Consider the following 56,955-nt stretch of genomic DNA (forward strand, 5'->3'; position numbering starts at 1 on the left):
GCCTGCGGCCGGGCAATCTCGATCTCTTCCGGATCGGCACCGCCCTGCACGGCGTCGCGCACCGAAACGATCCGGCCATGATAGCGCGCGCCTGTCGATGCCGCATGCGCGGGGTCGAAACCGATCCCGCCAGGCGGCTCGAGCGGCAGCGCGACCAGCACTGGCCCGGCGCCTGTCTCAGCCGTCACAGCCAGGGGTTTTGGCGCATCCATCGTCTCCGGGATGGCAAAGGGCGTGCCGTCGGGAAAGATGCCGCGTGCCGATGTGATGGAGATCTGGCCGGCATCGAGCAGCGACTGGTCGAGCGTCAGCTGCTGGAAACCGAACGTATGGAGCTGGCCGGCCTGCAACGCGCCGCGTACCATCCCCTCAAAGAACCGGTCCTGCTGCTGGAAGTGCTGGGTCCTGAGAAACAGGCCCTCGGACCAAAGCACCCTGTTTGCATCGCTCATGCCGCTACTCTCCGCATCAAACCATCATTTGCCTGGCGGCCTAGGCGGAAATGCCGCCGCTGCCGAGCTTGGCGTTGACGGTGAATGTGGACCCCGGCGACACGGATTTGGTTGTGCGCCAGTTTCGTCCGCCAGGTTCACGGATCAGAGCGACGAAGCCCAGCGCGGTGGCTTCCGGCTCGACCGTGATGGTCTTTGCCGCGACCTTGCCGGGACCGACCGAGATCGTATCGGAGCCGATGAGGTCCGCCCCGAGTGCCGAGCCGGCATCGCCCTGCAGCGCGAAATAGTCGGCAGAGTTGAACTTGCCGGTACTGCGCAGCCGCATCACGAGCACGGTCACCGGCCGGTCCCCGCCACCTGGTCCCGGGTTCATGCCGGCGCCGCCACTGACATTGACGGAAACAGTCGATGGCTTGGGAGGGCCACTCTGGCATGCCGCAAGCAATCCCGTTGCGCCGAGAGCAATCACGAATTCGCGTCGATCGATCATGTCCTACTCCTCCTCATATGCATCCCTGAAGTCCGCGCCGATCTCGCCCAGGAAGGTCGACTCCGCGCTTTGGGCGATATCGCGATGGCGTCTCTGGTAGAGTTCCCACAGTTTGGCGTTACGTCCGCCGGACAGCAGGTTGGCGATCGTCGAGTTGGCCTTCAGCTCTGTTTCGATCGCGGCAGGGTCGAAGCGATCGATCATGTGCCGCAAGGCGGCCTGCACGCCACGCCAGGCGCGCACGTGATGCTGCGCCAGATCCTTCACCGCGTCGCTGATCGCTGCCTCGCCTGAGAGAAAACCGGGACTGCGCTCCGAGATGATGGTGACGATGACGTCCTCGACTGTCGGCAGGAATTTGAGCGGGTTGACCTCGGAAGCGCCCACCATCGTCTGTGCGACGCGTGCACTTCCCTTTTCCTCGCTGCGCTTGCGCAGAAGCTGCATCAGGCCATCCAGCATCAGTCGGTATTCACGCCCGAATTTTTCCATTTCGGCACTCGGATCGCGTTCGGGGAAGTCGGCTTCCTCAACGCCCATGCCGCGCAGGAATGCAGCGCGAAGGGGCATGTCTTCGGGGCCAGGCTGCGCGAAACGTGGCGCGCGGCGTGATGCGGCAGGAGGCTCCTCCGGCTGCATCGGCAGATCCCATGGATGGATCGCCTTCTGCTTTTCGGGCAGGCTGGGACCGGACTGTTCGATGGGAGCAGGTTTCGGGGCTGGCCCGAAGCCGAAGTCGCCATCGAAGCTGACCGGTTTCGGCGCAGGGTTGACTCCATCGTCGCGCGACGGTTTTTCCGCAGGCTCAAATGGATCTGGCTGGTCTCGCGCCACGGCATCGTTCGACGCAGGCGTTGCCACTGGGTCGAGGCTGAAGGGGTCGTCGAAGGCAGGCGAACTGCTGCCGATCGAAGCGCGTTCATAGGCACCTGGTGCCGGCTGCTCGAATGGATCCGGTAAGTCTGCCGGTCGCGGCCGACGTGGCTCTTCCTCGACCTTGGCCGAGAAGAAGTCGTCACCACCGATGCCTGCCGGTGCTCGCGATTGCAGTGGCGACCATACCGGCGCAGCTTGGTTCGCCTGCGGCAGTTCCACCGATGTCTGGTTCGGGTTCGGCTGGACCTCGACGTGCAGAACGTAGTCGCCCAGTCTCAGGCGCATGCCGCTTTCCAGGCGGGTGGACCTGCCTGTGCCCAATGGGCTGTCGGAACCGTCGATGAACAGGCCGCTGCTCGACGTGTCGGTGATGAAGTATCCATCGCGGCCGCCGCTGATCTTGCAATGAGCGCGCGACACGAACATGTCCGGATCGTCTATCTGCCAGCCGGCATCGGCGCTGCGGCCAATCACCAGCTCGCCTTCATCCAGCCGGGTCTGCCTCACCACCTGGGGGCGGGGACCCTGTTCAAGCGTCAGCAGCAGGCTCATGCCGCCACCTCCGCCATTTCCGGTCGCCAGCCAACGATCGCGCGCAGTCTGAGGTCGTCGGCATCTGCCTTTTCAGCCGGACGGGTGAGCCAGGTGGTTCGGCCGAGCTGGACCGTGCCGACGCGCGGCGGCGGTACCGCTTCGCGTGCGAGCACGATACGCAGGTCGACGTCGAGCGCCTCGCCGATCATCTCGCGAACTGCCTTCTTGAACAGGGCAAGCCGACGCTGGCCGGGCAGGAACGCCTTGAAGTCCTCTATACCGAGCGGGCCGACGCGCAGTTCGATCCGGCTCTGGCGGCTGAAGACACGGGGGCCGATCGTTGCCTCGCGCCCGAGTGCTGCGTAGGCGTTGCCGAGACGCGTTTGCAGCGTCGTCGGCATACTGATCCATGCGGCGACGAATTCCTTGATCTGGACCGGCACGTCGAAAGCCGAGGCGAGGAACAGTGTCAGGCGTTCCGAGCCGTCGACCTGGCTGGCGAGTGATCCGGCCTGGCGCAGACGTATCGTGTCGAGTTCGGGGTCCTGTGTTCCGGGAAGGCCTATCCCCGCCATCGCTTCAAGCATGGCGCGAACACGTCCACCAACCGCACGTTCGACCTGCACCGCCGGGTTTGCATCAGCCCAGGCGCGGTAATAAAGCGCCATCATGCGGTGTTGGAGGATGTTGACGAAATCGACGAAGGTCGTGTCGCTGGTCTGCTCTGCATTGACGCCGCTGAACCAGCGCTGTGACAACCGGTCAAGCACCCAGCGCGTCAGGTGCAGCGGCATCGGTCCTTCCGGCCCGAGCAGGCCGAGACTGGCGACAGTTATTCGCGCCGGTGCCTTGTCGTCGGCTTCCTGGAACTTGACCACGTCTCTCGCCGAGAAGCTCAGGCGTATGTGCTGGCCGAGTCTGGCCGGCTCGCGGTCCGCCTGGCCCGAATAGCCGAACAGTCCGCGACGCCGTTCGAGGCGGCGCAGCAGTTCAAAGAAATCGAAGCCCTCCGACAAAGACTCCGTTTCGGGCAGGGCGGACGCCCCTAGATCAGGTAGCGATTGCCGGGCGTCATCGGCCATGGCACATCCTCCTGTTTCTGCAGCAGCCGAGTACGCGTGCGCACAAAGCCGTTTATGCCGGCATGGCGAGCGAACAGCCGTGAAAGCAAAGCCGAAAGCAGCAGCGTGCTTTGGCCCGCGAGCACCGATTGGTCGACATGCAGCGTAACCTCCGTGCCGCGTCCGAAACACATGGGTCCATCGATCCGAAGCCGCTCGATTACCGGGCGTGAATCGATGCGCACGATAGAGTGCACGTTGCGGGCGAGGCTCGGATCCCCACGATCGGCGTAGAGGTCGAGAAGCGCATGCAGTGGATCGACGCCGCGTCCTTCCTTGGCAAGGCTCAGGAAGTTGAGCGACAGTTGGGCAACCAGTCGCCAGGCAAGATTATCGGCTCGGGATTCACCTTCGGCACTTTCCGGGAGTGACGCCGGGATGGCTGGCTGCGGCGGGCGTAGCGCGCCGAGCAACCGCACAGCTTCAACCGGATCGGCTGTCTCCAAGGTCAGTTTTGGTGTGTCGTCCAGTATCGGCAGGTCGCGGTTGGTACACAGCGCCGTGACATCGAGGCGCTTGATTGGCCGGTTGGCGGGACTGCCGAGCGGGCGCGAGATGGCGAGGAAGACATCGTCGCCTGTGTAGGAGGTGCGGGTGAGGCCGTCGCGCCGCTCGTCCTCCGTTGCTCGGCGCGGGCGCCGTTCCGTCGAATAAACCCAGCCGCTGCCGCGGTTCTGTCCCAGGCTGAACAGTTCCGGAATCTCGGCCTCGTTGCCTTCGGCCTCGGCATCCTCCACGCGGGTGACCCGGAAAATCTCGAAATCCCGTGCCCGGGTCCGATCGGCATGCAGTACCTGACGCGTCCTGCGGGGATCGATCTCGATGACGTTGCATTCGCGTTCGAAGAGATTGATGACCGGGGTGACGAAGAGCTCGAGGTCGGCCGCCGTCACATCGGCGAGCTCGGGCACCTGGCGTCGGAACTGGAAGATGATCTCCATTCCCGCCTCGCACTTGCGGACCACTGGCTGCAGGCCGGCGACCCGCACATAGTGGAAACGCTCGGGGATCATGAAATACTCGCGCAGGAGCCGGTATCCTTCGAAGGTCGGGCGGGTGCGCGGCATCAGCGCTTCGTCGTCGCGGATGCCTATCATTTCGGGTTCGGGTAGAGCCGTTACCGGATTGGTCTTGCCTTCCGGCCGCGCGCCCACTGCCGAGCATGCGCCGAAGATAGCGTCGAAGAGCAGCGGCGCCTTGGTGCGGCCGGCGAAATAGAGATCGAGATGATCGAGGGACAGCTCGCTGAGTTTTCCCTTCCCGTTTCTGGCAAGGGTGATGCGGAATGCGGCTTCACCGCGCGCGCTGCCGGTTGGCGTGATGCCAGCGGCGGCCAGCGCACTGCGGTCCTGGAAATAGCTGACCGAAGTGATCGCGATGGGCCACAAACTGACCTCTTGCGCCGTGGTGAAAGTACAGCGGGTCGAAAGCCCCGGGTGAAGGCCGGAGACCAGTCGCGTGCCGCGGGGGACTGCGTAGCCGGTGATCATCGATTGCACCTGTTGGCCAGGCTTGAGCACGGCCATCGCGGTTGCCGGTGCCGGCGTCACCAGATCCGGATAGAGCACATCGAGCACCGCACGCGAGAAACGCGAACGCTCGGCATCCACCTTCAGCCTCGTGCGGGCTGCTAGGAAGGCCACACCGTCAAGAAGCCGCTCCACATAGGGATCGGGGCAGGGAACGGTGTCGAGGGAAAGATTGCGGGCGACCGCCGGATGCATGTCGGCGAATTCCGCAGCCAGTGCCCGGATATGGGTCAGTTCCTCTTCGTAATATTCCACGAAGACCCGATCCATCTCAGGTCTCCCGGAATTCGGTTCGAGCCAGGCCGTTGTCGAGATTGATGGTGGTGCGCAGCCGCATGCGTTCCGGCGTCGGTGTCATGATCAGCACGGCATCGATCTCGATCTTCAGCCCGAGGCTCTTGTCGCCGAGGGTGACGTTGACGGTGGTCTCGCTTTCCTTGAGGCGTGGCTCGAAGCTGGCCAGCACCTGGCGGATTTCGCGAGCCAGCACATCGCGGTCGAAATCCCGCGAAGAACGGCCGGAGAAGGACGGAACGCCGTAATTTACGACACTGCGACGAACTTCCGGAAAGTCGGCAAGCGACGGCAGCTCATCCAGGGACTGTTCCTGTTCCACGTCGGAGAGCATCGGCTGGGATTCGAACCGCTCGGTGTTGAACAAGGCTTCGATGTCGCGCCGAACGGCTTCTCTGAGCACACGTGCCGAAACCACGATGCCGCGGCTTTCGATTTCCGCGCGATGTTCAGCCTGGAAGACCAGCCGGTGCAGGCGCTGCTTTTGTTCGGACGTCAGTTCCGCATCGGTATCGATGGCGCGCGTGTTGCCGGCAAGAAGACCCTCGACGCGATCTGCGCCCAGTTCTTCCTCCAGCAAACGACGCAGCCCGTCGATTTCCGACGTCAGGCCGGGCAAGTCGTTGATGAGGCGGTCCCATAGGGAGGGTTGCACCGCCTCGCGCTTTGCCCGGGAACTGCCGGCAGGCCGCACCTTTGCGCCGGGCTGCCTGGCATCACTTGCCGACATAGACGTCCATTTCAATCTCGTCGTCCTTGTCGTAGACGAACTTGATCTTCTTGTAGGCAAAGCTGACTTCTTCCTCGATCAAGTCCGCTTCGTCGTCGGCCTGCCGCATGTCGTATTCCATGATCGAGGCGTCCGTGAGCGTCACGACAAGATAGTCGCTGGTCTCGCCGTCGATCGTGCGGCGGGCCGAAAACACCACCTCGTCAAGCGCCTTGTTCTCGAACAGCGCCTTCTTCAGGTAGGGCGATGCCTTGTCGTAGTGCTTGGTGAACTTGATCATGCCGAGCGCGACACGGCCGCGGCGTGAGAGTGAGTTTGGGTCATAGGGTGCGATCATTTTGTAGTCGACGCCATGCACTTCGATCTCGTCTTCGTGGCCGTCGCGCTGGCTCGGGCCCTTGATATCCGGAACCTTCAGAAAGCCGTCGATCTTCATCGAAGGCGCATCGGTTCTTGCTGTAGTTGGCATTGTCTTTCTCCACCGCTTTGAAACGAAACAAGATGATTTCGCTGCTATTTCAGCCCTTCACGGAGGGCAGTTCCGACACGAGCCGGAGCGAGGCATTGATGCCTTCCAGCTGATAGTGCGGACGTAGATAGAAACGAGCATTGTAGTAACCGGGCCGGCCTTCGACGCTGTCGACCTGAACCTCGGCTGCGGCAAGCGGGCGCTTGGCGCGCGCCTTGTCGTCGGCAAAGGCTGGATTGGCCAGCACGTACCGGTTGATCCACTCGGTCAACCAGATCTGCATGTCGGAGCGTTCCTTGAACGAGCCGATCTTGTCGCGTGCGATTGCCTTGAGGTAATGCGCGAAGCGCGACACGGGGAACAGATATGGCAGGTTGGCGGAGAGCCGCTCATTGGCCTGTGCGTCGGGATCCACAAGGCGACCGGCGCGAGTCTCGTCATCCTGCAGTGAATGGGCGCCGATGAAGGCAGCGAGATCGGTGTTCTTGCGGTGCAGGATCGGCATCAGGCCGAGCTTGGCCAGTTCAGCCTCACGTCGGTCGTCGATCGCCACTTCTGTCGGGCACTTCATCGCAATCGACCCGTCGTCGGTCGGGAAAGCGTGCACCGGCAGGTTCAGCACCGTGCCGCCATTCTCGACCCCGCGGATCTGCGTACCCCAGCCATAGAGTTTGTGACTGCGGTTGATGTTCACGCCCATCGGGAAGGCGGCATTCATCCAGACGTATTTGTTGTGGTCGCCCTCTACCTCTTCCTCGAAGGTGAAGCCCTTCACCGGAACGGTCTCGGTGCCGTAAGGCAGTCGCGCCAGCACTCGGGGCATTGTGAGGCCGATGTAGCGGGCGTCCTCGCTCTCGCGCAGCGATTGCCATGAGGCATAGGCCGGGTTCGACACGATCATCTGCAGGTCCTGCGGGTTCGGCAGTTCCTGCCAGCTGTCCATACGGAACAGGCGTGGCGAGGCGGCGGCGATGAAAGGCGTGTGCGCGGAAGCGCAGATGCCGGAAACATTGCGCAGCAGGCCGACATCGCGCGGATGGTTCGAGAATTCGTAGGCGCCGATGATGCAGCCGACCGGCTCGCCGCCGAGCATGGAATACTCGTCCGTGTAGACTTTCTTGAAGATCGGGCTCTGGTCCCACATCTGGCCTTCATAATCCTCGAGCGTGTCGGCCAGTTGCTCCTTTGAGATGTTCATCACCCGGATCTTCAGTTTGGTATCCGTCTCGGTGTTGTTGACGAGATACCAGAGGCCGCGCCATGTGCCTTCCATCTCCCGCACTTCCGGTGCGTGCAGGATTTCGTTGACCTGTGTCGTCAGCATCTTGTCGATGCCTGCTATCAAGGACTTGATCGACTTGATCGCATTGGATGAGATCGTGGTGGTCTCGGAACGTGACTGGGCGGCGAGCGCCAGGTTGCGCACAAGCTGCTGCAGCTTTTCGCTATCGTCTTTCTTGACTTTGAAATCCTTCTCCAGGAGTCCGCTGAATTCACCGAGGTCTATCGCTTCTGCCTCGGCCGTGGCGGCTGCGGTCTTTTGCTGTTCAGCCATGACTTACTCCCCCGCCTTGTCGTCGTCGGACATCGCCTGATTGGCGATCCTGCCCAGCAACGGCTCATTGTTCAGAAGTTGTGCAATGCGCTTTTCGGCGTCGACGCGGCCGTCCATGAAGCCGAGCAATTCCTCGAGCTGGCGGCGCATCTTGAGGATCTCGGCCAGTTGAGGCACCTGCTCGGCCACCTTGTCGGGCGCGAAATCGCCCATCTTCGAAAAGGTAAGATCGACGGCCAGCTCCTCGTCTCGCTCAGCACCCTCGGCTTGCGGCAACGTGTTCTTCACGCGCGCCTTCACGCGAGGCCCCATGGCTTCCATGAATTTTGGGAAGCGATTGGCGTCGGTTTCGACGAAATTGCGGTCCAGAACCGACTTCGACGCTTCCTTGGTCTGGGAGGCACCGGAAAGGTCTGCCATCACGGCCATGACGAACGGCAGTTCGATGGTCGTCGGGCTGCCGTAGGTCTCAACATCGTAGGCAATCTGCACGCGCGGGGCGCGGTTTCTTTCGATGACCTTAGCTTTGCTCTCTGCTGGCATGCCTTTTACCTTTCATCCTTCTGGGCCGGTTTCTTGGGATCGGGAACGCCGGCAAGCAGCCGGAATTCCTTCAGCCCGGACGGGGCGAGATCTTCCATCAGCTCCACAAAATCCATGTGCACCATCCGGCGCACACGGCGGGCAAGATGCGGTATCGGGCTCGACGGCTCCGTGCGGTCGTAGAAAGCCACGACGAGGTCGAGGCATTTGACAACATCGTCGCGGGAGGCGATCCGGTCGGGCAGCCCGACACTTGGCTCCACAAGGCTTGCCACGCTTGCCATCGTTTCGGCTCCATGACCGTTTCGGGCGGGCGACGCCGGTTCTTCCGGCGGCGGGGTTGGCTTTGCGGCTCCATTCGCCACCGGGCCGGCCGCCGAATTACGTTCCAGCGTCGTCAGCAAACGCTGCAGGAAACGCTTCAATTCCGGGATCACCGGGCCATTGCCTTCAATGCGCTTGTTGAGGGCTACGTCGACCTCGTCGAGGGCCGTGATAGCTGCGCGAGTATCGGCGAGCAGAGAGGTCATCACATCATCGGCCTGGTCCGCCTGTGCCGCGCAGCCGCTCCGGACGCGGTTTAAGAGCTGGTTGTGAGCACTGACCAACGCCGCCTTCTCGGCTGCATTCAACCCGGAAGCGGATTCCTGCAGCATGATGCGCTCATCGAGTGCGCTTTTTTCCAGATCGCGTCCGCTGATCGGCCCGACCTGACGCGGCGAGAAGAAGATCGTCTCCCTCAGATTCGCCAACAGGCCTTCCTGGCCATTCTGGAGGTCAAGCAGAGCATTGATGCGGCGCAGAGCGGCGTCGCGCGGCGCTGCGTTGGCCCGCAACGTCGGATGCATCGTGTCCCAATGCTGATCGAAGGTCTTGGAGATGAGGGTCAGACCCTGTGCAAGCCCTGCCAGCCCTTCTTCGTTGGCGAGGGCGCGCGCGACTATGACCAGAAGGCGCAGATCCCGACCACGACAGCGAAGCTCGTCCGCCTTCTCGAGGACTGCAGCCCAATCCACCGGCGTGGACTGCGAGGTGGGCTTGCCGGTGCCGTCATGGACAAGTTTGAGCTGCGGTTCGGTAAGACGCTCGAGCTCGTGAAAGGTCTGCTCGTTGCGCAAATCCTCCCCCGACGGATTCTCACCGTTCAGAGGATTCAGCCAGAGTGCGATATCAATCACACCTACCCCCAGCCAGCGGCCCTGAGACCCCTGTGTGACGTAACGTTATCACACGGCCTCACTCTACCACAATTGAGCGACATCTCAAAAGCCAACGGAAGCCGAATGCGACCGTTTCCTGGACGAACCCATCGCGCAATTGCCTGTCGCGGTATGTGAAATGGCTCGCATAGGCCGGACCGAAATTCGGTGTTTGTTATGAGGCCTTTGCAGCCGGGAGGTGTCGCCCCGGGGCGCATTCAAAACGCCAAAACCGTCACATGCTTTGTCAAGCCGCCGCCGATATGGCAGGGTATGTTTGGCAGACTTCGGGAGCAGGTTCAGATGGAACAGCGCCGGTCTTCACAGAGCTTCAAGCGCAAGGAGCTCGTCGCCAAGCTAAACTCTCTCTGTCAGCGGGCGTTCAAGGCGGCCGCAGATGCCACCAAGCTGCGTGGCAATCCTTATGTCGAGCTTGTCCATTTCATTGAGCAACTGGTGCTTTCCGAGCGCTCGGATGTCCAGATGATTGTCGCCGACGCCGGGGTGGACCCGGGCCGCCTGACCGCCGACATGACCCGTGCCGTCGACAAGCTGCCTTATGGTGCGACTTCCATCGAGGAATTCTCCGACCATATCTTTCACGCGATCCAGGAGGGCTGGAACCTCGCGACGCTGGAGTTCGGCGTGGAAGAAGTGCGCAGCGCTCACATCCTGCTTGCCTGCTTGAAGACGCCGGTGCTCGAAGGCTTGTTGTCGAAGATCAGCGCGGAGTTCGACAAGATCGATGCGGAGGGGATCATTTCCCGCTTTGCAGAGGTCACGGAAGGCTCGCTTGAGGCCGGCTCACCTGCCATTGCTGCTGTTGCCGAGACACCGGTGAAACGCGGTGCGGGTGCGGATTCTGCGCTCGCAAAATACGCGACCGATCTCACCCAGCGTGCCCGTGACAGCAAGATCGATCCGGTCGTGGGCCGTGATCCGGAGATCCGCCAGATCGTCGACATCCTGATGCGGCGCCGGCAGAACAATCCGATCCTGACCGGCGAGGCTGGCGTCGGCAAAACAGCGGTGGTCGAGGGTTTCGCCCTGCGCATTGCCCAGGGCGACGTGCCACCGTCACTGCAGAATGTCAGCGTCCGCATGCTCGATATCGGGCTGATGCAGGCCGGTGCCAGCGTCAAGGGGGAATTCGAAAAGCGTCTGAAGGCGGTGATCGACGAGGTCCAGGCTTCAGAAACGCCGGTCATCCTGTTCATCGACGAGGCTCATACGCTGATCGGTGCCGGCGGGGCAGCAGGCACCGGCGATGCGGCCAATCTCCTCAAACCCGCGCTGGCTCGGGGAGAGCTTCGCACCATCGCCGCCACCACCTGGGCGGAATACAAGCAGCACATCGAAAAGGACCCGGCGCTGACGCGTCGCTTCCAGGTCGTCAAGATCGACGAGCCGTCGGAAGCCGTGGCCGTGCTGATGCTGCGTGGCGTTGCCGGGGTGTTGGAGCGTCACCACAAGGTGCAGATACTGGACGAGGCGATCGAGGCTGCGGTCTCGCTCTCGCATCGCTACATCCCTGCCAGGCAACTGCCGGACAAGGCGGTGAGCCTTCTCGACACCGCTTGCGCCCGCGTCGCCGTCTCGCAGCATGCGACGCCGGCCGAAGTCGAGGACATCCTGCGTCGACGTCAGGCGCTCGAGGTCGAGCGGGGCATCATCGGTCGCGAGGCGGCAATCGGCATCGACGTCACAGACCGGCTGGCCAGGGTCGAGGCAGGGCTGGCGGAGACCGAGACCACTCTTGTTGCTGCCCAGGCGCGCTGGGATCGCGAAAAACTGCTGGTGAGCGAAATTCTCGACCTGCGCGCCAAGCTGCGCGGCGAGGGGTTGCCGCTGGATGCCGCTGCTGGCGAGGAACAAGCTGCGGAGCCAGAGGGTGCGGAAGCGTTGGCGGTTGAGGAAAAAGCCGCCAAAAGCAAGGACGCCAAAGTTGAGAAAACCAGGAAATCCAAGGCCGGGGATGCCCGTGCGGAAACGGCTGGCGTCGAGACGGGGGACGGAGCTTCGCAGCCGGAATCGGCGGCTGACCTTGCGCGACTGCGCGAACTGATGGCGGAGTTAGCCGCGGCGCAGGGGGAGACACCTTTGATCCTGCCGTCCGTCGACCGCAATGCCGTCGCGGCTGTGGTCCAGGACTGGACCGGCATTCCGACGGGACGGATGCTGTCCAGCCAGACCGAGAAAGCCCTGAAGCTCGTGCCCACCTTGTCGGCGCGTGTGGTCGGTCAGGATCACGCGATGGAAATGATCGCCAGGCGTGTGCAGACCAGCCGCGCCGGCCTCGGCGCGCCGGAGAAGCCGGTAGGAGTTTTCCTGCTTTGTGGTCCCTCCGGCGTCGGCAAGACCGAAACCGCGCTGGCATTGGCGGAGACCCTGTACGGCGGTGAGCAGAACCTGATCTCGATCAACATGTCGGAATTCCAGGAAGCGCATACCGTCTCGACCTTGAAAGGTGCGCCGCCGGGCTATGTCGGTTACGGCAAGGGCGGCCTTCTGACCGAGGCCGTGCGCAGAAAGCCTTATTCGGTGATCCTGCTTGACGAGGTCGAGAAGGCGCATCCGGATGTGCACGAGATCTTCTTCCAGGTGTTCGACAAAGGCATGATGGACGACAGCGAGGGGCGGCGCATCGACTTCAAGAATACGCTGATCCTGCTAACCTCGAATGTCGGCTCGGAGGTCATCATGGATCGTACGAAGAACGGGACCGTGCGCGCCGGCATTGACGATCTCGACACGGCACTGCGCGCGCCGCTGCTGAAGGTGTTTCCGGCAGCATTCCTCGGCCGCGTGGTGACCATTCCTTACTACCCGCTTTCGGATTCGATGATCGAGGCGATCACCCGGCACCAATTCGGCAAGATAGCCAGACGCCTGAAAGCAACCAACGACGCCGAACTGGTGATCGGCGACGGTGTCATGGATCTGGTCAAAGCGCGCTGCACCGAGATCGAATCCGGCGGTCGCATGATCGACGCCATCCTGACCAACACGCTGCTGCCCGAATTGAGCCGCGGCGTGCTCAGCCGCTCGCTCGATGGGGAAAAGATGACGAAGGTTGTCGTAGGCGCCTCGGCGGAAGGGTTCACCTACACGTTCGAATGACCTCGTCGATGGCCGGGATATCCTTCTGAAGTCCGCGGCAGGGACCTTCGATCGGCCAAGTCGAATGGTGCGCGCGCCGCGCCAAAGCCGCGTGACGGCGGGACAAATGAACGTGAAGGCCAGTGCCAGCCTCAGCTCGATCTTGTAGCAAGGCGTCTCCTCTGATTCCCTAGGAGCGGGGGAATCGTCTGATTCGTATGCTCGTTGCTCGGTTTTGCGCGGCGTAGCGGGTGCTTTTCGTAGAGGGACCACAATGACCGCCAAGCCTGAAATACTGGAGATGAAGCCAAAGATTACGGTCTTCGGGGTCGGCGGGGCTGGTGGGAATGCCATCAACAATATGATCGCCGAGGGCTTGCAAGGCGTGGAGTTCGTCGCTGCCAACACCGATGCCCAGGCGCTGACCATGTCGAAGTCCTCGCGACTGATCCAGCTGGGCGCGCATGTGACCGAAGGCTTGGGCGCTGGCTCCATCCCCCAGGTTGGCGGCGCGGCTGCGGAAGAATCCATCGATGAAGTCATGGATCATCTGGCAGGAACCCACATGTGTTTCATCACGGCCGGGATGGGTGGCGGCACGGGAACGGGTGCGGCGCCCGTTATTGCACGCGCCGCACGCGATGCCGGCATCTTGACGGTGGCCGTCGTCACCAAGCCCTTCACCTTTGAAGGCCGGCGCAGGATGCAGGCAGCCGAGGAAGGCATAGAGCGCCTTCGCGAGAGTGCCGATACCGTGATCGTCATCCCGAACCAGAACCTGTTCAGGATCGCCGACGCCAAGACCACGTTTGCCGACGCATTCGTGATGGCTGACGGCGTGCTCAACGCGGGTGTCCGGTGCATCACCGATCTCATCGTCAAGGAAGGCCTGATCAATCTTGACTTCGCGGACGTAAGGTCGGTGATGAAAGACATGGGGCGTGCGATGATGGGGACAGGCGAAGCCACCGGAGAAGGGCGTTCAAGGGCGGCAGCGGAAGCTGCAATCGCCAATCCGCTCCTCGACGAGGCCTCGATGACAGGCGCCAGGGGCCTGCTCGTGTCCATATGCGGCGGCACCGACATGACGCTGTTCGAGGTCGATGAGGCGGCGACAAGGATACGGGAAGAGGTCGACGCCGATGCCGACATCATCGTCGGTGCCATCTTCGATCCGGCCTTGTCGGGAAAATTCCGGGTGTCGGTCGTTGCGACCGGCCTGCGCAACACTGTCGATATGGCACAGCTTCAGCAACGGATTGCGTGAAGCATCCCGATGCATCGTTTTGTGCCGGAGATCGGCTCCGAGGTCAGCGATCGCGGCGTGCGAGCGGATCTGAACGTCAGGTTCTGACCGGGCATCGGCTGGCCCGCTCAGCCTTTGTACATGCGCAGCTTGTGCTGATGACCGGCCTTGGCTGTCGCACCGTTCGGGCAGCCATGTTAGGCTCTGGTAATGAACGTTGCCACGCCGTCCCTGCTTCTCGGCCTCGATACGCTCCTTGAACGCTTGCCGCCCTTCGGTCCGCAGGCGCGGGCCGCCGGTCTCGCGCTCGGCGCAGTGTTGTTGTGGTCAACATGGCCGACGCTGGCCACCGTGGCGAACCCGGCGCCGCCGTTCCTTATATTCGGCCTGGCCGCGGCCGTCGGCTTCGTCATTTCGTTCGGCGTCTCGACGGCCCAGGGCAAAACAGCAGATTTTTTCGCAACGTCACCTCGAACACTCGCCATCGTGACGATCGGCCTGCTGGCCAACAACATTCTCTATCTGCTGGCCATACGCAGGATCGGACCGGCGGAAGCCAATGTGATTTCCTATCTCTGGCCCGTGCTGCTCGTCGCGATCATGGCACGGCTTCGGAGGCAGCTGCTTGGACGTGTGCAGGGCCTCGGCATTGCGGGTGCTTTCATCGGAGCGGCTGTTGCGATCGGGCCTGCCTTCGACAACGGTTTTGACGCCACCGGTATCCTGCTTGCCTTCTTCAGCGGTCTCATCTTTGCCATCTACGCCGCCGTCCGCTCGTATGGGCGCGAGACGCATGATGTGGTGGGGCCTTCCATGGGGCTGCTTGCGGTTCTGGCACTCGGTTTTCATTGGGCCTTCGAGCCATCTGCGAGCCTCTCGCTCCCTCAGGGACTGGCCATCGCGGGGATCGGCATCGCACCGCTGACGCTTTCCAACGCGTTATGGGATCGTGCGGTCCGGACGGGTTGTACGGCGATGATCTCAGGCATCGCCTATCTGACGCCGTTGGCTTCCCTTGTCCTGCTCGCCGTTTTCGGTGTCGGGACCGTGTCAACCACTGTTGCGGCGGGGGCGCTGTTGGTCGTTATCGGTGCATTGGCCGCATCCGGGTTCCTGCCGGGTAGCGGGAAAACTCGCGCTTAAAGGTCAATCGGAAACATCATCACCAAACCAAGCCGGGGGCCGAACTCGAACAGGAAGAGGCGCGGATGAAAATCTTGATTGCGGGTGGAGGCATAGGCGGGCTCGTAACCGCGCTTTGCCTGCATGCGGCCGGTATCGAGGCAGACGTGTTCGAACAGGCTCCGTCCGTGCGGGAGCTCGGTGTCGGCATCAATGTGCTGCCGCATGCAATCAAGGCGTTGGCGACACTTGGTCTCCTGCCGGCTCTGGATGAAGCGGGCATCAGAACCCGCGAACTGATCTACGCCAATCGCCTTGGCCAGACAGTCTGGCAGGAATTGCGGGGCATGGATGCGGGCTATGACACACCGCAGCTGAGCATCCATCGCGGCAAGTTGCTGCAGGTGCTTTTCCAGGCCGCAATGGAGCGGCTGGGCCCGGCGCACATCCATGTCGATCACAAGCTCGTTGGCTTCCAGGAACGCGGCGATCGCGTGGCGGCGCGGTTCGAACGGACCGAGGGGGCCGGATCGATAGAGGCGGACGGCGACGCGCTGATCGGCGCAGATGGCATCCATTCCAGGGTTCGCTCCACTCTCTATCCCGATCAGGGCCAGCCGGTCTGGAGCGGTATCATGATCTGGAGAGGAGCGGTTGAATGGCCCGTCTATCAGGATGGGCGCACGATGGTCATCGCCGGCAGCAACACCTCCAAATTCGTATTCTATCCGATCCATGCGGATCCCGCGAAACCGGACAGGCGCTTGACCAACTGGGCTGTCATGGCACGCACCGATGCGGGCAAAGTGCCATCGGGACGGGGTGACTGGAATCGCCCGGGACGTCTCGAAGAAGCGCTGACCTTCGTGCGCGACAAGTTCCGGCTCGGATTCATCGACCCAGTAAGCCTGATCGAAGCCACGGGGCCTTTCTATGAATACCCCAACTGCGACCGGGATCCTGTGGCGCGCTGGTCGTTCGGAAGGGTAAGCCTGCTCGGTGACGCTGCCCATCCGATGTATCCGGTCGGTTCAAATGGCGCCAGCCAGGCGGTTCTCGATGCGATCTGCCTGGCCAGGCATCTGAGCGGTGCCGCCTCGATCCAGGATGGGCTGAGTGCCTACGATACGGAACGCCGTACAGCGACGAGCGAAATCGTGCTGGCCAATCGCAAGGGTGGACCCGAGGGCGTCATCGATATGATCGAAACGCGCGCTCCTCACGGCTTCGACGACATCGAGCAGGTCGCGACCTACCAGGAACGCGAGGCCATCGTGCGCGGCTATGCGTCGATGGCCGGCTTCTCCAGGGAGCAGGTCAATCGGAAAAAGCGGTAGTTAGACTGCAACTGCCATGCCGTTTGGATTATCCGTGCTGAAGACACTGCTCAGATGGTCCGCGGTTTTTCGGTAATGCGCCTCCAGCAGGGCTGTCGCCTTGTCGGCGTCACGCGCCAGGGTCGCCTCGGCCAATGCACTGTGTTCCGCCTGGACATCGCGTCCGGCCGGGTGGGTCGCTGCCAGCAGCGTTGGAATTCGATAACGCTCGGTTGCGGCGTAAAGGCGCTCGAAGAACTCCAGCGTCCAGGGTGAATTGCAGGCTGCCAGCAGGGCGCGGTGGAAGGCATAGTGCCGGGCTTCGAGCGCCCAGATATCGGCGTCCGGGCCAGCACGAGCAACCTGCAGGTTGAGCGCGTAAAGAGCTGATACGATGCCTGCCGCCCAGTTGTCGTCGCCAAGCTCCATCGAAGCGCGGAGCGCGTCGCATTCGACCTTGATGCGTACGTTCACGGCATCATGCAACTCATCGAGCGACAGCGGTGCGACGCGGAAGCCACGCAGGGATTCCGCCGTCACCAGGCGCTCGGCGTGCAGCCGGTTTAGCGCCTCGCGCAGGGGCGAGAAACCCATGTCATAACGCTCGCTGAGGTCGGAAAGGCGCAGCGGTCGCCCTGGGGTCAGTTCGCCGCGAATGATGTCGTGACGCAGGGCGTCATAGGCCTTCTCGGCAAGAGTCATGACTGGATCCTTTGCTGTGACTCTAGCGTAGAGGTCTGTTTGTCGGCAATTCCAAAGATTTTCGAAAATAATTATTGCTTTCGAAAAAGTGATCGCCCATGCTGACAGTCGATAGGGTTGCGAACAGGAGGGTTCGATGACGAAATCGCACGAAAACCATCGGGAGGATGTCGTCGGGCGGGCGAATGTCGAGGATACGCCTGAGTTGCTGGCGTATTACGGGGACCTCGGGCGTTTCAGTGCCGGTGCGCTTTGGACGGTGGCGAACAAGATCGAGCCATGGGAGCCGAAATCGCAATCGGTCCCGGTCGTCTGGCGCTATCGCGACCTGCGCGAACACGTCCTGCGTTCGGTGCAACTGGTCACGCCGGAAAAAGCGGGCCGTAGGGTGATCTATCTGAACAATCCCGGCCGAACCGAATTCGCGGCGGCCGTCGGCTGGCTCTATGCCGGGCTGCAAGTGATGAACCCAGGCGAAGTCGCCAGCGCGCATCGCCATTCGGCCTCCGCGATCCGTTTCATCATGGAAGGTTCCGGTGCCTATACAGTCGTCGACGGCCACAAGATGACGCTGGGCGCGAATGACTTCGTGCTGACGCCGAACGGCACCTGGCACGAACATGGTGTCGAGGCCACCGGCTCGCCATGCATCTGGCAGGACGGGCTGGACATTCCGTTCGTCAATGCGATGGAGGCGAACTTCTACGAAGTGCATCCGGACCTGCGCCAGGCGGTTGGATTTGCAGTCGACGACATGACCAAGACCTGGGGCAATCCTGGGCTGAAGCCGACGGGGCAGGGCTGGGACAAGGGCTACAGCCCGATGTTCAAATATGAATGGGCGCCGACGTACGAAGCGCTGACGAAATACTCGGCCTGCACGGAAGGCTCGTCATTCGATGGCGTGCTGATGGAATATGTGAACCCGGTTACGCAAGGACCCGTCATGCAGACCATGGGAGCAAGCATGCAGATGCTGCGCCCGGGCGAGCACACAAAGGCCCACCGTCATACCGGCAGCGGCCTCTATCACGTCGCCAAGGGCGAGGGCCATTCCGTCATCAACGGCAAGCGTTACGACTGGCAGGAACACGACATCTTCTGCGTGCCGTCCTGGGCATGGCACGAGCATATCAACGGTTCAGACAAGGAGGACGCCTGCCTGTTCTGCCTGTCGGACCTTCCGGTGATGCGGGCGCTCGGCCTCTACCGCGAGCAGGCATTCGGTGACAATGGCGGCTTCCAGCCGCTCCTCTAAGGAAAACAAGATGAAACTCGTGACCTATCGCGCTTCAGTCGAGGCGGCGGCGCGGCTTGGCGTGATCGTCGATGACCTGGTGGTCGACGTTGCAGCCCTGGCTGACGCGGCCGGCAAAAACCTGCCCGCGAGCATGCTGGAGCTGATCGATGCCGGCCGGCCCGGTATCGAGACATTGCGCGATTGCCTTGCCGACGCCAATGGCCGCTTCCCGACGGGAACGGCCGTGGCGCTGGCCAATGTGAAGCTGCTGGCGCCGATCCCCAGGCCACGCAAGAACATCTTCGGCATCGGTCTGAACTATGTCGAGCATGTCGCCGAAAGCGCGAAGTCGCTCGACACGTCGAAGGATCTGCCCAAGCAGCCGGTGATCTTCTCAAAGCCGCCGACGACGGTCGTCGGGCCGGGCGAAGGGATCGAGCACAACGGCAAGATCACCCAGCAGCTCGACTGGGAGGTGGAATTGGCGGTGATCATCGGCACCACGGCCAGGAGGGTTGCGAAGCCGGATGCACTGCGCCATGTCTTCGGTTATTCGGTGATGATCGACGTTTCGGCTCGCGACAATCGGCGGGCGGGACAGTGGATCTTCTCCAAGGGCCAGGACAGCTATGCTCCCTTCGGTCCCTGCATCGTCACCGCGGACGAGATCCCGGATCCCCAGACACTCGATCTCTGGCTTACAGTAAACGGCGTGGAGAAACAGCGCTCGAACACGCGCCATATGCTGTTCAAAGTCGACGACCTGATTGCGGACATATCCTCGGGCATCACCCTGGAGCCGGGAGATATCATTGCCTCGGGCACGCCTGAAGGTGTCGGCGCGGGGCGCAGTCCGCAGGAATGGATGTGGCCGGGTGACACCATCGTTGCCTGCGTGGAAGGCATTGGTTCGCTGCGGCATCCCGTCGTCGACGCAACACCGGAGTAGAAGTCCATGACCCAGACATTCAAAGCGGCTGTCGTTCAGATGGCCTCCGTGCCGGACAATGCCCGCGCGACCGCTGAAGCCGCGGCTGGGCGCTTGCGCGAAGCGGCGGCGAACGGAGCGAAGCTCGTCGTCTTCCCTGAAGCACTGGTCGGAGGCTATCCCAAGGGAGCAAGCTTCGGCGCACCCATCGGCATGAGGAAGCCTGAGGGGCGGGCCGCGTTTGCCCACTACCACGCCGGTGCGATCGACCTCGATGGAGAGGAGGTGGCGATACTGGCTGAAGCCGCGGCGGAAACCGGGGCTTTCGCTGTGGTCGGCGTCATCGAACGCGACGGCGCCACACTCTATTGCACAGTGCTTTATTTCGACGGCGAGCGAGGGCTTGTCGGCAAGCATCGCAAGCTGATGCCGACGGCCGGGGAGCGATTGATCTGGGGGTTCGGCGATGGCTCCACCATGCCGGTGTTTCGCACCGATATCGGCACCATCGGCGCGGTGATCTGCTGGGAAAACTACATGCCTGGCTTGCGCATGCACATGTACCACCAGGGCGTGACGCTCTATTGTGCACCCACCGCGGACGACCGCGACACCTGGCTGCCGAGCATGCAGCATATCGCCCTGGAGGGGCGTACCTTCGTGCTCACTGCCTGTCAGTACATCATGCGCGCGGCGTTCGGCCCCGATCATGAGAGCGCTTTGGGTGACGATCCGGGTCTGGTGATGATGCGGGGCGGCTCCGCCATCATCAGCCCGCTGGGCAAGGTGCTTGCGGGTCCCGATTTCGCCGGCGAGACGATCCTTTATGCGGAGATCGATCCTGGCGAAGTCATGCGTGCCAAGTTCGACTTCGATGTCACGGGTCACTATGCGAGACCGGATGTCTTCAGCCTCGTCGTCGATACGCGGGCAAAACCGGCCGTCCGCGAGGTCTGATGCGTTTCGACCTCGAGGATGTCGGCACGCAGAACGCCTACAAGCTGCTTGCGGCTACCGTCATGCCGCGGCCGATCGCCTGGGTGGTGACCCAGGATGTCGAAGGGCGCGTGAATGCCGCGCCCTATAGCTTTTTCAATGTCATGGGGTCAGCGCCGCCGACCATAGCGCTCGGCATCCTTGCCAGCCCCGACCGGGGCTTCAAGGACACGGCCCGCAACATCCTCGATACTGGCGAGTTCGTGGTGAACCTTGTGCCCGAGCGGCTCGTGCGGGCCATGAACATCACCTCGATCGATGCGCCGGCGGGGATCGAGGAATTGAAGCTCGCGGAACTGCAAACCCTGCCGTCGGACAGAATAGGCCCGCCCCGCATTGCCGAAAGCCCCGTCGCCTTCGAGTGCGTTTCCCTGTCGACCGTCGAAACGGGGCCGACGCAGCTTGTCGTCATCGGCCATGTGCGAACCGTGCACATAGCCGACGAATTCGTGCTCGATCCTGAGCGAGCCCATATCGACACTCCGAAACTCGATCTCGTGGCCCGCTCCTACGGCAGCGACTATGTGCGCAGCCGCGACACTTTCAGCCTGGTGCGCCCGACCTGGCGTGACCATCAGGCCGCCTTTGCCGGAATTCTGTCGGACAAGCCATAATTTTCGAAAATCCTATTGACAAATTGCGCGTGCCGATAAAACTTAACTGACAAGTAAAGAAAATCGCAAAAACAGCGATACATCAATGGGAAGGACGCGATGCTGCAAGAGCGCATCGAAGGGAAGTGGCTTGCCTGCTTCCGGCGGGTTTTCGCACTCAACGCCATCGGCGCGGGCACCAGGGTGGCCGTGTTGTCCGAAACGCAGTCGCGTCCGGTGCTGATCCATCTGTCGGATCTGGCGCTGCATGATCTCGGTGCCGAATACTGCATGATCCAGATGCCGACTCCGCGCCAGACGGCGCCGGTTCCGGTGAAGTCAACCGGCACGTCCTGGGCCATTCAGCAGAACCGCGCCGTCATCGAAGCGCTGAAGCGCGTCGAGGTCATCGTCGACTGCACGGTGGAGGGGCTGATCCACGCTCCGGAATGGCCGGAGATCGAGGAAGCCGGCAATACGCGCCTGCTGGTGGTCTGCAACGAACATCCTGAAATCCTCGAGCGCACCGAGCCGATGGCCGAGCTCGGCCCGAAGGTGGCCCTGGGCGTGCAGATGCTGCGCGAGGCGAAGGAGATGCGCGTCACCTCCGCCGCCGGCACGGATCTCGTCATTGACCTTCGCGGTGCGCCTTGCGGCGGTACGCCTGGTTTCGGCACCAGGCCGGGCGATGTCGCGCATTGGCCGGGCGGCCTTTGCCTGGCCTTCCCGGGACAGAACAGCGTCAACGGCCGCATCGTCATGGACGTCGGCGACATGAACCTGACGTTCAAGAGCACGCTGACCAGCCGCATCGACTTCACGGTCGAGAACGACTTCGTGACGGCCATCAAAGGCGACGGCATCGATGCCATCCATTTCCGCGAATACATGGAAGCCTGGGAAGACCGTAACGCCTACGGCATGAGCCATGTCGGCTGGGGCATGCATCCGCGCGCGCGCTGGGTATCGGCTGCGATGTACGACAAGCGCGACATGCAGGCGGTCGAGTTTCGTGCTCTGGCGGGGTCGTTCCTCTGGTCGACGGGGGCCAACCAATATGCCGGGCGCTATACGCTCGGCCATTTCGATCTGCCGATGCGCAACTGCACGATCACGCTCGACGGAACGGTCGTCGTCAAGCACGGCGTCCTGCAGGGCGAACTGGCGCTTTGACGCCGCTGGAGAAAGACCGAGAATGAGCGAAATTTCCGACTATTACGACCTGTCGCGCATCCGGCCGCAGGTCCAGAAGGTCCTCAACCGCGTCAACGAGCTGGGCCGCGAGCGCTTCGCCGGTCGTGCCAAGGGGGTGGACGACGATGCTTCGTTCCCGGTCGAAAACTACAGGGACCTCGCCGAAGAAGGCTTCCTCGGGCTGTGCATTCCGGAGGAGTTTGGCGGCTGGGGCTTTTCGATGTTCGAATATGCCATGGTCGGCGCCGAGATCGGCAAATATTGCGGCGCCACCGCATTGACCTTCAACATGCACAATTCCTCCATGGCATGGTCGCGTTTCATGTTCGAAATGCCGAACCTGACGGCTGAGGAGAAGGCGATCTTCGCGCCGCTGCGCGAGCGCCAATTCCGCCGCGCCGTCGCCGAGAAGGCGATCTTCTCCCAGCCGATCTCCGAAGGTGGCCAGAACTGGACCTCGAAGCCCAACCAGACCCAGTGCCGCAAGGTGGATGGCGGCTGGATGATCAACGGCTTCAAGAAATTCGCTTCGCTTGCCGGCTATTGCGACTACTACACCATCGTCTGCACCGAGGTGTTCGAAGGCCAGGAGCCACGGCACGAGGACACCATGCTGTTCGTCGTCCACAAGGATACGCCGGGCCTGTCAGTCAAGGGTGACTGGGATCCGCTCGGCATGCGCGGCACCAACAGTCGTGACCTGATCCTGAAGGACGTCTTCGTTCGCGCCGACGATCTGTTGATGCCACGCGGCATCTTCAACAAGACGCTGCCCAACTGGCCGCACATGATGATCACGCTCTCGCCCACCTATATGGGCGTGGCGCAGGGCGCCTACGATTTCATGGTGGACTACCTAAAGGGCAAGATCCCCGGCCAGCCTCCAGTCGACCGCCGCATGTATGCCACCAAGCGCATCGCCGTCGGCAAGATGTATGCGCGGCTTGCCAACATGCGCGCGCTGTGGTGGCAGGCCTTCAGCGAATCGAAGGGCTTCCCCAACAAGGCGGAAGTGCAGCGCATGTATGCCGCCCAGTACAACGTGATGGAAGGCGCCGCCGAGATGACCTCGATGGCGATCCGCACATGCGGTGGCCAGTCGATGCTGAAGTCGCTGCCGCTGGAGCGCATGTATCGCGACAGCCGTTGCGGCGCGCTGATGTTGCCGTTCACCTCCGAAATCATGGAGGATTATCTCGGCGTACTGTCCCTCTATGAAATGGATGAGCTCGATCATGCTCCCGGCGACGAGGGCGGCGCCCGAACCTCGCTGTGGCGGGGTGACAGCGGCAGCGGTGCCCGCGCGGTCCGGTAGCTGTCATGGCGCGCGATCAGGTCCAGGTCATCGGTCACAGTCCTGCCTCGCCGGAGGCGGTGTGGGCTGTCGCCCGCGATTTCTGCGGCCATTGGCATCCGGGGGTTGCAACGATCCGCGCCGAGCGCGATGCGCGAGGATCGCTGGTTCGTGCGTTCACGGCACATGGCGAGGACACGCTTTATCGAGAGCGCCTGACCTTTCTCAGCGACAGCGACCGTTCGCTTGCCTACAGCCATCTGGACGGGATAGCGGGCATTGACAGTTATGATGCCCGCTTCACGGTCTCATCGGCCGAGGAAGGCGGCAGCACCATCGAGTGGGTTGCCGAGGTGGAAGCACCGGACGCCGAGCGTGCCGCCTCGGTTTGCCTGGGAACAAGGCCGATTTTCGAAGCCGGGATCGATGCGCTTTTCAAGCAGGCCGGGCGTCGGAGCGAAACCGAGGCCAGCGCAACGTTTTCGTCGATCGAAGGCGAGAGTTTGAGCCTCGGCGAGATGCCGCGCCTGGCATTGACGGTCACACCAAGAAAACAGGGGCCTCTTTGCCTGTTCCTGCACGGCATTGGCGGCGGACGTACCAATTGGCTGCCGCAATTGTCTGCTGCCGGAAACCTCATGTCGGCGGCAGCACTTGATTTGCGCGGATATGGCGACAGCACGCTCGGGCCAAACCAATCCACCGTCGACGATTATTGTACCGACATCCTGCATATTCGAGAGATGCTGGGTGCGGACAGGTTGGTGCTGGTCGGCCTTTCCTACGGTTCTTGGATCGCTACATCCTTTGCCATGCGTCATCCGGATCTGTTGGCCGGCCTGGTGCTCTCCGGTGGCTGTACCGGCATGTCCGAGGCTGGAGTGGAGGAACGGGAAGCTTTTCGCGTCAGCCGGCTGGTGCCGATCGATGCCGGCCAGACGCCGGCGGACTTTGCACCATCGGTGGTGAAGGTGCTGGCCGGCCCAAACGCGTCGCACGCGATCAGGATGCAGTTGCTGCAGTCCATGGCAGCGATACCGACCACGACCTATCGCGACGCGCTCATGTGTTTCACGAACCCGCTGGAGCGGTTCGATTTAGCGCGCCTGAGCATGCCCGTCCTCATGATGACCGGCGAACATGACCGGCTGGCTCCGCCGGCGGAAATCCGCGGTGTCGCGCACCGCATCCTGGCTCGGGCCTCGACACCCGACGTGCGCTACGAAACCATCATGGACGCCGGGCACGTCTGCAATGTGGAGCAGCCGGCGGCTTACAACCACATCCTGCAGGAATTCCTTGGGAAGCTGCCGAGATGACCATTCTTCCGCGTCGTCAGCAAAACCGGATCATTCGCGAGCGTCGCATCCTGGATGCTGCCCTGAAGGTGTTTTCCGAAACCGGTTATTCGGGCGCAACCATGGATGCGGTCGCCGTCCAGGCCGGCCTGTCGAAGCCGACGCTCTATCAGTATTTTGAATCCAAGGAGGCGCTGTTCTCTGCCATGCTGCTGGGCGAGCGCGACCTGATGCTGGAGTTCTTCCAGCATCCGTCCGGCGACGGCATGGTGGCCGATCTGCTGGGCTTCGCGTGGGACTATGCCGATACGGTCCTGCGTCCCGATCTGCTGTCGCTTGCCCGCCTCATCATCGGCGAAGTGCACCGTTTCCCCGAGATCGGTCACGCCTACCAGGAGTCCGGACCCGACCGGCTGCTGCGCGGCATCATGGAATATCTCGAGGGCCGTCGCGCGCACGGCCAGCTCGATTTCGAAGATACGGAACTGGCAGCGCAGGATCTCTGGGGCCTGATCCTGTCGGCACCCAGAAACCAGGCCCTCTATATGCCGGATCGTCTGCCGAGCCGGGCCGAAATCGAACGCTACATAAACAACGGTTTGCGTGTCTTCCTGAAGGCCTATTCGACACGGCCAGCGGAGGACGTCGCCACACTAGAAGCGCTCAAAAGCGCCCATTCCCTGCAGCAGGTGGAACATGACAGTTGATGAATATCTGGCCGATCCGACCAGCCGGTTCGCCACGGTTGCGATGGTCGATACAAATGGCCTTCTGCGCGGACAGATGGTTTCTGCCGGCAGCCTGAAAGGCATCGCAAAAAGTGGCATGGGCATGTCGCCGGTCACCTTGGCGCTCGATCCGACCGACGTGATCCAGCTCGTCCCTGGGGTCACAGACGGCACTTCGGATTTCCACGACGATCCGCTTGTCCTCGACACGTCGACGACGCGCCGTTTGCCTTGGTCAAAGCCTGGGCACGACCTGCTGGTATTGTCCAATTACTCCGGCGAAACAGCGCAGCTCTGCCCGCGTTCAATCCTGAAGCGGGTTCTCGATCGCGTGGGCGATGCCGGATATGTGCCCCGCTACGGCATGGAGCTCGAATACACGCTGTTCGACGAGACGACGGAGAGTGCGCGCGCCAAGGGCTATCGCAATCTCAGGACCGCGACGCATCACAACAGCCACGATCTCGTGCTCTACCAGGTTGAACAGACGGAATGGTACGAAGCAGTGGCTGCGATGTGCGAGCCGCTGCGCATTGATCTCGCCAAGATGCATGAGGAAATCGGCGGCGGCTTCCTCGAGGCCTGCATCGCTGCGGGCGAGGGGCTTGAGCCGGCGGACCAGCTGGTGCTGCTGAAGAACTTCCTGCGCGCTCTGGCACAGCGGCAGGGCAAATGCGTTACCTTCATGCCGCGCTGGACCGAAGCGGCCGACAGCCAGTCGATCCATGTCCACGTCTCACTGAAGGATCGCGACGGGAAGTCGGTCTTGCACGACCCGTCCCAGAAGAATGCCGTGTCGCAGACCTTCCGTCATTTCCTGGGCGGCCTGCAGACCTACATCGGCGACATGACGCTGCTGTTCCAGCCGACGGTCAACTCCTATCGCCGGTTTGCTCCGGGCACGTTCGCGCCGCCCGGCCTGAGCTGGGGTTACGAAAACCGCACCACCTGCTTCCGCATCGTCGGTCACGACACAGGTTCGCTCCGGGTCGAGAACCGTCTGCCAGGCGCCGACACCAATCCGTATCTTACGGTTGCCGCAACCGTCGCCGCGGGCGTGGCTGGTATCCTGGAAAAGATCGAACCCGAGCCCGAGACAATCGGCAACGGCTACAGCCAGGAACCGGCGCGCGATTTTGCACGCTCCATGCCCGAGGCGATCGAACGACTGCGCGGATCCGCCTTTGCCAAGGACTGGTTCGGAACGCGCTTCGTCGAAGCGTTTTCCTCGACGCGCGAAAGCCAGCACAACGAGTTCCGGCGCAAGATTCCCGACGTGGAGCTGGAACGTTTCTTCGACCTGGGGTGAACGTCATGGATACGGACCTGCGTGCCCATTTCCTGGAAGGCATGAGCCGTGTCGCCTCCGCCGTCACCGTGGTGACGACGGACGGGGACGCAGGGCGGTTCGGCGTCACCGTTTCATCGATGACGTCTGTCTCGGCAGACACGGCACGGCCATCTCTTTTGGTCAGCATCCATCATCTCAGCCCTGCCGGCGAGGCGATCAGAAAGAACCGTCGGTTTTGCGCCAATGTGCTCAGCGGCAATCAGAGTTTTGTCTCGGACCTGTTTTCCGGCCGTCTCAAGCATCTCAATGATGACAGGTTCAGCGCGATCCCCTGGCATGGAGGTGCAACCGGGGCGCCGATCATCGATGGCGCCATCGTCTCGCTGGACTGCGAACTGAAGACCGCCTTGCTCTGGGGCACGCATTTCATCCTTATCGGCGAGGTCGAGCAGATCGAGCTGTCCAGGCAACGCTCGCCGCTTGTCTATGCCAATCGGGGCTATCGCCGCGCCGTTCCGATCGCGCCTGACGATCACCAGACGCACAGCCCCGAAACCCAGCTGCGTGTCGGCTTCTTCATCACGCTTGGCCCGGAGTTCGTGCCTTCCCTCGTCGCGGACTTTGCCAATCAGTCGCCGGCTGTCGATCTCAGCCTGATGGAGGCGGATCACGACGACCTTGTCGAGCAGATGCGCTCCGGCAAGATCGAGGCCGCCATCACTTTCGGGACCGTCGACGAGCCGGAACTTGAAACCGAAGTGCTATGTCCTCCGGCGCCTCACGTGCTGCTGAACGCCGATCATCCGCTTGCAACAAGGACCAGCCTGCGGCTGGCCGATGTCGCCGGCCTGCCGATGATCCTGCTGGACTATCCTTCCGTCCGAAGCGCCGTCACCGCCTTTTTTGAACGCAGCCAATTGAAGCCGCAGATCCGGCTGCAGTCGCCTTCCCTGGCGATGGTGCGTGGATTGGTAGCGCAGGGCCTGGGCTACTCGATCGTTCCGCAGGAACCTCAGAACAAAACCGCGCCGGACGGCACCGAGCTCCGGGCCATACCGCTCGACGAGGATTTCCCGGAAGGCGCCGTCGTCGCTGTTGCAAAGCGCGTGGACAACCGGAGCGGGCCGGCGATGGATTTCATTTCGAAGTGCAGGCAGTCGTTTCGACGAACATCACAACAAACGCCGGCAAACGGTGACAAATGGGAGAGGTAACATGGCTCAGGAAGAGGCTATCGACATCAACAGCGGAGGGAGCAATCAGCTCCGCAAGAATTCGCTGGGGCTGATTGCAGTCACCTTCATGGTGATTTCTGCGGCGGCTCCGTTGACAGGTGTCGCCGGAGCGATGCCGCTGGCGTTCATGCTGGGGAACGGCACAGGTGTTCCAGCGACCTTCATCTTCGTCACCCTGGTGATGCTGGCTTTTGCCGCCGGCTATGTCGCCATGTCGCGTCATGTCACCAATGCAGGCGCCTTCTATGCCTATGCGGCGCGTGGGCTGGGCGGGCGTGTCGCCGGCGCGGTGGCGGTCACCGCGCTCGTTGCCTACAACGCCATGCAGTTTGGACTGATCGGCCTGTTCGGTGGCATTGCCAGCGGTATCTTCGGGCAGTTCGGCCTGATGCTGCCCTGGTGGGGGTGGAGCCTTCTTGCCCTTCTGCTGGTCGGCTTTCTGGGGTACCGGCAAGTGGACCTGTCGGCCAAGGTCCTCGTCTTCGTGGTGGCGCTGGAATATCTGGTGGTGCTGATCGTCGACTTCGCCATCCTGGGCAAGGGTGGCGCGAATGGGCTCTCAATGAATTTCTTCGACCAGAACGCGATCTTCTCGGGTTCGCTGACGGCGGCGATCCTGTTTTGCATGGGCTGCTTCATCGGTTTCGAGGCGACGACGATCTATGCCGAGGAGGCGCGCGACCCGGAAAAGACGATACCGCGGGCGACCTATCTGTCGGTGCTGATGATTGGCATCTTCTTCATCTTCACGACATGGCTGCTGATCGTCGGTGTCGGCGCCGACAGGCTTGTTCCGACGATCCAGGCTTTGCCCGATCCTTCCATCTTCTTCTTCGATCTGGCTGGCCAATATGCCGGCGGCCCGGTGGCGACCATTGCCGGCATCCTGCTGGTATCCAGCCTGTTTGCGGCACTCTCCGCCTTCCACAATTACATCGCGCGCTACAGTTATGTGGCGGGCCGCGAAGGCCTGTTGCCGGCGGTGTTCGGCCAGACGCACGATACGCATCAGAGCCCGCATGTCGGTTCGGTGGTACAGACCGCCGGAGCGTTGATCGTGCTGGCGCTGTTTGCCGGACTGGGGCTGGATCCGGTTCTCAACATGTTCACCTGGATCAGCCAGGTCGGCACGCTGGGCGTGCTGGCGATGATGACCGTGACCTCGGTCGCGGTGATCGCCTTTTTCCGCCGTACAGGTCACAAGGGCTCCGCCCTGACCACATTCATCCTGCCGCTGGTGTCGGGCCTGGTGATGGCCGGACTGTTTGTCTACATCTTTCTGCATTTCGGCGATCTGACCGGAACGACGGGTGGCGCGCTCGGCATCATTCTGCCATCGCTGATCCCAGCCGCTGCAATTGCAGGCTACATCCTTGCCTTGCGGCTGCAGCGCGCCGATCCGGCTCGCTTCGCCCGCATGGGTTTCAACCGGGACTGAGATCACAGCGCTGTCGGGGCTCCGCCGGGTGACGAGATCCGGTCGGCGTCCCTCAGCGATTGATCGACTGGAACAGCTTGTCGAGGAGTTTGACCAGCGTCTGCTGTTCTCGCTTGGAGAGGTCGACAAACATGTCGCGGTTCAATCTCCAGGCAAAATCCATGACCTCGGTATAGAGTTTCTCCGCCGAGGTCGTAAGCGCCAGAAGGATCGATCGGCGATCTTCGGTGCTTGTCGTCTTTGTCAACAAGTCCCGCTTGATCAAGCCGGCTACGTAACGGCTGACCTGCGCCTCATCCTGCTGCGTCGCGTGTGCCACCGCGCGAACGGACGGTTTGTCCAGATAGTGAACCGCGGCCAGCGTTCGCCACTCGCCCAATGTCAGTTTGTAGTCGCTCATCAGCATCGCATGGGCCTGGCGATCGTTGACCTTCGTCAACAGCGCCAGCCGATATGAGAACAGGTCGCGGATATCGCGCGGGTAAACCCATGGCGCCGGCGTGGCGTCCATCTCATCGTCATATCGCTCGACATTATTAGTTGACATTGTCAGGTAATTATCCTTGATATTATCAAATAAAAATGTGCCACGAAAACTGGCTCCCCGCAAGAAGGGACCCATGGAGGAGAACAGCATGCCGACACTTTTCGGAAGACGCTTCGGCTGCAGGATCGCGGCCGTTTTTGTTGCCGGGGCTGCCCTGGTCGCGAGCATCGGCGTGGCTGGTGCGGAAAACGTCAAGCTCAGGTTTGCCTACCTGCTCGCAGATTCCGACCTGCCCATCCTTGTCGCGCAAAAGAACGGAGACTTCGCCAAGGCAGGGCTGGATGTCGAACTGACCGAAGTCCAGGGCGGGCCTGCCGTGGTTGCCGCAATCGCATCCGGTTCGGCGGACGTCGGCTACGCTTCGCCAGTGCCGCCGATCAACGCCCGCATCAACGGCATCAACGTCAAGATGGTGATGGCGCTGGGGCACGAGGTCGACCCGGACAAGAAATTCTCCTGGCTGGTGGCTTCGAAGGCCTCGGCCATCGCAGATCTTGCCGGCCTGAAGGGCAAGAAGGTCGCCGTCAATGCGAATGGCTCGCTGTGCGTGCTGACGCTGAGCGATCATATGGCCAAGGCCGGTCTCAAGATGGAAGATGTCGAGCTGGTCGTGCTGCCGTTCCCGCAGCAGGAAGCCGCTCTCGAGCAGGGGGCGATCGACGCGACATGTACCGTCAATCCTTTCTTTTCCTCGATCGCCAAGAACCAGGCCATCGGTGTCAAGATTCTCGCAGAGGGCGTGCTTGCCGATGAGCGCGAACCGGTGCTGAACGATGTCATTTTCGCTACCGACGACTTCATTGCCAAGAACCCGGAGACGCTGAAAACGTTCGGCAAGGTCATTTTCGAAACGCGACAGAAGCTGCTGGCGGAGAGAGGGGCGATGGAAGCCGCGGCAACCGAGTTCCTCGGTCTGACGCCCGAGGCAGCGAAAGATTTCAAACTGCCCGTGGTCAAGCCCGAATTGACCATTTCCGAGGCTGAGGTCCAGGTCCTGCTCGATGCCATGAAGCGCGCGGGCATGCTCACCCAGGAGGTTCCGGTCAAGGATATGGTCTCCAACATGGCTCCTTGATGGGGGCGAACGCGGCTGCCAAGGGAGGGAACTGTGGACGTGATGTTGGAAGCCAGGCAACTGGTGAAAGCTTACGGCATGGGCAGGGATGCGCTTCAGGTGCTGGGCGGTATTTCGTTCGCCGTCGGTAAGGGTGAATTCGTCTCCATCGTCGGCCCTTCTGGATGCGGCAAGACGACCTTGCTGTTCGCTCTTGCCGGATTGCAGAGGGCGAGTTCGGGCACGGTGACCTTCAATGGGCGGCCCGTGACCGCGCCGCCGCGCGGGGTGGCGGTGGTGTTCCAGGACTATTCGCGTTCGCTTTTTCCCTGGAAAAGCAATCGCGACAATGTGGCCTTCGGCATGGTGCGGGTGGAAGGCCTGTCTGCAGCGCAAAAGCGCGACAAGGCCCAGGAGATGCTGGAAGCAGTCGGCCTGCAGGGCTTTGAAGACAAATATCCCTGGCAGTTGTCGGGAGGCATGCAGCAACGGGTTGCCATTGCACGCGGGCTGGCGTCGCAAAGCGAACTCCTGTTGCTGGATGAGCCGCTGGCTGCCGTCGATGCACAGACGCGCGCCGATATGCAGGACCTCCTCCTCGATCTCGCGGCGCGTTTCCAGCAGACCTGCCTGCTGGTGACGCATGACGTCGAGGAAGCTGTCTACATGGCCGACCGCGTCGTGGTGCTGACGCGACGCCCGACAATCGTCGACCATGAAATAGCCATCGACCTCGGCAAGCGGCGCGACCAGATCACCACGCGCGAAGATCACAGGTTTCTTGCAGCACGCCACGACGTCATGACGAGCATCCGCTCATCGCGCACCGCCGCAGCGGCCACGGCAGCCTGACTATGAGGTCTTTCCGGCTTCTGGAGATTTTGGCCGGGTTCCGCGCCATCATCTCATTCCTGATCGTCATCATCGTCTGGCAATCCATCGCCTTGCTCGGCCTGGTGCCGGAAAAGTACTTCCCCAGCATCGTCGCAATCGCCGCCGGCTTTCGCGACATGATGATGTCGGGCGAGCTTGTTTCCGCTGAATTGCGCACGCTCTCGCGTGCCCTGCTCGGCGTCGCAGCCGCGTCGATACTGGGCATCGGCCTTGCGGTTATGGGCGATCTCTTCCCAGCCTTTCGTCGCGGCTTCGCGCCCATCGCCGCGCTGGTGCAACCCATTCCACCCGCAGCCCTCGTGCCGATGGCAGTGTTCATGCTGGGACTGGGACCCAAGCTCTATGCCTTCATCGTTGTCCTGGTCACGGTCTGGCCGCCTTATTTCAACGGCGTGTCAGCGCTCGCCGGCGTGTCGGATGTTCAAACCCGTACCGGCCAGATGCTGGGGCTGAGCCGGTGGCAGATCCTGCGGCAAATCAAGCTTCCCGCCGCCATGCCCGAAATATTCGCCGGTATCCGTTATGCGTCGAGCATCAGCTTGATCGCGGTTGTCGTTGCCGAGATGCTCGCCGGTCACGACGGCCTGGGTTTCCTGCTCATCCGTAAGGCCTTCGCCATTCGTATCCCTGAAGTCTACGCGCTGATGTTTGTCTGTGCCGCGAACGGCCTGATCATGAACACGGTCGTCAACGGATTGCGCTGGAAATTCGCCGGCTGGCAATTGCGCATGACGGGGCAGGCGGCATGAGCATTCTACGCAGTCGCCAAGGCTACAGTGCTCTCGTGCTGCCTGTCGTTCTGCTGCTTGCCTGGCAGGTGCTGGCGTGGCGTGCATCCACACCGTTGTTTCCCGGTCCTTGGCAGGTGGCTGTCTCCATCTGGCGGCTTTATCCGCAGATCGTCGGGCAGATCGGCTACACCTTGATGCGTGCCGCCGCCGGCTTCCTGGTCGCTGCGCTCGTGATGATCCCTCTGGGCATCCTGCTGGGTCGCCTGAAGACGGTTGGGTCTTTGCTCGAGCCGATCCTGGACATGCTGGCGACATTGCCACCACCGGCTGTTGTCCCGATCGTGATGCTCTTTGCCGGAACCGGCGATGCCGCAAAAATCGCGGTCATCGCCTACGCTGCCGGCATTCCGCTGATCATGAACACCTATGAGGCGTCCAAGACACTGCACCCGATGGCCACGCTCGTGGCACGCTCCCTGCGCCTGCGTCGTCTCGAAACGATGATGTTCATCGACCTGCCGGCGTCGCTGCCGATGATCGCCACGGGTGTCCGGCTGGCTGTTGCCTCGGCTTTGCTGGTCAGTGTCACGGCCGAAATGCTGCTTGCCACCAACGGCATTGGGGTCTTCCTGCAGCGGCAGCAGGAGAATTTCCAGATCGCCAATGGATTGGCGGCCATCGCTTTCATTTCCATCGTCGGCCTGATCGTCAACGACCTCGTCCAGCGACTGGAGCGACGTCTGCTCTTTTGGCACTACCGCCTAGACCTGCACAATGAGAGGTGACCGATGCGTCGCAACGTCCTGTTCATCATGTGCGACCAGCTGCGCTTCGACTATCTGAGCTGCGCCGGGCACAAGACTCTGGCCACGCCGAACATCGACCGTCTCGCCAGCCGTGGCGTGCGTTTCACCAACGCCTATGTGCAGTCGACAGTTTGCGGTCCCTCACGCATGAGCGCTTATACGGGCCGCTACATGCGTTCGCATGGTTCGACCCAGAACGGCGTTCCGCTGCGCGTGGGGGAGCCGACACTTGGCGATCACCTGCGTGAGATCGATGTCCGCTGCGCGCTCATCGGCAAGACACATATGACGGCAGACCATGAGGGGATGGAGCGTCTCGGCATCAGTGCCGATTCCATCATCGGCGTCCATCTTTCCGAATGCGGCTTCGAGCCCTATGAGCGGGATGACGGGCTGCATCCGTCGAGCAGCTACGATCCCGACCCGACTTATGACGCCTATCTGCGGGAGCAGGGGTTCGATGCGGAGAACCCATGGGAGCATTGGGCCAATTCCGGCGAAGGCGAGCAGGGCGAGAACCTCAATGGCTGGCTGCTGGTCCATGCCGACAAGGCCGCACGCATCCCGGAGGAGCATTCCGAGACACCCTACATGACGCGTCGCGCAATGCGTTTCATCGAGGAGGCGGAAGCCGCGGGTCAGTCATGGTGCGCGCATCTCTCCTACATCAAGCCGCATTGGCCCTATATCGTGCCGGCGCCTTACCATGCCATGTACGACAAGGGCGACGTGCAACCTGCGGTCCGCAGTGAAGCCGAGCGCGTCGCGCCAAATCCGGTCTATGAGGCATTCCAACAGGAACGTTATTCTCGAAACTTCTCCCGCGACGAGGTCAGGGAGAAGGTGATCCCCTGCTACATGGCGCTGATCAAGCAGATCGACGATCAGCTTGGTCATCTGTTCGCCTTCATGGAGGAGCGCGGCCTGTTCGAAAACACGATGATCGTCTTCACATCGGATCATGGCGATTATCTCGGTGACCATTGGCTCGGCGAGAAGTACATGTTCCACGACGTTTCGGTCAAAGTGCCGATGATTGTCTACGATCCGTCCAGGGAGGCCGACAGCACCCGCGGCACGACCTCTGAAGCGCTGGTGGAGATGATCGACCTGGCGCCGACCTTCCTCGATCATTTCGGCGGCAGACAGAAATCCCACATCCTGGAGGGAAGGTCCCTGGCGCCATTGCTGCATGGGCCAAAGCCGGACAACTGGCGGCGCTACGCGATCAGCGAATATGACTATGGCGCCGACCTGGCGAGGTTGAAGCTCAACCTCCCGCTCAGCGACTGCCGCCTCTTCATGATCACGGACGGGCGCTACAAGCTGATCCACGGCGAAGGTGTGCCGCCGATGCTGTTCGATCGCGCGAATGATCCGCACGAGCTCAGCGATCTGGGCCGGAAAACAGAATTCGCGGATGTCGTCGCGACCTTGCGGGGAGCCCTGTTCCACTGGCTCGTGACGCCGAAGAACCGCATCACCGTCGAAGATCGATGGCTCACAGGCGACGACGACAAGCTGCGCCATTTCGATCCCGCCATCGTGCCGGGGATACTGATCGGCTATTGGGACGAAGCCGAACTCGCAAGCGAGCACGAGGCTCGAAACCAATGGCTGAAACGCCAGAATCGCTGAGCTGTCGCTCACGCCGGCTGCTACCGACAAAAATAGTCCTATGTCGGGAATAATCTGTCCTGTCGTGCGGTCTTCTGCATGGATGATCCGCGCGACAGGAAGGCTCTCATGCGCCGCAGCAGTCTTGCCCCCGATTTGTGCCCTCGTTTTCGACCTGGCGGGTGCCAGGGGCTTTTCTGCCCAAATAGGACTATGGTCGATCCGCTTCATGTTTCTGCGCGAACGCTGGAAGGTCGCGAGGGATGCGTGTGATGTCGCCATGTTGAACGGTGAGGCGCAAGCGCGATTCAGCCAGGTGGTCATGCCCCATCTCGGCGACGCCCTTGCCCTGGCGCGGTGGCTCACGGGCAGTGCTGCCGATGCCGAGGATGTCGTGCAGGACGCCTGCATGAAGGCCTATGCGGGGATCGGCGGTTATGCCGGCGGAAACGCGAGGGCCTGGCTTTTGGCGATCGTGCGCAACGCCTCCTACACATGGCTGGCCCGCAACCGTCCTCGTGGCATCGTCGCGGTTGGCGACTTGAACGATCTCGACGACATGAGCGCGGGACATCGGGAGCAGTCTCCAGACGATGATAGTCCGGAAGCCAAACTGATCGCCAAAGCCGATCTGGCGGCGCTGGAGATTGCGATTGCGGCCCTGCCGGAACCGTTTCGCGAAACGCTCGTGCTGCGTGACATCAACGGCCTGAGCTATCGCGACATTGCCGCCATGCTCGACGTGCCGATCGGCACCGTGATGTCTCGGCTGGCGCGTGCGCGCGGCCAGTTGATGTCTGACCTTGGGAGAGCGCGATGACTGCGCACAAAGATGGATTGCCTGAGGACAAGGCGGAAATGAAGATGATGGTCCACGCGCTGATCGATGGGGAGCTCGATGCGGCCATGGCGCTGGCGATGGAGAGGCGCATCGCTGCCGACCCTGAACTTGCCGCGGAGCATGCACGCATCACGGCTTTGCGCATGGCGATGGGCAGTCTGCCAAAAACGCAACCGACACAGGCCTTTCTGGCTCGCATTCAGGCTATCGGAAGTGCCGATACCGAGCAGGTGGCGCAGACGTCCGTGCTGCCTTTCCGCACGCAGTCGTCTCAATCCGGAACTGAGCGACGGCATCGGGGATGGTCAGCACGTTCCGCGACTTTCGACTGGCGTGCCCTGGCCGCATCGATCGCCATCACCGCGGTGGTGGCGAGCGGTGCTACGCAATGGGCAATGACAGGTGGCTCGGATGATTTCGCCGCAGCCGTGGCGAGTGGTCATCGCCGCAGCCTGCTGGCTGCCAATCCGGTCGATGTCGTCTCGTCAGACCGGCATACGGTCAAACCGTGGCTTGATGGCCGGCTTGGCATGTCGCCGCCGGCCCCCGACCTTGTCAAGGAGGGATTTGCGCTTGTTGGTGGCCGGGTGGAGGTTGTTGATGGACAACCCATTCCTGCGCTGGTCTACCGCCACAACGAACATCTGATCACGCTTGTTGCTCAGCCCCGGAATGGTGGCGCGGCGAGCAACCCGGTCGACCGTTCGGCGGACGGTTTTTCAATGGTGAGCTGGAGCGACCGCGCTTTCGCCTATTGGGCAATCACCGACATGGAACGATCCGTGCTCGATGAATTCGTCACCCGTTTTCGGGCTGCGGCTGCGATCTGATCCGGTGCTCGCCTACGGCAGCAAAGCCGAGCAAATAGGGATGACGTTCATGGGTGACGGCCGTGCGAGCAGCGGCTTGCGGGCCGATTTCGCATGATCGCGTTGATGCCCGGCACGCAACTCCAGAGACAGGGCACCAATCCAAGGAAAGAGATCAAAACGCGGGAATAAAATCAGGGCAATCAAGGTCTTGTCTGTAGCGGCGCCGGAAAGGCCCGCGTCAAAATCAGGTCAAGGAATAGTGACATGATCAGGATTGTTCTCACCACGCTTGGCATCGTTGTTGCCTCAAGCGCTGCCTTTGCGGGCAGCGACCACTACAACGCCGGCAGCATGCCGACGACTGCAGTCGATCACTCGACGACTGCTTCGGTCCCTAAACCCCGGCAGAACGTCGACGTCAGCATCAAGACCGGCGCCCCCGGCAAGGCCAAGGTCGACGCGATGGACTTCGGTCACGATCTCTGGGGCAATTGATTGATCGCCGTCCGTTCGAGGAGCGGTCGAAATTCCGCTCCTCGAACAACTCTTCCCTTGAGTGGAGCAAGCCTTTCGCGGGTCGCCTGAAAAAGATTTCGGCGGCGGGAATAAATCCAGACGGCGGCAGGTCTTGTCATCAGGGTGAATGAAACACCCGACCGCTTTCAAATCGTCGCATCAGACAAGAGAGATCACGATGTTCAACATGACACGTCGCTTGGTGCTCGGATCCGCGGCTGCTGCCGCGGCTTTCGGAGTTGCCGGAAAACTCGAATTCATCGCTCCCGCGTCGGCTGCCGCCCCGGTAGAGCCGACTGTTGGCTTCTACCGCTACAAGGTCGGATCGCTTGAGGTCACGGCCATCTATGATGGTATCTGGCGCAAGCCGCACGATCCGGCTTTCATCGCCAATGCATCGGTCGACGATACCAAGGCGGCATTGGCAAAAGCCGGCCTGCCGACCGATTTCATGCCGATCCCGCTCACCGTCGTCGTGCTCAGGATCGGCGACAAGCTGATCATGATGGATGCGGGATCGGGCGTCGGCCAGTGGCAGGCGAATGCCACCCATCTGCCGGCCAACATGGCTGCCGCCGGCATCGACTATAAGGCGATCGATACCATCATGATCTCGCATTTCCATCCGGACCATGTCTGGGGGCTGATGGAAAAGGGGAGCAATGACCCGGTGTTCCCGAATGCCGAGCTGATCGTCAATGCCAAAGAATACAAGTGGTGGACGGATCCTGGACGCGTCGAGCAACTGCCCGCGGGTCGCAAGCCCGCCGGGAAGCGCATCGCCGAGAATTTCCCGAAATGGAAGAACTGGAAGCTGGTCGAGGACGGAGCGGAAGTCGCTCCGGGGATACAACTGATCGCTGCTCCGGGACATACGCCTGGCCATTCGGTGTTCCTGGTTGGCTTGGATGATGAGCAGTTCCTTGTTTCAGCCGACACCATGTACGTGCCTGCGCTGCTTGCTCCGCATCCGGAATGGCAAGGCAGTTATGATCAGGACGGCCCGACTGCGATCGCCACCCGCCACAAGCTCATCGACCGGGTGATAGCCGACAAGATCAGGATCAGCGGCTCCCATTTCCCGTTCCCGGGGACCGGATCCTTCGTCAAGGACGGCAACGCCTATGGCTTCACGCCGACCGTCCAGAGCTGACCACAAACCGAAGAGAGCAAGACAATGACCAAGTTTCTCGGAATGCTGGGCGCCATCTGCCTGATGGCAGCCGCCAGCGGGCTGATGCTTCCGCCAGCCTACGCCGTCGACGACATTGAATCGACGGATGCCCCGGACCTGACCGCCGTCAGGGCGAAGATCGATGCGAAGGACTATCAGGGCGCGCTGGCGGAACTGCGCGATCTCGCCCAGGATACGCAGCAGCCCGATGTCTACAATCTGCTCGGCTTCACGCTGCGCAAGACGGGCGACTACAGCACTGCGCTAACCTATTACAACAAGGCGCTCGAACTGAAGCCTGATCACAAGGCGGCGCGGGAGTATCTTGGCGAACTCTATGTCGAAACAGGTGACATGGCGAAGGCCAGGGAACAGTTGGCCTCGCTGCAGAAGCTCTGTCCGACTGGCTGCGAGGAACTGGAAGACCTGCAGCAGGCGATCCAGACCAAGGTAACCAAATGAGGTAGGCGCGGAAGTGCCTGCCCTTTTCATCCTGGATGGAGTTGGCCATGCCGGTGGTACCAAACAGCTGGAGTGTTCATCTGTCGGATTTCGTTCTGCTGGCAGGCCGTCTGCTGCTCGCCCTGATCTTCGTGCATGAGGGGGTTGCCCTGGCCCTGCATTTCGATGGCACGGTGAAAGCAATGGCGCAGCTCGGGATCGGTGTTCCGCTCGTCGTCGCGACCATCGCGCTTCAGATCGCGGCAGGCTTGTCCCTGGGGCTGGGTTTCCTCACACGCCTCGGTGCAGTCTCACTCGGCCTTTTCTGCGTCGCCACGGCGGCGTTGTTTCACACGAACTTCGCCAACCACAATGAATTGCTGCATTTCGAAAAGGATCTCGCCATCGCAGGCGGCATGTTCACGCTTACAATCGCGGGCGCCGGTCGGTTTTCCCTGGATATGTTGGTTCCGCATATGCTGATGGGACGCATGTGGATCTTGCCATCATCTCGCGGACCTAGCCGTTAAGATCGCCTTGCGCTTTTGGCGAGCATTTCGCGCACCGCTCGTGAAAACTTGACGTCGCTGTTGCGGCGGGCGCGTTTGCTGACGTGAGGCGGCTTGGGGGCGAGCACCGGCAAAGGTCCGTTCTTGTTGGGCGTTTCAATATCTGTTACTTAACATGATAAGTTATCTGTCGGCATCGGCGTGAGGCGGCGTTGGAACTGTTGAGCTCAGTAGGTTTGCTTCACAAGGACCGGATACGGACGCCTTTCAGCCGCTGGGTCGACGATCTCCATTACACCTGCGGCAGTTTCCGCCCCCGTGCCATGGATACGAGCCTCGACATTCGTGGCGAAGCCCGGCGCATCAATGCCTGTGGCATGGAGTTTTCGCATATTTCGAACGACCTCGACCGTGTCGATCACGATTGGGATGATGTCCGGCGGGATGCCATCGAGCAGCTTTTCCTGCTCGTTCAGCTCGAAGGCTCCTGTGGCGTGGAACACAATGGCCGGCATAGCGCCTTGAATGTGGGTGACTGTATCCTGGTCGATTCCACGAAGCCGACGACGTTCCATTTCGGAGGCAAGTTCAGCAACCACCTCTCGCTCAACCTGCCCAGGCAGCTCATCTATTTCCATGGTGGCGACAAGCTCGACGTGGCGCAGACGCTGGAAGCCGCCGATCCGATGGCCGTCACGTTGCGGGCACTGCTGGCCAAGGTGCTGTCGACACCCGAGAGCGATGTCCACGCGGCGAACCTGCGCCAGTTGATGCTCGATGCGACCCGGCAGGCTTTCGTTTCCGACGGACACAATTCCCTATCGTTCGATTCGCTCAGCGACCTGGCGTCGAGGCGATTACAGATGATCGATGTCTTGATCGACCAGCACCTGACCAGCCCATATCTTTCGGCGCAGTGGCTGGCGAAGCGCGTCGGCGTGTCGATGCGGGTGCTGCAACTGCATTTCCGCGACCTGGGCATGACCTGCACCACCTTCATTCGCGACAAACGCCTGCGTTTCGCGCATGAAAGGATCAAGCAGTTGCACTATCAGCACGGCACGCAGACCATCGCGGATGTGGCCTATTCTGCTGGCTTCAATGATCTCTCCTATTTCAACCGGTGCTTCAAGGAACTGTTCGCCTGTGCTCCGAGCGAACTTCTGAGATCGACGCCGCACAGAAAAGGGGTGCATTAGCGCCCGTCCGATATCTTTGCCACGGCTTGCTTCGACCAAGCGCCGAACGACTTCTTGAGCCGTTGCGGAATGGCGTACATGCTTGATTTTCATGCAAGTTTTTCAAGGTGACGGGAAGGCGCGGAAGCGTTGGCCGTCCAAAACCCTGACATCGATTTTACGCTCAAGTCCGTTTCGGATTTCGTTTCACTCCAAGACACAGCCACCCCGCAGGTGTTGGTTGTGACGGTACGGTCGCCAAAGAAGAACCCGCACGAAGGTTGGGGCAGGGGCGCGAGCCGGCACATCTGGAGGAGAAACGACGGCTATGATTCCGGTGAAATTCAGTTGCGCTATCGCGGTCGCGGTGCTGACCGCCACGACAGCTCTGGCGACACACACGTTTGCGCAGGCGCAGGAGCTCGTACTCGGCGTCATCGGCAACAGCAAGGATCAGGTGCAGCCTTATACGCCGACAAGCTCGGCGTCCGCTGGCTCCTTGTACAACCAGCTTTATGACGGCCTGACGGCTTACGATTCCAAGGGCGCGGTGGTGATGGAACTCGCCGAGTCCATGACGCCGAACGCTACGCTGGACGTCTGGACCGTCAAGCTGCGCCCGAACGTCAAGCGTCATGACGGCAAGCCGTTCACGGTCGACGATGTCATAGCCAGCATCAAACACATGATTGACCCGGCGAACAACTTCGTCGTCTCCAGCCAGATCGACTTCGTCGACCCGGCCAAAATCCGCAAGATCGATGACCTGACGATGGAGTTCACTCTCAAGCGTCCATTCGGCCTGTTTGCCAACGCCTTCGCCGACGAGGATTTCAGGATGCGTGCCATCGCCGACGATGGCTCGGTGACCGGCACTGGCCCTTTCAAGCTCGATTCCTTCACGCCAGGCCAGGAAGCCCGGTTGACCCGCTTCGACGACTACTGGGGTGAGAAGCCCGGCTTCGACAAGCTACGCATCATTGGCTTCCGTGATCAGCAGGCGGTGACCAACGCATTGCGCGGTGGCCAGATCGACGTTGCTTATTCGGTGCCCTACACCGACGTGCCGGCACTGACCAAGGATCCGAAACTGAAGACCGTGGTCAGCGGCACGACGACCTATCCGATCATCTCCGTGCGCGTCGACACGCCGCCTTTCAATGATCAGAAGGTCCTGGAAGCGCTCAAGCTGGTGGTCGACCGCCAGCAGATCGTCGACAACGCTTTCGGCGGTTTTGGCGCGATCGCCAACGACTATCTCGGCAACAACACGGCCTGCCCGGCACCATCCGAGCCGCAGCGCGTGCAGGATATCGCCAAGGCAAAGCAGCTTCTCGCTGAAGCCGGCAAAAGCAACCTCAAGCTTGAACTGGTGACCGACGGCGCCTTCGCGGGCATGATGGAAATGGCGCAGCTCTACGCGCAGCAGGCAGCCCAGGCAGGCATATCCATCAAGGTGCGCCGGCTCGATCCGGCCACCTTCCTGAACCGGTGGCGCGAATGGCCGTTCCTGATCAGCCTGACCAGCGGGCCTTATGAAACCGCTGCCCTTGCAGCGCTTCTGCCGGGGCAGGGCGAGAATGCCACGCATTTCGACGACGCTGAATACAATGATCTTGCCAAGAAGCTGCAGAGCACCGGCGATTTGGCCGAGCAATGCAAGCTGGTCACCCAGCTGCAGGCGATCGAATACAAGCGCAGCGGTGACATCGTTGCTGCCTATCCCGAGAACATCACCGTCTATCGGGATACGGTCAGCGGGCTGAAGCCTGACCTCTACGGCCGCACAGCGATCCTGTTCGGCGGGGTCACCGTCAAGAAGTGACGGTTCTCCGCCACTCATGATCAGTCCAAGGCGCGGGGAAGAGCGTTCGATGACAGTCGATAGCCAGAGCGACAACGCAACAATCGGGGTTTTTGCCCGGCTGCAGCCATTGCTTGCACGATTGCTGCAAGGGGTGCTGACGTTGCTTGCGGTGTCATTGCTGATCTTCCTCGCGGCTCGCGCCTTGCCGGGTGACGTCGCCAACATGATCCTCGGCCAGAGCGCAACGCAGGAGCAGCTGGATTCGCTTCGTGTCCAGCTTGGGCTCGACCAGCCGCTGTGGTGGCAATACCTGATCTGGTTGGGCGGCATTCTGCGCGGCGACTGGGGAACGTCCCTCTCAAACGGACAGCCGGTGGCGGACCTGCTCGCGCTCGGGGTTCGCAATTCCGCGACCCTGAGTGGGGTGGCTCTCGCCGTCATGCTGCCGTTGTCGCTGCTGGTCGGGGTGATAGCCGCTCAGTTTCGCGACGGCTTTGTCGACAAGCTCTTCCTCGGCATGTCGATGGTTGCCAATGCCGTTCCCGACTTCGTCACCGGCACGGTGCTGGTCGCGCTTTTCGCGACAACAATACTGCATGTTCTGCCGGCGGTTTCGTTCATCCCGCCGGGAGATTCGCCGTTTTCCTACCCTGATGCGCTGGTGCTGCCGGCGACGACGGTGATCATTCCGGGTGTGATGTACCTCGCCAGGCTGGTGCGCGTTGCGGTCATCGACGTGATGGCGACCGAGTACATCCAGACTGCCGAGCTGAAAGGTCTGTCACCGGGCCGAATCCTGTTTCGGCATGCCCTGCCCAACGCGGTGGCGCCGATCATCCCGGCGGCCAGTCTTGTCGCGGCCTTCACGGTCGGCGGGGTTGTCGTGGTGGAATACCTGTTCGCGTATCCCGGCGTCGGCAGCGCTCTGGTCGACGCCGTCACCAACCGCGACCTGCCGGTCATCCAGGCCAATGTCCTGGTGATCGCCTCGGCCTATTTCATCTTCAATCTGATTGCCGACTCGCTTGCCCAGCGGGACGAGGCGGCCGGCCAGAGGCAGTCCAAGGCGTGAGTACCGACGTGGAAATGACACTGACGACACATCAACCGACTCGCCGGCGTCCAGCCAGCGGCTGGTGGCGGCTTTGGGCATCCGCCCAGGTACGCTGGGGTGTGATCCTGCTGGCAGCGATGACCGCGCTGGTCGTCATCGGCCCCATTGTCGCGCCATACGATCCGGCCGCGCCGGTGGGCAAACCCTATGATGCGCCTTCGGCGGCGGCCTGGCTCGGCACCGACAACCTTGGACGCGATGTGCTGTCGCGTGTGCTTTCGGGTGGCGTGTACCTAGCCTGGATGGCTCCGGTCTCAGCCCTGCTCAGTGTCGTGATCGGCACTGCCGTTGCCCTGGTGACGGCCTATTATCGCGGCTGGACCGATCTGGTGCTGATGCGGTCGCTGGATGTGCTGCTGGCCTTCCCGGGCATTCTCCTGACCCTTCTGTGCGTCTCGGTGTTCGGGCCGCAGCCTATCCTGCTGGTGGGGCTGGTGGTTCTGACCCTGATGCCGGGCGTTGCCCGCGTCATCCGAGGTGCTGCCATTCCGCTTCTCGACCGGGAGTATGTGCTGTGGGCCAAGGCCGTTGGCACGCCGGGTTCCGTGATCATCCTGCGCGAATTGCTGCCCAACGTTTCTTCGCCGCTGCTGGTCGAACTGGGTCTCAGGCTGAGCTGGTCGGTTGGCATCCTCTCTTCGATGAGTTTCATAGGCTACGGCATCCAGCCGCCGGCGGCCGACTGGGGGCTGATGGTCAGTGAAAACGGCACCGGCCTCGGCACCCAGCCCTTTGCCGTGCTCGCGCCGATCCTGATGATCATCCTCTACACGATCGGCGGTGGGCTGATCGCCGAAGGTGCTGCGCGGGTGATGGCCCGGACGGAAGGCAAGGCATGACGACGGTATTGAAAGCCGCGGGGCTGACCGTCGAGCGCACCGACAGCGCGCCGATCATCGAGGACGTTTCCCTGAGCCTCGAGCAGGGCGAAGTGATGGGCATCGTTGGCGAATCCGGTTCCGGAAAATCGACGCTGGCGTTGGCGCTGCTTGCCTATACGCGGCGTGGCGTGCGCATCTCGGGTGGTTCGGTGCGCGTGGCCGACACCGACATGCTGGAACTCGACACAGCAAGCCTGCGCAAGGCGCGGCGCGAGGTCGTCGCCTATGTCGCGCAGGATCCCGGCGCGGCGCTGAACCCGATGCTTTCGCTCGGCAGGCTGCTGACCGAGGGGTTGGCCGGCAGCAAGGCCGAAAAGACAATCCGTGCGCGGGAGATATTGCGCAAGGTCGGCCTGCCCGATGACGCGGCTTTCCTGCAGCGCCGTCCGCGCCAGCTCTCCGGTGGGCAGCAGCAGCGCATCGCGATCGCCATGGCGGTGATCGCCAAGCCCAGGCTGATCATCCTCGACGAGCCGACAACCGGGCTCGACGTCTCGACTCGCGCCAAGGTGCTGGACCTGATCCGTCAGCTTTGCATTTCGGATGACCTGACCGCGATCTATGTCAGCCACGATCTCGCGGTGATCGCCAACGTCGCCGACCACGTCACGGTGATGTATGGCGGCCAGGTGGTCGAACAGGGCAGGATGACGGAGGTTCTGGCGACGCCACGCCATCCTTACACGCGTGCCTTGCTGGACGCCGTTCCTTCGCTACAGGTGCGCCAGGCGTTGCGGCCGATCCGCGGACGCGTGCCGGCGGTCGGCGAGGCACCCGATGGCTGCATCTTTTCGGACCGTTGCGACCACGTTGTCGAGGCCTGCAATATCCGGCCAGCGCTGCGGCTGGTTGGCGGCACTCAGGTGCGATGCGTTCGCTCCGACCTGGCTGGGACATTCGAGATACGCCCGCCAAGCATTGGTCATTCCGACAGGCAGGTTGCGAACAACTCGGCGGTGCTGCAGGCGGACGGCGTCAACGCCTTCTACGGCCATCGCCAGATCCTGTTCGACGTCGGCCTCAAGGTGGAACCGGGCCGGTGCCTGGCAGTGGTTGGCGAGTCCGGCAGCGGCAAGTCGACCCTGTCGCGCTGCCTGATCGGGCTGCACGGCAACGTCCGAGGTGAATTCCGCCTAGACGGCAAGCCGTTGCCGCTCACTGTCGGCGAGCGCGACCGGCATGCCCGCCAGCGGCTGCAATACATTTTCCAGAACCCGAACGCTTCGCTCAATCCGCGCCGCACGATCGGCCAGAGCCTGATGGCCGCGTTGGCCAACAGGCCGGAGGCAGGTGGCGACCGGTCTGGCGCTACAATCGCAGAGGCGCTTGAACGGGTCGGCATCTCGCCCGATCTTGCCATGCGCTATCCGGCCGAGCTTTCGGGCGGTCAGCGCCAGCGCGTGGCCATTGCCCGTGCGCTGGTCGCCAATCCCGGCGTGCTGCTGTGCGACGAGGTGACGTCGTCACTCGACGTATCGGTGCAGGCCTCGGTGATCGAGTTGTTGCGTAGTCTGCTCGCCGACGGTCTCGGCATGCTCTTTGTCACGCATGACCTGGCGGTGGTGCGCAACATCGCCGACACCGTCGCCGTGCTCAGCGCCGGTCGCGTCGTCGAACAGGGTGAGGCTGGCAGGGTCCTGAGTGCGCCCAGCCATCCCTACACTCAATCGCTGCTTGCCAACACACTGCAATTGCCGACCGAAGCTGCCGATCCCGACGTCATCGCGCCGAAGCAATCCGCAGCCGGCTCGCGGCGAATGTGAGGATTTCCGTTCATCAAGAGGAGAAGATGATGAGCCATTTTGACGGTCTGCTCAACGACACGCTGCCGTTGCTGCAGGTAGACTTTACCGCCGAGGGAGCACTGGCCGATCTCGAGAATCCACCAAATACGGGTGGCTTCGAGCTGGTCGGCACACTGGTGCAGCCCAACGCGAAGATCCACATGACCCATATCTGGATTACGCCGTTCAACCGCCACCTGCATTGGGTGTCGGAGCATGTCCATGACTATGACGAGGTCCTGATATGGACCGGCAACGACCCGGAAAATCCGCAGGACCTCGGCGCCGAACTCTATATCGACATCGAAGGCGAGCGCCGCATCATCAACAAGTCGGGCTCGATCTACATCCCGGCCGGGGTCAGACACTGTCCGCTCGGCTTCCACTATGTGAACCGGCCCTTCCTGTTCCACGCACTGTCGCTGGATTCGGAATACAAGGCGAAGGTCCAGAAGTCGTAACTGAACGGTCACTGCCGGCGGGGCGCCCCGCCGGCAGTGTTTTCGGTATCCGGATATTACTCGGCTGCGCCTATTGCCTTCAGCCCGGCCGCCGCACACTTCGCGTCGATGTCGCCTGAGGGAGCGCCACCCACACCGATGCCGCCGACCAGGGCCTTGCCGAACTTGACCGGCAGGCCGCCAGCCTGGATCACCATGCGACTGTCCATATCGCGCATGCCTTCATTGGCCGGCTTGCCGGCGATGAATTCCGCCAGCCCTGCCGTGTCGCGGCCGAGTGCTGCCGACGTGAAGGCCTTGCCCTGCGCGCTTGCACCGGTGTGCGGGCCGGAATTGTCACCCTTCAGCAGGACCTTGGTTGCACCGTCGCGCGCCACGATGGCGACGCTGACATTATGGCCCTCGGCAACGCAGGCCTTGAGCGCCGCGTCAGCGGCCTTGGTCGCCAGGTCGAGCGGCAGGTAAGGGGTCGTCGGCAGTTCCTGCGCGGTGGCGGCAAGCGGGGCGACGAGGGCTGCTGCAAGTACGAGAGTGCGGATCATCTTGGTCTCCTGTCCAGTTGATGTGGAAAAGATACCGTTCGATCGGTGCAGCCGGTATTCGTAGGGCTTGCGGCGATCTCCGAAGTTCTACGGAGTTTCACGCCCTTCCAGCCACAGCCTGGTCATCTCGGCCTGCGATGTCGTGCCGAGCTTGGCGCCGATCGCTGCGCGATGGCTCTCCACGGTGCGCGGCGACAGGCCAAGCCCCTCGGCGATCTGCCGGGTGGTGAAACCGGAGGCGATACGGTCGAGCACCTCGCTCTCCCGCGCCGTCAGCGCGGCCAGCAAGGTGATAGTCTCCGCCGTTTCGGCACGTCTTCGCAAGGTACGCTCCAGAACCTGCTGGCCTTTCTGGATCGCGTCGATCAGATCCTGCTCGTCGATGGGTTTCGACAGGAAATCGACGGCGCCGTTGCGGAAGGCGCGCCGGCAGGCCTCGATGTCGCCATGGCCGGAAATGACGATGGTGGGCCAGTCCACACCCTGTTCCGTCAGTTTTTCCTGCAGCTTCAACCCAGAGATGACCGGCATGCGGATATCCAGGATGAGGCAGCCAGGCTCAAGCCGGGCGACCTGTGCCAGGAATGCCTGTGGATCGGCGAAGCCGGTAACGGTCACCCCCACCGTGGAAAGCAGCAGGCCAAGGGCCCTGCGAACGGCTTCGTCGTCGTCGACCAGATAGACGGGACTGCTCATTGGGCTGCCTCCGCGTTTTCCTTTTTGCGCGGCAGCACGACCCTGAAAGTCGCACCTGGACCGTTGTCGACCAACGCAATTTCGCCATTGGCGCGCTCGACCAGGCGTTGGCTGAGCGCCAGGCCCAGGCCGGTGCCATCGGCCCGGGTCGTGGCGAAGGGGGTGAACAACCTCGACTGCATTGTTTCCGGCACGCCAGGACCGTTGTCGCTGACTTCAAAGACGGCTCGGGAACCGTCGTCCTTCAAGCGCATCGTCACGCGTCCCGCATCTCTTCGCTCCTGATCCAGAGCTTCCATCGCGTTGCGTACGAGATTGAATGCGACCTGTTCCATTTCGACGGGGTCCGCAAGCACCACCACCGGCCTGTCGGGGACATCGACATCGAGCTGGATACCGCGCGATGCGGCGTCCGGCTCCAACAATGTCTGCACGTTGGTCAGGGCCTGGCGCAGATCGAATGTTTCCGCCAAGGTCTTCTGAGGCCGTGACCAGTTGCGAAAGCGCTCCAGGATGGCGGAAGCGCGCTTCGCCTGGGTGATGGTATCCTCCAGAACCGGCTCAAGTGCGGCAGCGTCGCCTCGCCCGGCCAGCCGACGCCCGGCCTGCGCCTGCGCCAGGATCGCGGTAAGCGGTTGCGTCAGCTCATGCGCCATGCCGCTGGCCATTTCGCCGAGCGCATTGACGCGGGAGGCATGGGAAAGGCGCGATTCCAGGGCGGCAAGACGCGCCTGTTCAACTGCGGCGCGCGTGCGTGCGCGCTGACGCAAGCCGGCCAGCGCTGCAAGGCAGGCGAGGCTTACGACAAGCAGCACCAGGCCCGTGCGCAGAGGAGGGAGCAGATCGCCGATGCCGATCTCCATGCCCGTCTCCAGGGTCAGAGGCTGCGAGGCGCTGCCGAGTGGCCTGGAGAAACGGACGGCGGTTGGCTGAGCCGATGGGCCGACCAGAGCATGACCACCGGGCAGGGATAGCTGAATGGTCACGCCGGGCCGTGACCAGAAGGGCGCCTCGTCGCCGATCAGCTTGCCGGCGTCGATGCCCAGCATCAGTCCGTAGCGCGCGGCGTCACTGTTGGGGCTGCGCTTCACCATGATGTAGTGATCGGGCTGACCAGGGTGCGGCAGCAGCATTATCTGGCCGGTTGAGGTCCTGGCTGCGGCGCGGATGCGTTCCGCCGTGACTGGATCGAGCGGTGCCGTGCCAACGATCGCGGCCCGTGGGTCCAGCGGAACGAGCTGGATCTCGTCGATGCGCGGGTAAAAGCGCGCGATGGTCGATGCCACGTCGAGGAACAGGTCGAAGCTGCGCCCGTCGGATGCGACCGCGATGGCGGAAAGTGCCGTCATATGGGCATCGTGCTGGTCGGCTCGCTGCGATGCTAGCCTGTGCAGCGCGAAACTCTCCTGCTCGAGTTCTGCGACAAGCGTCCGATATTGCCACGCTGCCAGTGCTCCGGCTGTGATGAACAGCAGCAGGCACCAGATGGCGATCAGGGCGGCAGGCCTCTCCAGGATCGGACGTCGGCTGGGTGTCATCGGACCATTGTGGCAGTTTGCGCGGCATAGCTAAAGGAACAACTGGCCGTCGCCCGGGCTGGAGCCCGGTTTCAGGGTTTCCGCGATTGATTACAATTATTGTCGATTATTTTGTTGAAGAATTGTCGGCAATTTGGTTGGATCGTCGCGTTGAAAAAGGTGACGGTCGACGGAGATTCCGTCAGACCGCTTGGGAGGACAAAATGGCACTATTTCGGACGGCACGCCGCGTCGCGGCTGCCGCGCTGCTTTTGGGCACTTCCGTTGTTGCAGCACAGGCTGCGTCAACGTTGGAGACGGTGAAAGCACGCGGCAAACTCATCTGCGGCGTTTCGATGGGTACGACCGGCTTTGCGTTGGCCGATGCGCAGGGCAAGTTTGCGGGTTTTGACGTCGACGTGTGTCGCGCCGTGGCGAGCGCCGTGTTCGGGGATCCGAACAAGGTCGACTTCGTGATGACCAACATCAACACGCGTTTCCAGGTGCTGCAGTCGGGTGAGATCGACATTCTGTCGCGCCAGACGACGATGACCTACTCACGCGAAGCCTCGCTTGGCATCGATTTCGGCCCCACGGTGTTCTATGACGGCCAGGGCTTGATGGTGGCAAAGAGCCTCGGCATCAACAGCGCCAAGGAACTCGACGGCGCGGCGATCTGTACCTTGCCCGGCACCACAACGGCGCAGAACCTGGCCGACTTCTTCCGTACGACCGGCAAGAAGTTCGAACTGGTGGTGTTCGAGAACCCCGACGAAAACAACAACGCCTTCTTTTCCGGCCGTTGCGATGCCGTCTCTTCGGACCGGTCCGATCTCGCTTCCATCCGTGCGGGTTCGAAGAGCCCGGGCGACTACGTGATCCTGCCGGAGACGATCTCGAAGGAGCCGCTGGCACCGGCCGTGCGCCAGAATGATTCAAACTGGCGTGACATCGTCTCCTGGTCGATCTGGATGATGATGGCCGCCGAGGAAAAGGGCATCACGCAGGCCAATGTCGACGAACAGGCAAAAAGTGCGGATCCGGAAATCCAGCGCATGCTGGGCGGAACAGACGACCTTGGCCCGATGCTCGGCCTCGACAAGAAGTGGGGCTACAATGTCATCAAGCAGGTCGGCAACTATGCCGAAGTCTTCGACCGCAACCTTGGCGAGAAGACCGCGCTCGGCCTGAGCCGCGGCCCGAACATGTTGTGGAACCAGGGCGGCCTGCTCTATCCGCCGCCCTTCCGGTAAGCCGATCACCTGACATGGCGCATGTCCATCGACATGCGCCATACTTCTCAACCAGACCTTCCGAAGGGGAACACGGCGTGTCGCCCATTGTTCTGCTGCGAAACCGGCGCGTCCGTGAGCTCGCTTATCAGGTCATCTGCGTGGCGGCGGTCATTGCCGTCGGCTGGTACCTGCTCAGCAATGCGCTCGCCAATCTCGCCAAGCAGGACATAGCGACCGGTTTCGGCTATCTCAGCCGCGAGGCCGGCTTCGTCATCAGCGAAACACCGATCACCTACGAACCATCGGACAGCTATGCGCGAGCGCTGCTCGTCGGTCTGCTCAACACAGTCAAGGTCGCGCTGCTCGCCATCGTCTTCAGCACCATCATCGGTACGCTGGTCGGCATCGCGCGGCTGTCCAGCAACCCGCTTCTGTCGCGGCTGATGCTGTTTTACGTCGAAGCGCTGCGCAACGTGCCGCTGCTGCTTTATCTTTTCCTCTGGTACTCGGTCATCATCTTCACGCTGCCGCCGGTCAGGCAAGCCATCACGCTGCTGCCCGGCGTCTATGTCTCGAACAGCGGCCTGGTCGTGCCGGCCATTATCTGGAATTCCGGTTTCTGGGTCGCCGCGGCCGCGTTCGCCATCGGCATTGCCGCTGCCATCGTCTGGTTCAAGGTCGTGCGCCACAGGCGCATCACGACGGGCAGGGCGCTTCCCGGCTGGCCGGTGGCCGTCGCGCTGCTGGTGCTGCCGGTTGTTGCTGCCGCACTGCTTTTCGACATCAGCGGCGAGGTCGACTGGCCAGTGCTGGGCAAATTTCGCCTGACCGGCGGAGCACATCTGAAGCCTGAGTTCGTCGCGTTGCTTGTCGGCCTCGCGCTCAGTGCCTCCGCCAGCGTCGCCGAGATCGTGCGCAGCGGCATCCTGGCGATCCGCAAGGGGCAGCGCGAGGCGGCCAAGTCGCTCGGTCTCTCGGACGGCCAGGCGATGCGGCTCGTTATCCTGCCGCAAGCACTCAGGGTCATCGTGCCGCCGCTGACCAACATCTACGTGACGACCTTCAAGAACAGTTCGCTGGCGATCGCGATCGGCTATCCCGACCTTGTGATGGTCTCCAACACCATCATGAACCAGACCGGGCAGGCGATCGAGCCGATTGCCCTGTTCATGCTGACTTATCTGATCCTCTCGCTCATCACCTCGGTCGTCATGAACTGGTACAACGGACATGTCGCGCTCAAGGAGCGTCAGTCATGAGCGAGCAATCCATGACCGCAAGCGATCTGCCCGCTCCGCACCGCCGAAGCGGCAGGCTGCAGCCCTATTTCGGCACGCCCGGCAATTCGGCGGTGACACTGATCTGTCTGGCCGTCTTCGCCTTGGCCGCCAAGGCTGCGATCACCTGGCTGCTGGTCAATGCGGTGTTCATCGGCACGCCGGAGGACTGCAAGGTCGCCGCCGGGGCCTGCTGGCCGTATCTCGCCGATAAGCTGCGCTACATGCTTTTCGGGATCTATCCGTTCGACGAGCAGTGGCGGCCGCTGGCCGCGACGCTGCTGTTCATCGCAGCCATGGCCATTTCCGGCATCCCACGCCTGTGGGGCCGCGCCTTGATCGTCGGCTGGATCGTGCTTTTGCCGCTGCTGTTCGTGCTGATGGCGGGTGGCGCATTCGGGCTGACGTCCGTGCCGACGTCGCAATGGGGCGGACTGCCGCTCTCCTTCATGCTGACATTCATCGGGCTCGTGCTGGCACTGCCGCTCGGTATCCTGCTCGCGCTGGCGCGGCTGTCCAATCTGCCGGCCATCCGTATTCTGGCGATAACCTTCATTGAACTGGTGCGCGGCGTGCCGCTGATCAGCATCCTGTTCATGGCGTCGGTGATGTTGCCTCTGTTCATGCCGGAAGGCGTGACAATCGACAAACTGCTGCGGGCCCAGGTCGCGATCATCCTGTTTGCCGCCGCCTATATCGCCGAGATCGTGCGCGCCGGGCTTCAGGCGCTGCCGCGTGGCCAGACCGAAGCCGCCCAGGCGCTCGGGCTGCATTACTGGCAATACACCTTCCTGGTGATCATTCCCCAGGCGCTGAAGACCGTCATCCCGCCGCTGGTTTCGCTGTTCATCGGCTTCTTCCAGGACACGACGCTTGTCACCATCGTCGGCCTGCTGGATTTCCTGAACACTGTCCGCACCGCGCTGCGCGATCCCAACTGGCAAGGCATTGCGGTCCTGGAAGGTTATCTCTTCGCGGCCGTCGTCTACTTCATCTTCAGTGCCCTGATGGGCGCTTACAGCCGCTTTCTCGAAAAACGCTTCAGGGTAGGTCATGACTGAGATCACGGTCATCCGCGACGTCGACACCATCATTGCCTATGACCCGGCCAATGATCGGCAGGTCTATCGTCACGGTGGCGACGTCGCATTCGATAAAACCGGTCTGCTCTGCGTCGGCGAGCGGTTCGAGGGGCCGGCGACCACCGAATTATCCGGCAAGGCACGCATGGTCATGCCGGGACTGATCGATATCCATTGTCATTCGCATGACGAACCCATGGTCAAGAGCATCTTCGAGGATGTCGGCACCGCTGCCCTGTGGGGGCAGGCCATGTACGAATATTCCTCGGTGATCGACGGCGGGGCGGATGCCCGTGCGGCCTGCCTGACCATCATGCTCGGCGATCTGATGCGTTCCGGCGCGACCACGGTGCTCGATATTGCCGGCATCCATGATGCCTGGCTCGATATCGCGGCGCAAAGCGGCGTGCGTGGCTATCTTGCGCCCGGCTTTCGCCAGGCCGACTGGGTGGTCCACGACAGCCATCGCCTTGACTTCGAATGGGATGACCAGGCTGGCCGTGATGCATTTGCGCGGGCGCTGGACTTCGTCGACCAGGCCAGAGCCCATCCCAGCGGCCGGCTGGATGGCGTCGTCTCGCCGTCGCAGGTCGAGACCTGCCGGCCGGATCTGCTGGTCGATGCCGCCGATGAGGCGCGCAAGCGCGGCGTGCGGCTCACTGTCCATGCCGCGCAGACCATGGCCGAGCACGAGGAACTGCTGCGCCGCACCGGCCTGACCGCCGTGCAATATCTCGACCAGTTCGGTGTGCTTGGGCCGGACGTCATCATCGGACACTGCATCTTCACCGACCATCATTCCTGGACGCGGCAGCGCACGCGTGCCGATCTGATGACCTTGGCGGAGCGCAGCACCAGCGTGGCGCATTGCCCGGTCACCTTCGCGCGCAGCGGCATGGCGCTGGAGACGCTGGGCTCCTACCGCCGCGCCGGCGTCAACGTCGCCATCGGCACCGACAGCTATCCATTCAACATGCTGGAGGAGATGCGGCAGGCGCTGATCTGTTCGCGGCTCGGCGGCGGGACCGTCTTCGATCTCTCGACTGGCGATGTTTTCGAGGCCGCGACGCTGGCCGGTGCTCGCGCGCTGGGCCGCACTGACATTGGCAGGTTGAGCGTCGGTGCCAAGGCGGACCTGGTCGTGATCGATCTCGATGCGCCGACTATGCGTCCGGTCTACGACCCGCTGCGCAGCCTGCTCCACTGTGCAGCCGAACGCGCCGTGCGGCGTGTCTATGTCGACGGGCAGTTGACAGTCGATGAGGGCCGGTTGATCGGGATCGACTATGAGGGTGCATTGCGCGAAATGCAGGCGCTGCAGGATTGGGCTTGTTCGCGGGCAGGCCTTTTCGATCCGCGCGGCCGCAGCATCAGCGAACTGGCGCCCAAATCCTTGCCGGTGATCCAGGGCTGACCTGACGTTTTTCGGTCGGATTGCGCCGCAGTTTCCAGACGCGGCGTGATCTGCCGTTGTCCGGCAGCAGGCATGCCTTGCTGCTCCAAAGAAAATGGCGCTTCACCAAGGGGAAGCGCCAGGAGTTTGAAGCTACGGTCTCTTGATGGACCGGATCACTTGCCCATCTGCGTCAGCCAGTGGCGAGGTTTGTTGTCGGCCCGGAAGTCGACACTCTTGACCTTGGCCTGCATGGCCCAGGCGATGGGCTGCTGGTGAAGGGGGATCAGGATCGTGTCGTCCTTGGCTATCTTGAGCGCGGCCTCCTCGAGTTGCAGCCGCTTGGCATTGTCCGGTTCCTGGACCGCCTGCTCGACCAGCTTGTCGAGTTCGGGATAAGACCAGCCGCCATAGTTGGAGACGCCGACCTTGCCGGTCTTGGTCTCGAGAACCTGGGCGAGCAGGGAATAGGCATCGAGGGTTGGCTCGTTTGCCCAACTCAGGTTGAATACGTCGGCCTTGCCGTTCGAACGCTTCGGCGACTGCACGGCGCGCGGCGCGATGTCGATTGTCGGATCAAAGCCGGCGCGCTTCAGCATGTTGGTGATGCCGGCGCAGAAATCCTCTTCGTTGATGCTCTCGTCGTTCGTGCACATGTAGGTGAATTTCAGGCCTTCCTTGCCGGCTTCCGCGAGAAGCTTCTTGGCAAGCGCCGGATCGGCTGGGCTGTACGTGTCGAGCGACTTGGCGTAGCCGGCGATTTCGGGAGCGATCAAAGAGCCCGAAGGGCGCGCCAGCCCTCGCATCACCTTCTTGTTGATCAGGTCGCGGTCGATGGCTGCTTCAAAAGCCTGTCGCACGCGCAGATCGTTGAAGGGGTTCTCGCGGCCGTCTTCCAGCTTTTCCTTGCGGTTGAAGCCGATGAAGACGGTGCGCAGTTCGGTGCGTTTGTTCACGGTGATGCCGGGCGAGGATTCGAGGCGAGGCAGATCCTGGATCGGCGCGGAGTCGACCAGATCGACCTCGCCGGAGAGCAGGGCGGCTACGCGCGTGGCCGGCGAAGCGATCGGCAGGAACTCGATGCGGTCGATGTTGTGCTTCTTCTGATCCCACCACTTGTCGTTGACCACGAGGATGGTCTTGCTGTCCGGCGTGCGGCTCTCCAGCTTGAACGGGCCGGTGCCGTTGGTGTTGTGGGTGGCATAACCCTCGCTCTTGGTCGCGACGTCGGTCGGCTTTTCGGTGTTGTTGTCCTTCAGCCATTTCGCGCTGAACATGAAGATGTTGGTCATGTCGTTGAGGAACAGCGATGTCGGCGCCGAAACCTCGACATCGACGGTGTAGTCGTCAACCTTGGTGCTGTTCACATAGAGCGGGATGTTGCCGCGCAGGGGAGATGTCGGGTCGCTGACGCGCTTGAGCGAAGCGATGACATCGTCGGCAGTGAAGTCGGTGCCGTCGTGGAACTTCACGCCCTTGCGCAGGGTGAAGCGCCACGTCTTGTTGTCGATCAGCTTCCATTCCGTAGCGAGCGCCGGCTCGATCTTGAAGTTGGTGTCGTAGCGGACCAGGCCTTCGTAGATGTGGTTGAGGAAGGCCAGATTGGCGGTCGAGGGCACCGAGTCCGGATCCAGCGAATAGATGTCGGCGCGGCTGCCCCAGCGCAGCGTTTCCGCATTGGCCGATGCCGTCAGGGCCACCACGGCCACTGCGCCGGCCAACAAGCTTTTCAAGCAGGACATGTTCACCTCCCAGGTTCCTCACTCGGTTTTCACAATCATCATGATCAACAAAATTGTCAACAATATTGTTGACGTAAATTGCATGAATGGGTAGCAAAACACCTAAGGTCGGGAGCGCCTTTGAGGAGAAAACGTGAACGGACTGCTGTTGCTTCACGGAACCATTGTCACCGTCGATGCCGACCGGCGTGTGATCGAAAATGGTGCCGTTGCTATCCTGGGCGACAGGATTGTCGACATCGGGACCGCGGAGGATCTCGAGCCTCGGCATCTGGACAAGAAGATTGTCGATTGCCGCGGCAAGCTCATCATTCCAGGCATCATTGATGCGCACGGCCATGCCGGTCATGCGTTGATCCGTTCGATAGCCGCCGACACCTATTCGCTGTGGATGCGGATCGTCACGCCGACCTACTACCATCATGCAACCCGCGACTATTGGTACGCGGACGGGCTGGTGGGCGGACTGGAGCGCTTGCGGGCCGGCGTTACCACCGGGGTCAGCATCATTTCGTCGATGCCGCGCAGTGACGATCCGGTCTTCGCCACCAACCACGCCAAGGCCTATTCAGAGATCGGCTTGCGGGAGGTGGTCTGCGTCGGCCCGGCAGGGCTGCCCTGGCCGCACGCGGTCACTCGGTGGGAGAGCGGCGCGCCTCAGGGGCGGCAGGTTTCCTTCGAGGAGATGATCGAGGGAACCGAAGCGACAATCGAGGCGCTCAACGGCAGTGCCGACGGGCGCATCGATGTGTTTGTGACGCCGTTCACGATCGTCCCGTCTCTCGACCC

The 56,955-nt window shown here is 62.1% G+C and carries 53 protein-coding genes (2 of these 53 only partly in view); 37 read left to right on the forward strand and 16 right to left on the reverse strand.

The window, feature by feature from the left end:
* From tssK to tssA, 10 genes are all read right to left on the reverse strand, one after another.
* Window positions 1-452: the beginning of a type VI secretion system baseplate subunit TssK gene (gene tssK / locus ACFWYE_RS09065; protein WP_379110882.1), read on the reverse strand. 883 nt of this gene lie to the left of the window's left edge; 452 of the gene's 1,335 nt are visible here — the first part of the coding sequence; it begins with the start codon at window positions 450-452; its stop codon lies off the left edge, out of view.
* Window positions 453-492: 40 nt separating this feature from the next.
* A complete protein-coding gene (gene tssJ / locus ACFWYE_RS09070) occupies window positions 493-945 on the reverse strand; it encodes a type VI secretion system lipoprotein TssJ (protein ID WP_379110884.1) in 453 nt (150 codons plus the stop codon).
* A gap of 3 nt (window positions 946-948) precedes the next feature.
* Window positions 949-2,373 (reverse strand): type VI secretion system-associated FHA domain protein TagH, encoded by a 1,425-nt coding sequence (gene tagH, locus ACFWYE_RS09075; RefSeq protein WP_379110886.1) that lies wholly within the window; start codon window positions 2,371-2,373, stop codon window positions 949-951.
* Entirely contained in the window at window positions 2,370-3,437 is a 1,068-nt protein-coding gene (gene tssG / locus ACFWYE_RS09080; protein WP_379110887.1) for a type VI secretion system baseplate subunit TssG, read from the reverse strand. Before tssG ends, tagH begins: the two co-directional genes overlap by 4 nt.
* Window positions 3,401-5,275, reverse strand: coding sequence for a type VI secretion system baseplate subunit TssF (gene tssF, locus ACFWYE_RS09085; RefSeq protein WP_379110889.1), 1,875 nt, complete (start codon window positions 5,273-5,275; stop codon window positions 3,401-3,403). The genes tssG and tssF overlap by 37 nt, the downstream gene beginning before the upstream one ends.
* 1 nt (window position 5,276) lies before the next feature.
* A complete protein-coding gene (gene tssE, locus ACFWYE_RS09090; protein ID WP_379111390.1) occupies window positions 5,277-6,029 on the reverse strand; it encodes a type VI secretion system baseplate subunit TssE in 753 nt (250 codons plus the stop codon).
* Window positions 6,016-6,465, reverse strand: a complete 450-nt coding sequence (locus ACFWYE_RS09095) for an Hcp family type VI secretion system effector (RefSeq protein WP_165358353.1) — start codon at window positions 6,463-6,465, stop codon at window positions 6,016-6,018. Before ACFWYE_RS09095 ends, tssE begins: the two co-directional genes overlap by 14 nt.
* An 82-nt stretch (window positions 6,466-6,547) precedes the next feature.
* A complete protein-coding gene (gene tssC / locus ACFWYE_RS09100) occupies window positions 6,548-8,053 on the reverse strand; it encodes a type VI secretion system contractile sheath large subunit (RefSeq protein ID WP_144222433.1) in 1,506 nt (501 codons plus the stop codon).
* A 3-nt stretch (window positions 8,054-8,056) separates the two neighbouring features.
* The gene (gene tssB / locus ACFWYE_RS09105) at window positions 8,057-8,596 is read right to left on the reverse strand and encodes a type VI secretion system contractile sheath small subunit (protein WP_379110891.1); all 540 of its coding nucleotides are present in this window, start codon (window positions 8,594-8,596) and stop codon (window positions 8,057-8,059) included.
* Window positions 8,597-8,601: 5 nt separating this feature from the next.
* Window positions 8,602-9,774 (reverse strand): type VI secretion system protein TssA, encoded by a 1,173-nt coding sequence (gene tssA, locus ACFWYE_RS09110; RefSeq protein WP_379110893.1) that lies wholly within the window; start codon window positions 9,772-9,774, stop codon window positions 8,602-8,604.
* Window positions 9,775-10,098: 324 nt separating this feature from the next.
* Between tssA and tssH the strand changes: the two genes are divergently transcribed.
* The 4 genes from tssH (at window position 10,099) to ACFWYE_RS09130 (ending at window position 16,599) form a co-directional block, all read left to right on the forward strand.
* Window positions 10,099-12,915 (forward strand): type VI secretion system ATPase TssH, encoded by a 2,817-nt coding sequence (tssH, locus tag ACFWYE_RS09115; RefSeq protein ID WP_379110895.1) that lies wholly within the window; start codon window positions 10,099-10,101, stop codon window positions 12,913-12,915.
* A 253-nt stretch (window positions 12,916-13,168) separates the two neighbouring features.
* A complete protein-coding gene (ftsZ, locus tag ACFWYE_RS09120; protein WP_379068034.1) occupies window positions 13,169-14,161 on the forward strand; it encodes a cell division protein FtsZ in 993 nt (330 codons plus the stop codon).
* Between the two features lie 189 nt (window positions 14,162-14,350).
* A complete protein-coding gene (locus tag ACFWYE_RS09125; RefSeq protein ID WP_379068037.1) occupies window positions 14,351-15,283 on the forward strand; it encodes a DMT family transporter in 933 nt (310 codons plus the stop codon).
* 65 nt (window positions 15,284-15,348) lie between these two features.
* A complete protein-coding gene (locus ACFWYE_RS09130) occupies window positions 15,349-16,599 on the forward strand; it encodes a flavin-dependent oxidoreductase (protein WP_379110897.1) in 1,251 nt (416 codons plus the stop codon).
* Here the strand turns inward: ACFWYE_RS09130 and ACFWYE_RS09135 are convergent, their stop codons facing one another.
* A complete protein-coding gene (locus ACFWYE_RS09135; RefSeq protein WP_379068040.1) occupies window positions 16,600-17,280 on the reverse strand; it encodes a GntR family transcriptional regulator in 681 nt (226 codons plus the stop codon).
* A 136-nt stretch (window positions 17,281-17,416) separates the two neighbouring features.
* Here ACFWYE_RS09135 and ACFWYE_RS09140 point away from each other — a divergent pair, with 136 nt between their 5' ends.
* From ACFWYE_RS09140 to ACFWYE_RS09190, 11 genes are all read left to right on the forward strand, one after another.
* A complete protein-coding gene (locus ACFWYE_RS09140) occupies window positions 17,417-18,538 on the forward strand; it encodes a cupin domain-containing protein (protein ID WP_379068042.1) in 1,122 nt (373 codons plus the stop codon).
* Between the two features lie 10 nt (window positions 18,539-18,548).
* Window positions 18,549-19,469: a fumarylacetoacetate hydrolase family protein gene (locus tag ACFWYE_RS09145; RefSeq protein ID WP_379110898.1), complete on the forward strand. Its 921-nt coding sequence runs from the start codon at window positions 18,549-18,551 to the stop codon at window positions 19,467-19,469.
* A gap of 6 nt (window positions 19,470-19,475) precedes the next feature.
* Window positions 19,476-20,405 carry a carbon-nitrogen hydrolase family protein gene (locus ACFWYE_RS09150; RefSeq protein ID WP_379068046.1) on the forward strand — a complete coding sequence of 310 codons (930 nt, stop codon included), beginning with the start codon at window positions 19,476-19,478 and terminating at the stop codon, window positions 20,403-20,405.
* On the forward strand, window positions 20,405-21,058 hold the full coding sequence (locus tag ACFWYE_RS09155; RefSeq protein WP_379068049.1) for a flavin reductase family protein: 654 nt from the start codon (window positions 20,405-20,407) through the stop codon (window positions 21,056-21,058). Before ACFWYE_RS09150 ends, ACFWYE_RS09155 begins: the two co-directional genes overlap by 1 nt.
* A 99-nt stretch (window positions 21,059-21,157) precedes the next feature.
* On the forward strand, window positions 21,158-22,210 hold the full coding sequence (locus ACFWYE_RS09160) for a peptidase M29 (RefSeq protein ID WP_379068052.1): 1,053 nt from the start codon (window positions 21,158-21,160) through the stop codon (window positions 22,208-22,210).
* A 22-nt stretch (window positions 22,211-22,232) separates the two neighbouring features.
* Window positions 22,233-23,546, forward strand: a complete 1,314-nt coding sequence (locus ACFWYE_RS09165) for an acyl-CoA dehydrogenase family protein (RefSeq protein WP_379110900.1) — start codon at window positions 22,233-22,235, stop codon at window positions 23,544-23,546.
* A 5-nt stretch (window positions 23,547-23,551) separates the two neighbouring features.
* Window positions 23,552-24,844: an alpha/beta fold hydrolase gene (locus ACFWYE_RS09170; protein WP_379110902.1), complete on the forward strand. Its 1,293-nt coding sequence runs from the start codon at window positions 23,552-23,554 to the stop codon at window positions 24,842-24,844.
* Window positions 24,841-25,530: a TetR/AcrR family transcriptional regulator gene (locus ACFWYE_RS09175; protein ID WP_379068060.1), complete on the forward strand. Its 690-nt coding sequence runs from the start codon at window positions 24,841-24,843 to the stop codon at window positions 25,528-25,530. Before ACFWYE_RS09170 ends, ACFWYE_RS09175 begins: the two co-directional genes overlap by 4 nt.
* Window positions 25,520-26,860, forward strand: coding sequence for a glutamine synthetase family protein (locus ACFWYE_RS09180; RefSeq protein WP_379110903.1), 1,341 nt, complete (start codon window positions 25,520-25,522; stop codon window positions 26,858-26,860). Before ACFWYE_RS09175 ends, ACFWYE_RS09180 begins: the two co-directional genes overlap by 11 nt.
* Before the next feature lie 5 nt (window positions 26,861-26,865).
* Window positions 26,866-28,056 (forward strand): LysR substrate-binding domain-containing protein, encoded by a 1,191-nt coding sequence (locus ACFWYE_RS09185; RefSeq protein WP_379110905.1) that lies wholly within the window; start codon window positions 26,866-26,868, stop codon window positions 28,054-28,056.
* A gap of 1 nt (window position 28,057) precedes the next feature.
* Window positions 28,058-29,515, forward strand: a complete 1,458-nt coding sequence (locus tag ACFWYE_RS09190; protein WP_379110906.1) for an APC family permease — start codon at window positions 28,058-28,060, stop codon at window positions 29,513-29,515.
* Between the two features lie 52 nt (window positions 29,516-29,567).
* Here the strand turns inward: ACFWYE_RS09190 and ACFWYE_RS09195 are convergent, their stop codons facing one another.
* A complete protein-coding gene (locus tag ACFWYE_RS09195) occupies window positions 29,568-30,152 on the reverse strand; it encodes a MarR family winged helix-turn-helix transcriptional regulator (protein WP_379110907.1) in 585 nt (194 codons plus the stop codon).
* On the opposite strand from ACFWYE_RS09195, the gene ACFWYE_RS09200 reads away from it, so the two are divergent.
* From ACFWYE_RS09200 to ACFWYE_RS09280, 17 genes are all read left to right on the forward strand, one after another.
* A complete protein-coding gene (locus ACFWYE_RS09200) occupies window positions 30,151-31,137 on the forward strand; it encodes an ABC transporter substrate-binding protein (protein WP_379110909.1) in 987 nt (328 codons plus the stop codon). The two genes, ACFWYE_RS09195 and ACFWYE_RS09200, sit on opposite strands and share 2 nt — an antisense overlap.
* A gap of 42 nt (window positions 31,138-31,179) precedes the next feature.
* Entirely contained in the window at window positions 31,180-31,968 is a 789-nt protein-coding gene (locus tag ACFWYE_RS09205) for an ABC transporter ATP-binding protein (protein WP_379111392.1), read from the forward strand.
* 2 nt (window positions 31,969-31,970) lie between these two features.
* A complete protein-coding gene (locus tag ACFWYE_RS09210; protein WP_379110910.1) occupies window positions 31,971-32,759 on the forward strand; it encodes an ABC transporter permease in 789 nt (262 codons plus the stop codon).
* Window positions 32,756-33,526 (forward strand): ABC transporter permease, encoded by a 771-nt coding sequence (locus ACFWYE_RS09215; RefSeq protein WP_379110912.1) that lies wholly within the window; start codon window positions 32,756-32,758, stop codon window positions 33,524-33,526. The genes ACFWYE_RS09210 and ACFWYE_RS09215 overlap by 4 nt, the downstream gene beginning before the upstream one ends.
* 3 nt (window positions 33,527-33,529) lie before the next feature.
* Complete coding sequence (locus ACFWYE_RS09220; RefSeq protein WP_379110913.1) at window positions 33,530-35,185, forward strand: alkaline phosphatase family protein; 1,656 nt, start codon at window positions 33,530-33,532, stop codon at window positions 35,183-35,185.
* A 259-nt stretch (window positions 35,186-35,444) separates the two neighbouring features.
* The gene (locus ACFWYE_RS09225) at window positions 35,445-35,984 is read left to right on the forward strand and encodes a sigma-70 family RNA polymerase sigma factor (RefSeq protein ID WP_379111394.1); all 540 of its coding nucleotides are present in this window, start codon (window positions 35,445-35,447) and stop codon (window positions 35,982-35,984) included.
* Window positions 35,981-36,835 (forward strand): anti-sigma factor family protein, encoded by an 855-nt coding sequence (locus ACFWYE_RS09230; RefSeq protein ID WP_379110914.1) that lies wholly within the window; start codon window positions 35,981-35,983, stop codon window positions 36,833-36,835. Before ACFWYE_RS09225 ends, ACFWYE_RS09230 begins: the two co-directional genes overlap by 4 nt.
* Window positions 36,836-37,081: 246 nt before the next feature.
* The gene (locus tag ACFWYE_RS09235) at window positions 37,082-37,312 is read left to right on the forward strand and encodes a DUF680 domain-containing protein (RefSeq protein ID WP_379110916.1); all 231 of its coding nucleotides are present in this window, start codon (window positions 37,082-37,084) and stop codon (window positions 37,310-37,312) included.
* A gap of 199 nt (window positions 37,313-37,511) precedes the next feature.
* The gene (locus ACFWYE_RS09240) at window positions 37,512-38,486 is read left to right on the forward strand and encodes an MBL fold metallo-hydrolase (protein WP_379110917.1); all 975 of its coding nucleotides are present in this window, start codon (window positions 37,512-37,514) and stop codon (window positions 38,484-38,486) included.
* Window positions 38,487-38,510: 24 nt separating this feature from the next.
* Complete coding sequence (locus ACFWYE_RS09245) at window positions 38,511-38,969, forward strand: tetratricopeptide repeat protein (RefSeq protein ID WP_379110919.1); 459 nt, start codon at window positions 38,511-38,513, stop codon at window positions 38,967-38,969.
* Between the two features lie 47 nt (window positions 38,970-39,016).
* Window positions 39,017-39,478 carry a DoxX family protein gene (locus ACFWYE_RS09250; protein ID WP_379110921.1) on the forward strand — a complete coding sequence of 154 codons (462 nt, stop codon included), beginning with the start codon at window positions 39,017-39,019 and terminating at the stop codon, window positions 39,476-39,478.
* Window positions 39,479-39,669: 191 nt separating this feature from the next.
* Complete coding sequence (locus ACFWYE_RS09255; RefSeq protein ID WP_379068124.1) at window positions 39,670-40,656, forward strand: helix-turn-helix domain-containing protein; 987 nt, start codon at window positions 39,670-39,672, stop codon at window positions 40,654-40,656.
* Window positions 40,657-40,963: 307 nt separating this feature from the next.
* Window positions 40,964-42,460: an ABC transporter substrate-binding protein gene (locus tag ACFWYE_RS09260; RefSeq protein ID WP_379110923.1), complete on the forward strand. Its 1,497-nt coding sequence runs from the start codon at window positions 40,964-40,966 to the stop codon at window positions 42,458-42,460.
* 49 nt (window positions 42,461-42,509) lie between these two features.
* Window positions 42,510-43,514, forward strand: coding sequence for an ABC transporter permease (locus ACFWYE_RS09265; RefSeq protein ID WP_379068130.1), 1,005 nt, complete (start codon window positions 42,510-42,512; stop codon window positions 43,512-43,514).
* Entirely contained in the window at window positions 43,511-44,395 is an 885-nt protein-coding gene (locus tag ACFWYE_RS09270; protein WP_379110925.1) for an ABC transporter permease, read from the forward strand. The genes ACFWYE_RS09265 and ACFWYE_RS09270 overlap by 4 nt, the downstream gene beginning before the upstream one ends.
* Window positions 44,392-46,200, forward strand: coding sequence for an ABC transporter ATP-binding protein (locus ACFWYE_RS09275; RefSeq protein WP_379110926.1), 1,809 nt, complete (start codon window positions 44,392-44,394; stop codon window positions 46,198-46,200). The genes ACFWYE_RS09270 and ACFWYE_RS09275 overlap by 4 nt, the downstream gene beginning before the upstream one ends.
* A 29-nt stretch (window positions 46,201-46,229) precedes the next feature.
* The gene (locus ACFWYE_RS09280) at window positions 46,230-46,682 is read left to right on the forward strand and encodes a hypothetical protein (protein WP_379110928.1); all 453 of its coding nucleotides are present in this window, start codon (window positions 46,230-46,232) and stop codon (window positions 46,680-46,682) included.
* Between the two features lie 56 nt (window positions 46,683-46,738).
* Here the strand turns inward: ACFWYE_RS09280 and ACFWYE_RS09285 are convergent, their stop codons facing one another.
* The 3 genes from ACFWYE_RS09285 to ACFWYE_RS09295 all read right to left on the reverse strand — a co-directional run bounded on the left by ACFWYE_RS09285 (window position 46,739) and on the right by ACFWYE_RS09295 (window position 49,458).
* The gene (locus ACFWYE_RS09285; RefSeq protein ID WP_379110930.1) at window positions 46,739-47,224 is read right to left on the reverse strand and encodes a heme-binding protein; all 486 of its coding nucleotides are present in this window, start codon (window positions 47,222-47,224) and stop codon (window positions 46,739-46,741) included.
* 87 nt (window positions 47,225-47,311) lie between these two features.
* Complete coding sequence (locus ACFWYE_RS09290) at window positions 47,312-47,920, reverse strand: response regulator transcription factor (RefSeq protein WP_379068144.1); 609 nt, start codon at window positions 47,918-47,920, stop codon at window positions 47,312-47,314.
* Window positions 47,917-49,458, reverse strand: a complete 1,542-nt coding sequence (locus tag ACFWYE_RS09295; RefSeq protein WP_379110932.1) for a sensor histidine kinase — start codon at window positions 49,456-49,458, stop codon at window positions 47,917-47,919. The genes ACFWYE_RS09290 and ACFWYE_RS09295 overlap by 4 nt, the downstream gene beginning before the upstream one ends.
* A gap of 203 nt (window positions 49,459-49,661) precedes the next feature.
* Here ACFWYE_RS09295 and ACFWYE_RS09300 point away from each other — a divergent pair, with 203 nt between their 5' ends.
* The 4 genes from ACFWYE_RS09300 to ACFWYE_RS09315 all read left to right on the forward strand — a co-directional run bounded on the left by ACFWYE_RS09300 (window position 49,662) and on the right by ACFWYE_RS09315 (window position 54,445).
* The gene (locus ACFWYE_RS09300) at window positions 49,662-50,690 is read left to right on the forward strand and encodes an amino acid ABC transporter substrate-binding protein (RefSeq protein ID WP_379068150.1); all 1,029 of its coding nucleotides are present in this window, start codon (window positions 49,662-49,664) and stop codon (window positions 50,688-50,690) included.
* Between the two features lie 77 nt (window positions 50,691-50,767).
* Complete coding sequence (locus ACFWYE_RS09305; RefSeq protein WP_379068153.1) at window positions 50,768-51,931, forward strand: amino acid ABC transporter permease; 1,164 nt, start codon at window positions 50,768-50,770, stop codon at window positions 51,929-51,931.
* Window positions 51,928-53,010 (forward strand): amino acid ABC transporter permease, encoded by a 1,083-nt coding sequence (locus ACFWYE_RS09310; protein WP_379110934.1) that lies wholly within the window; start codon window positions 51,928-51,930, stop codon window positions 53,008-53,010. Before ACFWYE_RS09305 ends, ACFWYE_RS09310 begins: the two co-directional genes overlap by 4 nt.
* Window positions 53,003-54,445, forward strand: coding sequence for an amidohydrolase family protein (locus ACFWYE_RS09315; RefSeq protein WP_379110935.1), 1,443 nt, complete (start codon window positions 53,003-53,005; stop codon window positions 54,443-54,445). Before ACFWYE_RS09310 ends, ACFWYE_RS09315 begins: the two co-directional genes overlap by 8 nt.
* A 155-nt stretch (window positions 54,446-54,600) precedes the next feature.
* Here ACFWYE_RS09315 and ACFWYE_RS09320 read toward each other — a convergent pair whose 3' ends face one another.
* The gene (locus ACFWYE_RS09320) at window positions 54,601-56,166 is read right to left on the reverse strand and encodes an ABC transporter substrate-binding protein (RefSeq protein WP_379110937.1); all 1,566 of its coding nucleotides are present in this window, start codon (window positions 56,164-56,166) and stop codon (window positions 54,601-54,603) included.
* Between the two features lie 133 nt (window positions 56,167-56,299).
* On the opposite strand from ACFWYE_RS09320, the gene ACFWYE_RS09325 reads away from it, so the two are divergent.
* Window positions 56,300-56,955 carry the 5' portion of an amidohydrolase family protein gene (locus ACFWYE_RS09325; protein WP_379110939.1) on the forward strand. The gene runs 817 nt beyond the window's last position, so the window shows 656 of its 1,473 coding nt (coding positions 1-656); the start codon lies at window positions 56,300-56,302; its stop codon lies off the right edge, out of view.

Source organism: Mesorhizobium sp. NPDC059025, from assembly GCF_042739655.1.
Classification (GTDB): domain Bacteria; phylum Pseudomonadota; class Alphaproteobacteria; order Rhizobiales; family Rhizobiaceae; genus Mesorhizobium.

Excerpts from the sequence above, each read along its gene's own strand:
- tssB (WP_379110891.1), bottom strand. The coding sequence starts at position 8,596 with ATGCCAGCAGAGAGCAAAGCTAAGGTCATCGAAAGAAACCGCGCCCCG.
- ACFWYE_RS09260 (WP_379110923.1), top strand. The coding sequence starts at position 40,964 with ATGATTCCGGTGAAATTCAGTTGCGCTATCGCGGTCGCGGTGCTGACC.
- tssF (WP_379110889.1), bottom strand. The coding sequence starts at position 5,275 with ATGGATCGGGTCTTCGTGGAATATTACGAAGAGGAACTGACCCATATC.
- tssG (WP_379110887.1), bottom strand. The coding sequence starts at position 3,437 with ATGGCCGATGACGCCCGGCAATCGCTACCTGATCTAGGGGCGTCCGCC.
- ACFWYE_RS09140 (WP_379068042.1), top strand. The coding sequence starts at position 17,417 with ATGACGAAATCGCACGAAAACCATCGGGAGGATGTCGTCGGGCGGGCG.
- ACFWYE_RS09180 (WP_379110903.1), top strand. The coding sequence starts at position 25,520 with ATGACAGTTGATGAATATCTGGCCGATCCGACCAGCCGGTTCGCCACG.
- ACFWYE_RS09195 (WP_379110907.1), bottom strand. The coding sequence starts at position 30,152 with ATGCTGTTCTCCTCCATGGGTCCCTTCTTGCGGGGAGCCAGTTTTCGT.
- tssE (WP_379111390.1), bottom strand. The coding sequence starts at position 6,029 with ATGTCGGCAAGTGATGCCAGGCAGCCCGGCGCAAAGGTGCGGCCTGCC.
- ACFWYE_RS09095 (WP_165358353.1), bottom strand. The coding sequence starts at position 6,465 with ATGAAGATCGACGGCTTTCTGAAGGTTCCGGATATCAAGGGCCCGAGC.
- ACFWYE_RS09215 (WP_379110912.1), top strand. The coding sequence starts at position 32,756 with ATGAGCATTCTACGCAGTCGCCAAGGCTACAGTGCTCTCGTGCTGCCT.
- ACFWYE_RS09145 (WP_379110898.1), top strand. The coding sequence starts at position 18,549 with ATGAAACTCGTGACCTATCGCGCTTCAGTCGAGGCGGCGGCGCGGCTT.
- ACFWYE_RS09165 (WP_379110900.1), top strand. The coding sequence starts at position 22,233 with ATGAGCGAAATTTCCGACTATTACGACCTGTCGCGCATCCGGCCGCAG.
- ACFWYE_RS09310 (WP_379110934.1), top strand. The coding sequence starts at position 51,928 with ATGAGCGAGCAATCCATGACCGCAAGCGATCTGCCCGCTCCGCACCGC.
- ACFWYE_RS09240 (WP_379110917.1), top strand. The coding sequence starts at position 37,512 with ATGTTCAACATGACACGTCGCTTGGTGCTCGGATCCGCGGCTGCTGCC.
- ACFWYE_RS09315 (WP_379110935.1), top strand. The coding sequence starts at position 53,003 with ATGACTGAGATCACGGTCATCCGCGACGTCGACACCATCATTGCCTAT.
- tssJ (WP_379110884.1), bottom strand. The coding sequence starts at position 945 with ATGATCGATCGACGCGAATTCGTGATTGCTCTCGGCGCAACGGGATTG.
- ACFWYE_RS09130 (WP_379110897.1), top strand. The coding sequence starts at position 15,349 with ATGAAAATCTTGATTGCGGGTGGAGGCATAGGCGGGCTCGTAACCGCG.
- ACFWYE_RS09290 (WP_379068144.1), bottom strand. The coding sequence starts at position 47,920 with ATGAGCAGTCCCGTCTATCTGGTCGACGACGACGAAGCCGTTCGCAGG.
- ACFWYE_RS09295 (WP_379110932.1), bottom strand. The coding sequence starts at position 49,458 with ATGACACCCAGCCGACGTCCGATCCTGGAGAGGCCTGCCGCCCTGATC.
- ftsZ (WP_379068034.1), top strand. The coding sequence starts at position 13,169 with ATGACCGCCAAGCCTGAAATACTGGAGATGAAGCCAAAGATTACGGTC.
- ACFWYE_RS09230 (WP_379110914.1), top strand. The coding sequence starts at position 35,981 with ATGACTGCGCACAAAGATGGATTGCCTGAGGACAAGGCGGAAATGAAG.
- ACFWYE_RS09235 (WP_379110916.1), top strand. The coding sequence starts at position 37,082 with ATGATCAGGATTGTTCTCACCACGCTTGGCATCGTTGTTGCCTCAAGC.
- ACFWYE_RS09150 (WP_379068046.1), top strand. The coding sequence starts at position 19,476 with ATGACCCAGACATTCAAAGCGGCTGTCGTTCAGATGGCCTCCGTGCCG.
- ACFWYE_RS09170 (WP_379110902.1), top strand. The coding sequence starts at position 23,552 with ATGGCGCGCGATCAGGTCCAGGTCATCGGTCACAGTCCTGCCTCGCCG.
- ACFWYE_RS09275 (WP_379110926.1), top strand. The coding sequence starts at position 44,392 with ATGACGACGGTATTGAAAGCCGCGGGGCTGACCGTCGAGCGCACCGAC.
- ACFWYE_RS09250 (WP_379110921.1), top strand. The coding sequence starts at position 39,017 with ATGCCGGTGGTACCAAACAGCTGGAGTGTTCATCTGTCGGATTTCGTT.
- ACFWYE_RS09190 (WP_379110906.1), top strand. The coding sequence starts at position 28,058 with ATGGCTCAGGAAGAGGCTATCGACATCAACAGCGGAGGGAGCAATCAG.
- ACFWYE_RS09155 (WP_379068049.1), top strand. The coding sequence starts at position 20,405 with ATGCGTTTCGACCTCGAGGATGTCGGCACGCAGAACGCCTACAAGCTG.
- ACFWYE_RS09210 (WP_379110910.1), top strand. The coding sequence starts at position 31,971 with ATGAGGTCTTTCCGGCTTCTGGAGATTTTGGCCGGGTTCCGCGCCATC.
- tssC (WP_144222433.1), bottom strand. The coding sequence starts at position 8,053 with ATGGCTGAACAGCAAAAGACCGCAGCCGCCACGGCCGAGGCAGAAGCG.
- ACFWYE_RS09125 (WP_379068037.1), top strand. The coding sequence starts at position 14,351 with ATGAACGTTGCCACGCCGTCCCTGCTTCTCGGCCTCGATACGCTCCTT.
- ACFWYE_RS09300 (WP_379068150.1), top strand. The coding sequence starts at position 49,662 with ATGGCACTATTTCGGACGGCACGCCGCGTCGCGGCTGCCGCGCTGCTT.
- ACFWYE_RS09320 (WP_379110937.1), bottom strand. The coding sequence starts at position 56,166 with ATGTCCTGCTTGAAAAGCTTGTTGGCCGGCGCAGTGGCCGTGGTGGCC.
- ACFWYE_RS09205 (WP_379111392.1), top strand. The coding sequence starts at position 31,180 with ATGTTGGAAGCCAGGCAACTGGTGAAAGCTTACGGCATGGGCAGGGAT.
- ACFWYE_RS09245 (WP_379110919.1), top strand. The coding sequence starts at position 38,511 with ATGACCAAGTTTCTCGGAATGCTGGGCGCCATCTGCCTGATGGCAGCC.
- ACFWYE_RS09220 (WP_379110913.1), top strand. The coding sequence starts at position 33,530 with ATGCGTCGCAACGTCCTGTTCATCATGTGCGACCAGCTGCGCTTCGAC.
- ACFWYE_RS09285 (WP_379110930.1), bottom strand. The coding sequence starts at position 47,224 with ATGATCCGCACTCTCGTACTTGCAGCAGCCCTCGTCGCCCCGCTTGCC.
- ACFWYE_RS09135 (WP_379068040.1), bottom strand. The coding sequence starts at position 17,280 with ATGACTCTTGCCGAGAAGGCCTATGACGCCCTGCGTCACGACATCATT.
- ACFWYE_RS09185 (WP_379110905.1), top strand. The coding sequence starts at position 26,866 with ATGGATACGGACCTGCGTGCCCATTTCCTGGAAGGCATGAGCCGTGTC.
- tagH (WP_379110886.1), bottom strand. The coding sequence starts at position 2,373 with ATGAGCCTGCTGCTGACGCTTGAACAGGGTCCCCGCCCCCAGGTGGTG.
- ACFWYE_RS09225 (WP_379111394.1), top strand. The coding sequence starts at position 35,445 with ATGTTGAACGGTGAGGCGCAAGCGCGATTCAGCCAGGTGGTCATGCCC.
- ACFWYE_RS09175 (WP_379068060.1), top strand. The coding sequence starts at position 24,841 with ATGACCATTCTTCCGCGTCGTCAGCAAAACCGGATCATTCGCGAGCGT.
- tssH (WP_379110895.1), top strand. The coding sequence starts at position 10,099 with ATGGAACAGCGCCGGTCTTCACAGAGCTTCAAGCGCAAGGAGCTCGTC.
- ACFWYE_RS09160 (WP_379068052.1), top strand. The coding sequence starts at position 21,158 with ATGCTGCAAGAGCGCATCGAAGGGAAGTGGCTTGCCTGCTTCCGGCGG.
- ACFWYE_RS09200 (WP_379110909.1), top strand. The coding sequence starts at position 30,151 with ATGCCGACACTTTTCGGAAGACGCTTCGGCTGCAGGATCGCGGCCGTT.
- ACFWYE_RS09265 (WP_379068130.1), top strand. The coding sequence starts at position 42,510 with ATGACAGTCGATAGCCAGAGCGACAACGCAACAATCGGGGTTTTTGCC.
- ACFWYE_RS09280 (WP_379110928.1), top strand. The coding sequence starts at position 46,230 with ATGAGCCATTTTGACGGTCTGCTCAACGACACGCTGCCGTTGCTGCAG.